Below are 53,358 nucleotides of genomic sequence, written 5' to 3' on the forward strand. Positions count from 1 at the left end.
GGGCACCAGCTGTTCGAGCGCCGCGGTCGCCAATTGGTTTTGACTGAGGTGGGCCATATCACGCTCGACTATTCGGAGCGGATTTTCGAGGCGGGCGAAGAACTTGAAGCCACGTTGCGGCAGGCTTCGGCGGGGCGTCAAGCGGTGCGCATTGGGGCGCTCTCGACGCTTTCGCGCAACTTTCAGATCGGGTTTCTCGCACCGATCATCGGGCGTCAGGATGTTGAGATCGTGCTGCGGTCAGGCAGCGCGAACGTGCTGTTCGAGGCGCTGCAGGCGATGGCGCTCGACGTTGTTCTGACGACCGAGCCGCCCGCCCGTGACGTGTTCTCGAGCTTCATCGCGCATCGCGTCGCAGAACAGAAGGTTCTCTTGCATGGCACGCCGCACCGGCTGCGGCACGCCACGCTTGAGGAGATGCTGCGCGAGGAGCCTGTGATCCTGCCGACCGACAGTTCGATCCGGACCGGGTTCGACAGTCTGATCACGCGACTCGGGCTGCGCCCGCAAGTGGCGGCGGAAGTCGACGACATGGCCATGATCCGCCTTCTGGCCCGGGAGGATGCAGGCCTTGCGATCACGCCCGCGGTCGTTCTGGCAGACGAACTCCGTGAAGGGTTGCTCATGACTGCGCCTTTCGATCTCGATATCGGCGAGGATTTCTACGCCGTGACCCTGCAGCGCCGATTTCCGAACCCAGTGGTTGCGGACATGCTGGAGAAGGCGCGCGAGGCCGAGACGGCGAAAGCTGACTGACGCCGCAGTCCATCGACCTTTCGGCCCTTACCTAACGCCGCTCAGCGCACGCCGAGCGGTTGCCCGACGCGGCGAGGGCCACGTCACGGGCGAGACCGTCCGTGACGGCGCATTTCGTCACGGATGCGGCACTCAGATCAGCATCCGGCGCGGGTCCGCCATCAGCGTCGCGTAGCGCGCCAGGAAACGTGCCGCATCCGCCCCGTTGATGACCCGGTGGTCATAACTCAGATCGAGCGGGCAGAGCGGCACCGGCACCCATTCGCCCTCCCAGACTGGCGTGACCTGGCTGCGGGTGATGCCGAGGATCGCGACTTCGGGCGGGTTCACGATCGGGGTGAAGGCGCTGCCGCCGATCCCGCCAAGATTGGAGATCGTCATCGACGCCCCGCCCATCTCCTCGGGACGTAGCTTGCGACCCTGCGCCTTGCGCGAGAGGTCGGTGATCTCCGCCGCGATCTCCCACAGTCCCTTGCGGTCGGCATCGCGGATGACGGGCACCATCAGCCCGTTCGGCGTATCGACCGCGATCCCGACATGGACGTAATCCTTCAGCACCAGCGTCTCGCCGCTTGCGTCGAGCGAGGCGTTGAAGCGGGGAAATTCCCTCAGACAGCGCGCCAGAACCCGAACGTGGAAGGCCAGCGCCGTCAGGCGCCTGCCACGCTCGCGCGCCTCGTCGCGCAGGCCTTTGCGGAACGCCTCGACCGCGCGCATGTCGGCGCTGTCGTGATGCGTGACCTGCGGGATCAACGCATTGGCTGCGGACAGGTTGTCGGCGGCTACGCGGGCGATGCGCGACAGCGGTTCCTCGGTCACCGGCCCGTAAGCCGCATGATCGACATCCCAGTAGCGCGCAGCATCAGGCGAGGCGGTTGGTGCCGACGAGGTCGCCCCGGCTGCCTTCGCATCCACATCCTCGCGCGCCAGAGTCTCGCGTCCGGTTTCCTGTGCGAGGCGGTCGAGGTTCACACCGCGCTCGGCGGCGTAGCTGCGCACCGAGGGGCTTGCGACATAGCTCATGGCTTCCTCCTCACCAACTGGCCGAAATATATTGCGTTTCCATGAATTCGAGCATGCCCTCATGCCCACCTTCGCGGCCAAGCCCCGATTGCTTGGAGCCCCCGAAAGGCGCTGCGGGGTCGCTGACGAGGCCGCGATTGAGGCCGACCATCCCGTAATCGAGTCGCTCGCAGACGCGCATCCCGCGCGCCATGTCCTGCATGAAGACATAGCCGACCAGCCCGTATTCGGTGTCATTTGCGCGCGCGATCACGTCCTCCTCGTCGGTGAAGGTCTGGATTGCGGCGACCGGGCCGAAGATTTCGTCATGGACGCATGCGGCATTCTGCGGGACCTTGGTGAGGACGGTCGGCGGGTAGAAATAGCCCGGCCCGTTCGGGACCTTGCCACCCAGTTTCAGCTCCGCGCCGCGTTCCAACGCGTCCGTCACGAAGCTCGCCACCTTGTCGCGGGTCTTGGCGTTCACCAGCGGGCCGACATCGACACCCTTCTCGACGCCGTTGCCCACTTTCAGCGCGCCCATCGCCGCGGTCATCTTCGCGGTGAACTCCTCGGCCACCGCCTCGTGGACATAGAACCGGTTCGCGGCGGTGCAGGCCTCGCCGAGGTTGCGCATCTTGGCCAGCATCGCGCCTTCCACCGCAACGTCGATATCGGCATCCTCGAAGACGATCAGCGGCGCGTTGCCGCCCAGCTCCATCGCCGGTTTCAGTACCTGATCGGCGGCGGAGCGCAAGAGCTTCCGACCGACCCCGGTGGAGCCGGTGAAGCTGACGACCCGCACGCGCGGATCGTGCAGCATGTGGTCTACGATCTCTGCGGAGTTCTCCGACGGCAGCACGTTCACGAGGCCCTTGGGCACGCCTGCCTCTTCCAGCAGCGGCATCAGCGCGAGCATCGTCAGCGGCGTCTCGGAGGCGGGTTTGATGATGACAGGGCAGCCAGCGGCGAGCGCGGGCGCGATCTTGCGGGTGCCCATCGCGGCGGGGTAGTTCCACGGCGTCACCAGCACCGCGATGCCCGCCGGTTTGTGCTGCACCACGATCCGCGCGCCGGACGCGGGCGCGCGGGTGATCATGCCGTCTGCGCGCACAGCTTCCTCGGCGAACCAGCGGAAGAATTCGGCGGCGTAGCGGGCCTCGCCCATCGCATCGGTCCCGGCCTTGCCGTTCTCCAGCGTGATGAGATGCGCGAAGTGATCGAGCCGTTCGGTCATCAGCTCGAACGCCTTGCGCAGAATTTCCGAGCGTTCGCGGGGCGTGCGTGCGGCCCAGTCGACGAAGGCTTTCTGCGCGGCATCGAGAGCGGCATCCGCGTCTTCGATCTCAGCGGAGGCGACGGAGGCGAGCACCTCCTCGGTCGCGGGGTTGATCACATCGAAGCGGGTGCCCTTCGCGCCCGGGCGCCACGCGCCGTCGATATAGAGATCGGTCTGGTCCATGTCGGTCCGGTTCCTTGTATCAGAGGAGATGGCGCAGCGGCTTGTCCAGCCGCGCGGCAAATCCGGTTATCAGGTCGAGCGCCGCATCGGGCGCGAGTTGGCCGGGATCGGCCTCGAGCGTGAGGGTCAGCGGATCGGAGCCCGTGAGCGTGAGCACCGGCTGCGCCTCCGCGCCGAGCGAGATCCGCTGCAACGCGCTTCCGCGCAGATCGCGGATCAGCAGCGCAGGTGTGGCATCTTCCTCCGCCTCGGGGGCCTGGCCCAGCGGGTGACGGCCCGGGTCGGCGAAGCAGCGGCTGCGCCCGTGGCGCGACACCGCGACCGGGCCGGACAGCGCCGCGCCTGCCGCGAGGCCGACGAGCAGCGCGCCCGGGTCGGGGGGCTCGCCCGTCTCCGCCGCGATCCAGTCGCAGAAGGCGGCGAAGCCTTCCGCCGAGACCTCGGCACTCAGATGCAAAGCCTGCGCGGTCGGAGCCGTAGTCGCCGCGGCTTGCGGGGCGGGCAGGGTGCGCAGCGTCTCGAGATCCGAGACGTGATAGGGCTGCGCGATCCCGGCCTCGGCCAGTCGTGCAAGGTCGAGCCCTTGTTCGCGAGCCAGCCGTTTCGCCTTTGGTGAGGCAAGGATGCGGCCGCCGGGCGCGGGTGCTGCCGCGGGTTTCGCAGACGGCTTGGCCGGTTCTGGCTTCGGCGCAGCCTCCTTCTCCGGCGTGGGTTTCGTAACCGGGGCTTCTGCCTTGGCAGGCTCGGGCGCGGCCGGTTTCTGCGCATGGCTGCGGCGGACCGGGTTTGCGGGCGCCTCTGTCGAGATGATCGCGATCGGAGCGCCGACCGGCACTTCCTCGCCGGGTTCGGCGAGGATCGCGGCGAGATAACCCGAGGCACCGGCGGGCACTTCTACCGCGCTCTTGTCGGTTTCTACCTCGAAAAGGATGTCGTCGGCACCAACCGCCTCGCCCGGCTCCTTCAGCCAAGTCGTGATCTGACCGGTCTCCTGCGCCATACCGAGCGCGGGCATGATGACCTCCGCGCCTTCGGGGAGCGCATCGTCGGTCGCGGCCTCGGTGGCGGTTTCGGGCGTGGCTTCGGGGGCCGGGGCGTCTTGCGCGACATCCCCGCCAGCTTCGGCCTCCGCGGCTTCCTTGCTTTCCGCGATCACGGCGACCACCGCGCCAACCGGCACGTCATCGCCCGCCATCGCACGCAGCCCACCGAGGAAACCGTCGGCCTGCGCCTCGACCTCCATCGTGGCTTTGTCGGTTTCGACCTCCATCAGAGGGTCGCCCGCCTTCACGGCATCGCCCGGCGCTTTCAACCAGGCGACCAGCTGGCCCGATTGCTGGGCCATGCCGAGCGCGGGCATGATGACCTCATGCGGCATCGCTCACCTCCTGCCGGACCAGCCGGCGGGCCGCTTGCGCCACGCCCTCGGCCGTGGGCACGGTCAGATCCTCGAGCGCGGGCGAAAACGGCACGGGCACATCCATCGCGCCCATCCGCAGCACCGGCGCGTCAAGATGGTAGAAGGCCTTCTCGGAGATGCGTGCGGCGATCTCGCCGGTGATACCGTAGCTCTGATGGCCCTCGTCGATGACGATGGCGCGGCTGGTCTTGCGTACGCTGTCGAGGATGGTTTTCTCATCCAGCGGCACGATGGTGCGCGGGTCGATCACCTCGGCGGAGATGCCCTCGGTGGCCAGCGTTTCGGCGGCGGCTTGCGCCACCTGCACCATCGACGAGGTCGCGACCAGCGTGATGTCCTTGCCTTCGCGCAGCACGTTGGCCTCGCCGAAGGGGATGTAATACTCCTCCTCGGGCACCGGGGCCTTGTCGTTATACATCAGCTTGTCTTCGAAAATGACGACCGGACTGTTGTCGCGGATCGCGGTCTTCATCAGCCCCTTGGCCTCGTAGGCCGAAGAGGGCAGGGCGACCTTCAGCCCCGGGATATGAGCGACCAGCGCATGCAGCGACTGGCTGTGCTGCGCCGCCGAGCGTCGGGTCGCGCCGAGGTTCGTGCGCAGCACGAGCGGCACGCTCAGCTTGCCGCCCGACATGTAATGGGTCTTGGCCGCCTGATTGCAGAGCTGATCCATCACGAGGAACAGGAAGTCCCCGAACATCAGGTCGACGATGGGCCGCGATCCGGTCATCGCGGCACCCACCGCCAGCCCCATGAAACCGGGCTCGGAGATGGGAGTGTCGATGATCCGCTCGGTGCCGAATTCCTCGACGAGCCCGGAGAGGACCTTGAAGGGGGTGCCGGCTTCGGCCACGTCCTCGCCGATCAGGAAGATCGTGGGATCGCGGCGCATTTCTTCCGCGATGGCCTCGTTGACGGCCTTGGACAGGGTGATCTCGCGCATGATTTCCTCCTCAGGCGGCGTCGTTGGGGGCGTAGACATGCATGTCGACCTCGCCCACGTCGGGGTAGTCGGCGGCAAGCGCATATTCGACGGCGTCGGCGGCGTCTTTCTTCACCGCCTCGCGGATCTCCTCGAGTTCCGCGTCGCTCGCGACGCCCTCACCGACCAGCCATTTGCCGAAATTGATGATCGGGTCGCGCTGCTCCTTCCAGATCGTCTCTTCGTCCTTGGAACGGTAGTAGTCGCGGTTGATGTCGCCGACATGGTGGCCGTGATAGCGGTAGGTTTTGAGTTCGATGAAGAACGGGCCCTCGCCCTTGCGGGCACGGGCGACCAGTCGCTGCGCCAGCTCGTTCACCGCCAGCACGTCCTGACCGTCGACCTCAAAACTTTCGATCCCGAAGGCCTCGGCGCGCGCGGTCAGCGAACCTGCGGCGATTTCGTCGGTCTTGGTGTATTCGGAGTAACCGTTGTTCTCGCAGGCGTAGATGACCGGCAGCTTCCAGAGTGCGGCCATGTTCATCACCTCGTACCACAGGCCCTGCGCGGTCGCGCCGTCGCCGAAGAAGCAGACGGTGACGTCGTCGCGCCCGAGCCGCCGGGCCGAGAGCGCGGCCCCCGTGGCGATCCCCATCGAGCCGCCGACGATGGCGTTGGCGCCGAGGTTACCGTGGCTTTGGTCGGCGATATGCATCGAGCCGCCCTTGCCACGGCAATAGCCCTCGACCTTGCCCAGAAGCTCGCAGAACATCTGCTTGAACTCGGCTCCCTTGGCGACGCAATGGCCGTGGCCGCGGTGTGTCGACGTGATTTTGTCGTCGTCGGTCAGTGCCTCGCAGATGCCCACAGCCACGGCCTCCTCGCCGGAATACATGTGGGTCAGCCCCGGCATCTTGGCGGACAGGTAGAGCTGGTTGGCGTTGTCCTCGAAACTGCGGATGCGCACCATCTGGCGGTACATGCGCAGGTAGTCTTCGGTATTTGTCTTGCGCTTGGTGGCTTTGGCCATGGCGCGCTCCCCCCTTTGGCGTAGGCGTTTTGCGTAAGGTCCGGGTCCGCGCGGGATGGCGCGGGCCCGGGAGCCGGTCAGTAGCGGGCCGCGATCGGCAGGTCCTCGGCCGGGAAGAGGCTGATCACGGTGCAGCCCTTGTCGGTCACCACGACCTCCTCCTCGATCCGTGCCGCCGAATAGCCGTCCGAGGCCGGGCAATAGGTCTCGAGCGCGAAGACCATGCCGGTCTGGATCTCCATCGGATTGTCGAGCGAGACCGCCCGGCTGATGATCGGCCGTTCGTGCAGCGCCAGACCCAGACCGTGGCCGAATTGCAGGCCGAAGGCCGACAGCTCGTCGGGGAAGCCGAATTCCTCGCATTTCGGGAAAGCCTTCGCGACGACATCGGTGGTTACGCCCGGCTTGATCAGGGCGATCGCATTGTCGAGCCATTCGCGGCACCGGATATAGGCGTCGTTCTGCGAGGGCGTCGCGCGGCCGATATTGAACGTCCGGTAATAGCAGGTGCGATAGCCCTGATAGCTTTGCAGGATGTCGAAGAAGGCCTGATCGCCGGGCCGGAACAGGCGGTCGGTGAAGTTATGCGGGTGCGGATTGCAGCGCTCGCCCGAGATCGCGTTGATCGCCTCCACGTCGTCCGACCCCATCTCGTAGAGGAGTTTGTTGGACATCGCGACGATATCGTTCTCGCGGATGCCCGGCCGCAGCTCTTCGTGGATCATGTGGTAAACGCCGTCGACCATCGCGGCCGCCTGGTTGAGCAGCTGGATCTCGTCGATATTCTTGATCTCGCGGGCACCGAGCATGACCTGCTGGCCGTCCACGACGTTCAACCCGGCTTCTTTTAGCGCGAAGAACATCGCCGTTTCGGCATAGTCCACGCCAACCGGCATGTCGGCCATCCCAGCCTTCTTGATCAGCGAGGCGATTTCCTCGGCGTATTTCTTCATCAGCCCGAAGGAGGGCGGGATCGTGCCGCGCATGCCGACGACGCCTGCCAGCATCCGTTCGGGGTCGAGCCAATCGCAATATTCGCGGTGGTGCACGGCAGCCGAGCCGAAGTCCCAGACATAGGGCTCATCATCGCCCGCGAGCAGGCAGAACCGGCACATCTTGTCGCGCTCCCACTCGCCGATCTTGGTGCCGGAGATGTAGCGGATGTTGTTCACGTCGAAGAGCAGAAGCGAGCCGCAGCCCGATTTCTTCAGCGCGTCCTTGGTGCGGCTCAGACGATAGCGACGCAGACGGTCGTGATCGACGCGGCGTTCGAAATCCACGGCAGTGTGGCCCCAGGCGGGGATGTGCTTGTCCCAACGCCAGTTCGGGTCGATGTCGCCGGGTTGCAGAATGCGCGGGTTGAGGGCGGTCGTGTTCATGATGGGTCTCCCGGCGCAGCCGTGACGGCGCGCCTGTTTGGTTGAAAATGCGTAAGAGGGTCGGGGGGCGGTCCCGCCTCAGCGGGGGGTCACTGGATCACCCAGCCGCCGTCGATATGGAGCATCTGCCCGGTCATGTAGTCGCTGTCGGGACTGACGAGGAACGCGGCCGTGCCCTTGATGTCATCCGGGTAGGAGACCTTCTTGAGCGCGAGAATTTCGGCCAGATCGTCGAAAGCCTGACCTTCGCGCTCCTTGAAGCCGATCTCGACGAGATCCTTGTCGAGCTGTTCCCAAAGCGGGGTCTTCACCACGCCGGGTGCATAGCCGTTCACGGTGATGCCATGCTCCGCCAGCGCGATCGCGCCGCAATGGGTCAGCGCGAGGCAGCCATATTTCGAGGTGCAGTACACGGTCACGTCGACCAGCGGCTTACGCGACGCGACGGAGCCCACGTTGATCAGCTTGTAGGGATAGTCCTGCTTGCCCTGCGCGATCATCTGCTTCGCGGTTTCCTGCATGCCGAGCCACATCCCCTTGGTGTTGACCGTCATGATGTGATCCCAGTTGTCCTCATCGATATCCATGAAGAACCGGGGCTTGTTCAGGCCCGCATTGAAAAGACCCACATTGATCATCCCGAAGGCATCCACGGTGGCGCCAACCGCCGCCGCGTTGTCTTCGCGCTTGGTGACATCCATGCGCACCGCGATCGCTTTGCCGTTGCCGCCCTTGTTGATCCGGTCGGCGGTCTCCTGCGCTGCGTCGAGGTCGATATCGCCCAGGCAGACATTCGCGCCTTGCTGCGCGAAATATTCGGCGTTGCACGCGCCCATCCCCTGGCCTGCGCCGGTAATCAGGATGTTCTTTCCCTTCAATCGCTCGGGGTCCATGTTATTCCTCCCTAACTTGATGGTGTTCTCAGCACCCGGTCAGCGCGTTGCTGGATCTTTCCGAGTGCCTTGCGCGGGGGAATGACCCCGCGCAGCATGTCGTGGATTTCCTGTCCGCAAATTTCGATCAACTCGCAGATGCGCGGCAGCGGCGGGCGCGGCCAGAATTGCAGCTCGTCGCGCCAGGACATCGCATCCACCGCTTCGAAGATCGGCGACAGATGCTGTACTTGAGGATCGGCGCCGACCGAGTAGCGCGGCACCGTCCGGCTGCCGTTGAGCACGTAAAGCTTCTGCGCCGCGGGCGATGTGAAGGCGATCAGCGCCTCGGCGGCGGCGGCGCGCCGCTCCTCGGGCAGGTTGGCGGGGATCGCGAGCACATAGCCGCCCACCGGGGCGACAGGCTTGGCACCAAGCCCCGTCGGGTGCGGAAGATAGCCGGTCGTGTTATGGGCCGGCGAATTCGTGTCGAGTTCGAAATACGGCGCGAGCAGCGTGTAGCCATAGGCCATCGCGACCTTACCCGCCGCATAGGGGCGCACGCGTTCGTACCACGACATCGACAGGATATCGGGCGGCGAGACGCTCATCAGTTCCAGCAGGTACTCGGCGGCCGCCTCGGTCGCGGGAGTGTCGAACTGCGCTACGAAATCTTCGCGGTCCAGATGATCGGCGTCGAACCCGCCCGCAACCGGGTCGAGATTGACGACCGGCTGGCCGAAATCGGCCATCGCCATGATGAAGGTGTGCCCCAGCGCGGTGCCGCGCGCGGCGTTCCAGGCGATGCCGTAGCGGCCATGCGCGGGGTCGTGGAAATGGCGCGCGGCCTCGAGCACGAGATCGGACGTGGTCGGCGGCGTCAGCCCGGCTTCGGCGAAGAGGTCCTTGCGGTAGAACAGCAGCTCCGGCGTGGTCTGGCTGGGCACGCCATAGGGACGGCCTTCCCAATGCGCGCCACGCCAGCCCGCGGTGTGAAAATCGCTCGGATCGAGGCGTGAGATGTCCATCACCTCGTCGAGCGGCATCAGAAGACCCTTTTTCGCGAATTCTCCGATCCAGGGCAGGTCGACGGCGATGATGTCGTAATGGCTGGTCTTGCGGGCCGCGTTGCGCAGAGTCTCTTCGTGTAGCCGGTCGATCGAGAAGGCCCGCTGCGAGATCGAGGTGCCCACGATATGTTCGAACTGGCGTTTTAGGTTCTCCATCACCATGAAGGTCGGGTCGCCATGGACCAGAACGCGCAGGCCGCCCGACACCGAGATCGGCTCGGGTAGCACCGAGGGCGGGGCGATCGAATGCCCGGCGAGATAGGTGCCGCCGAAGTAGTAGTCGCGCTCGCCCCCGTCGGATTCGGCGAGATGACGGCGCGCCAGGCGACCGACGCGGTCCGACAGCTGCCCCCAGTTCGTCAGCAGTTGTGTGCTGGCATGAAGCGAAACCGTCTTGCCCGAGCGGGTGCGCGGGCGCTGTTCGATCATCCCGGCATCGACCATGTCCGACAGTTTGCGCATCGCGGTCGCATAGGGCACGCCCGAGGCGGCGACGAGCGACGAGGGCGTGACGATCTTTCCCTCCAGATGGCAGCGCACCAGATGGGTAGCCATCGCGAAATAAGGGTTCGGCGCGGAAAGCGAGAGCGTGGAATCGATCTCCTCGGCCAGCGACTCGAGCAGATCAATCATCGACAGCGCGGTGTCCTTATCCTGAACGACGGACGCGCTCGACGCCGGAGCGCCGATATGTCCATGTTGGATATTTTGCGGATCGAATTTGGTCACGCGTTCTGGTCCGAGCTGTGGTTTTGGTTGCTTCGCCATAGGGCCCTCCGAAAGATGTCCAAATCGAGGATCGTTCACCTTAACGAAAATATCCATTATGGATGACTCAATATCCGAAATGGATAAGTTGGCGGGCGAAAGCGGGGGCTGCTGTCGGAATGATCAGGTTGTGCCGCCGGTGGATTCGGGCTGCATGGCAAGAGCTCAGGAGGGGGCGACTGCCACAGTCTCACCGGCCGGACTGAAACTTCATGGGAGGATAACAATGAAAAGATCGATGAAGGCGCTCGTCGCCGGAACCACCGCAGTCGCGACGCTCGCGTTCGCTGGCGGTGCATGGGCCGAACAGATGAAGATCGGCATCACGCAGAACAACGTCGGGGTGGACAGCTATCAGACCACCTACGAGAAGGCGTTCAAGGAAGCGGCCGCGGCCAATCCCGACGTCGATGCGGTCGTGCTCGATGCGGGTGGCGACGTGGCGCGCCAGATCGCGCAGATCCAGGATCTCGTGCAGCAGAACGTGCAGGCGATCATCGTCTGGCCGACCAACGGCAAGGCCGTGGTCCCCGCGGTCAAGAAGGCGCATGACGCGGGCATCCCCGTCATCATCACCAACTCCAACATCGCCGAGCAGGGCATGCCCTTCATCGCGGCCTTCTCGGGCCCGAACAATATCGAGCAGGGCAAGGAAGCAGCGGACATGATGTGCACCGGCCTCAACGGCAAGGGCGACATCGTGCAGATCTCGGGCAAGCCGGGCTACACCACCGCGATCGAACGCCAGAAGGGCTTCGAGGACGAGCTGGCCAAAGCCTGCCCGGACGTGAAGATCATGGACACCCAGCCGGGTGACTGGAACCGCGAGAAGTCGCAGCGCGTCATGGAAGATTTCCTCGTGAAATATCCGCAGATCGACGGCGTCTATGCGGCCGACGACAACATGGGCGTCGGTGCGCTCAACGCCGCCAAGGCTGCGGGCCGTGCCAAGGACATCAAGTTCGTCGGCGCCACCAACTTCGCGGTCGGCTACGAGGCGATGAAGAAGGGCGAGTATTACGGCTCGGTCTACCAGTCGCCGATCGACGATGCGAAAAACGCGCTTCAGACCGCGATCGACGTGATCCAGGGCAAGGACGTTCCGAAGATGAACTACTTCAAGACGCCCCAGATCACCGAGAAGAACATGGACCAGTTCGAGAAGCCCGCCTTCTGATCTCTCCTCCCCGCGGGCATGGGCGCAGGCGACGGGCCGGCCCATGCCCAACTTATTGCAGGCAAAATGGAGATTTTAATGGGACGCGTATCTGGACGGGTCTGTCTCGTGACGGGCGCTGCGCGCGGAATTGGACGCGCAATTGCCGAGGCGCTGTTGGAAGAGGGGGCGGATGTCTGTTTCGCCGATCTCAACGGCGAACGGGTCGCTGAACTTGCCGCGGAGAACGCGGCGCGGGCAGAGGCCGCAGGCGGCCGGGCGATGTCGGCGCAGGTCGATGTGACCAAGCGCGATCAGGTGCGCGCGATGATGGAACAGGTGGCTGAACAGTTTGGCCGAGTTGACGTGGTGTTCAACAATGCCGGGGTGAACCGGCCGATGAACTTCCTCGATGTGACCGAGGAAAACTGGCATTTCATCATGGATATCAATGCGCTCGGCACGTTGATCGGGATGCAGGAAGCGGCCCGGCAGATGATCGCGCAGGGTGGAGGCGGCAAGATCGTCAACACCGCCTCGATCGCGAGCCGTCAGGGCTTCGACAATGTCGCGCCCTATTGTGCCTCGAAATGGGCGGTTGTCTCGCTCACGCAATCGGGTGCGCGCGATCTCGCGAAGCACGATATTACGGTGACAGGTTTTGCTCCGGGCGTGGTGGCGACCGAGATGTGGGAAGAGGTCGATCGCGACCTGATGGAAATCGGTGCGGCGAAGATGCCGGGGCAGGCGATGGAGGAATTCGCCTCTGGCATCCTGCGCGGACGCGTGGCGCGCCCCGTCGACATCACCGGAACGACAACGTTCCTCGCCTCGCCCGATAGCGACTACATGACGGGACAGATCGTGATGATCGACGGTGGGATGACCTTGGTCTGACCCGCCGTCAGCGGCAGCGAGGAGGCTGCCCGACGGGAGGAGAAAATGGCGAATTTTCATGTGGAGAAGCCGGTCGCCTCGCGCGGCCAGCAAACTGCGCGCGTGGCGCGTGACATCAGGGGGGGTGGAATGAACCGAGACAGGTGGAAAACGATCGCGAGCGTTCTGGCGCGACAGGGCATTCTGGTGGCCTTCGCGCTGTTCCTGATCGGGTTTTCGATCTTTTCGGACCGGTTCCTGTCGCCTGAGAACATCCTCTCTGTGATGCGTTCATCCGCGATCATCGGGGTGATGGCGCTCGGCGTGACGGTGGTGGTGATCGGAGGCAATCTCGATCTGTCCGTGGGTTCGATGCTGTCCTTCTCGACGGTTCTGGTGGTCGATCTGCATGACAAGATCGGCCCGGCCCCGGCCATTGGCGTGATGCTTGTGGCAACATTGGCACTGGGGGCGGTGAACGGCCTTCTGGTCGGTGTCGCACGGCTCAATTCCCTGATCGTGACGCTCGGGATGCTTTCGGCGATTCAGGGGCTTACGCTGATCTATTCGGGCGGCAAGAACGTCGATATCGTCAATCAGGACCAGACCTGGTTCAAGATTTTCGGGCGTGGCACCATCGCGGATATTCCGACGCCCATCGTGATCTTCGCGGTCGGCGCGATCTTGTTGCACCTGATGATGGCCTATACGCCCTTCGGGCGACGCATCTACGCCACGGGCGGCAATGCGACGGCGGCGGTGTTCTCCGGCGTGCGGCGCTCCCGCGTGGTGTTCCTGACCTATCTGATCTCGGCCTCCGGTGTCGCAATTGCCGCGATCATCCTCGGCAGCCGGGTCATGGGCTCGCAGAACAATGTCGGCCAAGGCTACGAGCTGCAGGTGCTGGCCGGGGTGATCCTTGGCGGGACCTCGCTGCTGGGCGGTGCGGGCACGATCTGGAAGACGGTGATCGGCGTGCTGATCCTCGGCTTCATCCAGAACGGCCTGCTGCTGATGGGCTTCGAATATTACGTGCAGTGGCTGGTGACCTGGGTGGTGATCATCCTCGCCGTCTGGCTCGACATCGCGGCCAAGCGTGGCCGGCTGCTTTCCCCGATCGCCTGAGGAGGAGACAATGGCGGATACCGTTATCAAATCGCCCGTGCGTTGGCTCGCTGCCAACCCGATCTGGGGCTTCATCGTTCTGATCTTCGTGTTCTTCAGCTTCGCGAACCCCTACTTCTTCGCGCTGCAGAACTTCCAGAACATCCTCGTGCAGACCTCGACCATCGGGTTGATCGCGCTCGGCATGACGCTGGTGATGATCAACGGCAATATCGACCTGAGCGTCGGTGCGGTCGTGGCGCTCGCGGCCAGCCTCTGCGTCGATATCCAGGGCTGGGAGATGTTTGCGGACTGGGGCAACTGGGCGATTGCGCCAGGCGTGATCGCGGCGCTGATTGCAGGAACGGCGCTTGGCGCGCTCAATGGCTTCATCGTCTGGAAGACGGGGGTCGATGCCTTCATCGTCACGCTGGGCGCGATGCTCGGCGTGCGTGGCCTCGTCTTCGTCTACACCAAGGAGCAGTCCTTCTTCGCGATGAATTTCGCCTTCTCGGACTTCGGCTCGAGCAACATGGGCCCGTTGCCGACATTGGCGGTGTTGTTCCTCGTTTGCACGGCGGCGGTGTATTTCCTGCTCGCGAGGACGGTTCATGGCCGGAATACCTATGCGGTGGGCGGTAACCGCTCGGCTGCGGTGAATGCCGGGATCCGGGTCGGGCCGCATATGCTGATCAACTTCATGATCGTGGGCTTCTTCGCGGCGCTCGCGGGGGTGACGCTATCGAGCCAGATGGGCGCTGCGACCCCGAACCTCGGCACCAATTACGAGCTTTGGGTGATCACCTCGGTCGTTCTTGGCGGCACCAAGCTTAATGGCGGGGCAGGGACGATCCTTGGCACGCTGGGCGGGGTTCTCGCGATCGGCATCCTGCGCAACGGGATGAACCTGATGCAGGTGCCCGCTTTCTACGTGCTGGTGATCCTCGGGACGATCCTGATCGCCGTGCTGCTTCTCGACAAGCAGCTGAACCGCAAGGGCAAAGAGGAGCTTCGGGTATGAGCGACGTTGCTGCAACCAAAATCCCCGCGCTGCAACTCAAGGGAATCGTCAAGACCTTCCCCGGTGTGCGCGCGCTCGACGACGTGACATTCGACGTCCGCGCGGGCGAGGTCCACGCGCTTCTGGGCGAGAACGGCGCGGGCAAGTCGACCCTGATGAAGGTGCTCGCCGGGATGTATCAGCCCGACGAGGGCACGATCGAGATCGAGGGCACCCCGGTCACGATGCGCACACCCCTCGAGGCGAAACGACGCGGCGTGGTGCTGATCCACCAGGAGCTGTCGCTGGCCGAGGAGATGACGGTCGCCGAGAACATCTACCTTGGCGAACTGCCCCGCCGGAGCCTTGGCCGGGTCGACTGGAAGACGCTCTTCGCCAAGTCGGAGGAAATCCTCAAACGGCTCAATTGCGGCTTCGGCCCGAAGGACCGGGTCGGCGCACTCTCCATCGCCAACCAGCAGATGGTCGAGATCGCCCGCGCGCTGACGGTGGATGCGAAGGTCGTGATTTTCGACGAACCGACCGCCTCGCTGACCGATGCCGAGAAGGTGGTGCTGTTCGAGATCATCAACGACCTGAAAGCGCGCGGCGTGGGCATCGTCTACATTTCGCACCGGATGGACGAGATCTTCACGCTGGCCGACAGGATCTCGGTGCTGCGCGACGGTGGCTATCGCGGCACGCTGGTTGCGGGCGACACCACCGAGGACGAGGTGATTCAACTGATGATCGGGCGCTCGCTCGACCTGTCGCGCCGTCAGCATGCCGAGGTGAAGACCGGTGAGGTCGCCCTGAAGGTCGAGGGGCTAAGCTGCGGTAAGCTGTTTCAGGACGTCAGCTTCGAGCTGCGCGAGGGCGAGGTGCTGGGCTTCTACGGTCTTGTCGGCGCCGGGCGCACCGAGATTGCCGAGACGCTGTTCGGCCTGCGCCGTCCCACCGCCGGCACGATCGAGATCGACGGCAAGGAAACCGCGATCCACTCGCCCGCCGATGCGATCGCGAAGGGTATCTCGCTGGTGCCCGAAAGCCGCAAGGAACAGGGGCTGGTGCTCGGCATGAACTGCCGCGACAACATCACCCTGCCGCAGGTCGGCGATCTGACCTCGGGGCCCTTCGTCTCGGACGGGGCGGAGATCGCGATCTTCGACCAGTATCGCGACACGCTGAAGATCAAGACGCCCAGCTGGCGGCAGGCGGTCGGCAACCTCTCTGGCGGCAACCAGCAGAAGATCGTGATCGGGAAGTGGCTGGCGATGCATCCGCGCATCCTGATCGTGGACGAGCCGACGCGCGGCATCGACGTGGGCTCGAAATCCGAGATTCACGACCTGATCCGCGAACTCGCGCGCTCGGGTTACGCGGTGATCGTGATTTCGTCGGAAATGCCCGAAGTGCTGCATGTCTCGGACCGCATCCTCGCGATGTATCATGGTCGGGTGATCCGCCGCTTCACCGCCGAGGAGGTGACGGAGGACAGCCTCGTCGCCGCGATTTCGGGGATCGAGCAAGAACAGGTGGCGTGATGCGGATCGGTTTTGCAGGTTTAGGGCGCATGGGCGCCCCGATGGCGCGCAACCTGATCGCCGCGGGGCATCAGGTGAGTGTCTGGAACCGCTCGCCCGAGCGTGCCGAGGCCTTTGCGCTCGAAACCGGGGCAGGGGTAGCCGCCACGCCGCGTGCCTTGGCCGAGGGGGCGGAGGTCGTCGTCACGATGCTGGCCGATGATGCGGCATCTTCTGCCGTGCATCTTGGTGAGGACGGTCTCTTCGCCGCTTCCGGCCCGCTGACGCTTCTGGAGATGGGCACGTTGAGCCCCGATCACATCGCCGATCTTGCGGGCAAGGCGCCTGCGGGCTGGCAGGTGATCGACGCGCCGGTCTCCGGCTCCACCGCGGCGGCAGAGGGCGCGAGCCTGATGATCATGGCGGGCTGCTCCGAAGAGCAGGCAGCGCCACTGCGCCCCGCGCTCGATGCGATGGGCAAGACGCTGATCTGTCTGGGCAATGTGGGCGACGGCGCGGTGATGAAGCTCGCGGTGAACATGCTGATCCACAGCCTCAACCAGACCCTGGCCGAGGCGCTGAGCCTAACCGACGCAGCAGGCATCGACACAAGCACGGCCTTTGCCGCGATCGAAGCCTCGGCCGCCGCCGCGCCGATGCTGAGCTACCGCAAGCCGCTCTATCTCGACGAGGCGGCCCATCCCGTCAGTTTCACCGTGGCGCTTGCGCGCAAGGATATGGAGGTCACGCAGGCGCTGGCCGCGCAGCTTGGCGTCGGGCTGCCGCAGGGCGATGTCGTGCTGGAGCGTCTGCGCGCTGCCGAGACGGCGGGCCGAGGCGCGCGCGACATGGCCTCGATGGTCGATTTTACGCGAAAGGATAAATCATGAAAGCTGTTCTCTTCGTTGGTGGCTGGGAAGGCCACGCGCCGACCGATTTTGCCGACTGGTGCCGCGACCTTCTGGAGGCCGACGGATTCGAAGTGGTCGTGTATGACACGCTCGCCCCGCTCGCAGAGCCCGAAAAGATGGCCGATTGCGACCTGATCGTGCCGATCTGGTCCTCGGCCCGCTCCGCACACCAGCCTGAATTCGGAAACATGACCAAGGCCGAGGAAGACGGGCTTCTGAAACTGGTTGCCGACGGCTGCGGCTTGGCCGGTTGGCACGGCCATATGGGCGATGCGTTCCGCGACCGTCCCACCTATCACTTCCTGATCGGCGGCCAGTTCGTGGCGCACCCGCCGGGCTGGCCCGACAACCTCGTGCCCTCGGACGATTACGTCGATTACGACGTCACGATCTGTCGCCCCGCTGATCCGATCGTAAAAGGCATCCGCAGTTTCCGTCTGAAGTCCGAGCAATATTATATGCTTACCGATCCGTCGAACGAGGTTCTCGCGACCACGACCTTCTCCGGCGATCACCTGTGGTGGATCGAAGGCACGGTGATCCCGGTCGTCTGGAAGCGGCGTTGGGACAAGGGATGCATCTTCTATTGCTCGATTGGCCACACGCTCGACGATCTGCGGGTCGATCAGGTGACCGAGATCATCCGGCGCGGGATGCGGTGGGCGGCGCGGGGGCGCTCGCTCGAGGGTGCCCGATAAAGACGGCAGTCAGGTGCGAAAACATCAATTTACTGATGCAAGCCGATGCGGTTTTGCGGTCACTGTATCAGTTGCTCTCACCGACATATCTCGAAAACGACGAGGGTCGAGCGTCGTCGTTCCAGTCCGAGGTGATCGGGTTTGGCACGGTGAGCCTTGACCTGGATCTCGCACTCGCAAGCGCGGCCACCGATCGCGAGGATGCTGTCAACGCCGGGCCTGGCGAGGTCGAACATGTGTGTCGTTCAATACTCGTTTTAGATTGGGTGAGGCATTTCCCTCCAATAAGGAAGTGCATTTGCTCTGTAGCGCCTAAGCGCCCTGAATAGACCCGCGTGGCTTGTTGCCGGACCGCTCAGATGTCGATCCCTTAATCGCCAATGATGTTTGGCAGGTTCTTTCTGGGCTGGCAAAGATTACGGGCGGAGGAGAGGTCCTTCGGACGCATGGCGGTGATGCCCATGGTCGAGAAAAGGGCATTGCGCCTGTTCATGCGCGGAGTGTCAGCTCGTTAGTTCATATGGCGAGCATCCCTGCGCTCTTCTTAGGCTCGGGGCTCATTAAGTGGCCTGCGCCGCCGTTGGCGGCATGTTTCCGGCCTCCCCGACTAAGACGGGACGATGAGAAATCTCTTCTGGCTGACCGACGAACAGATCGCGCAACTTCAGCCATTTTTTTTGAGGTTCGCTACTCCCAAGTCGTTGGACAGGATTTGGTGGAAATCAAGCTGCTTGTTGTCCCTGCTGACCGGGTTGTTTGTTAGCATTGCTCTGCCAATCGGCCTACACAAGTGGTTGCTGGATCCGGTTCTTCATGTTCACCGCCCAAATCATTGACGACACCGGCGCGGCAGCTCTTCTGGTTCGCCTGTCCCCGGATCGACGCTATGACGCCGACTGGTTTCGTGAAGCTTCGCGGAGCGAAAGGGGCGGGGGCTGCATTGCGGACCTCAAGTCGCGCAAGGTCGCCGGAAAATATGACAAGCGGTGCTACAAACGCCGAAACCGGGTCGAGATCATGTTCGGTAGGTTTGAGGACCGGGTTCGACCGTTCTCTCGATCCAGTGCCGATCATGATCTCACCGTAGTGATCCGCTAAGATAGATGTCCGAAGGTGTTCCTCTCCGCTATAGCGCTCGCCGCGACTGCCCTGTTCTGGTGATGCATCCTGAGCATAGGATGTGACCTGAGCCCATAGTCGGAAGCGCTTGAATCGGATTTGTTCGCGCCAATGGCGCGTCGTTTTCGTGTTCGTTTGAATCGCCCGTGAGTTCTCGGCGTAGGGTCTCTCGTTTGCCCATCGCTGCCGTTCGTCCAAGACGCAGCGAATGGCTTCTTTCCGCCCTTCCTCCCAGGTGACCGTGCAGGCGCAGCATAGATTGAGCGCGTGCGGCGAACGGCCGGAAGGTCCGCACACCGGTCCTTCAGTCTGATGAAATGCTGCGCGATGCACGAACGTCCGGTTTGGTGAAGCCGCGCTGCGGCGCTGACGTCTGCCTAGAATGTCCGGTAGGGGCCGATTACCGAAGTGCCGAAAAACGTTCGAACTTACTCTCACAAACTTGTAGCTCTGAGAATGATCATACCCGTGTTAAGTGCGCCGGATGAAGAGCTTTCGCGACAAGATGCTTGAGGTGCGACCCGGATCGCGAAGCGTGAGTCAGAGTTTTTTACAGCGATTCAAATTGCTTACGCCTCCTTATGAATACTGAACTGGCCTGCTACGCCCGATAGGCTCATCAAGGGGGCCTCCACGTGCCGATCTTTGCAGTCTCCGTGCCGCAACCGATCACACCCGCGAACTTCTGAATGCGTTCGCAGACTAAATGAAAGAGGATGAGATCATATGAGCGCCCCGGTTCCGGTTTTCGACGGCCATAACGACTTCCTTCTGCGCCTGCTGCGCACCCCGGAAGCCCGCGAGACAACTTGGCTAAGCGATACCGGAGAGGGCCATCTCGACCTGCCGCGAATGCGTGCGGGTGGTTTCGCTGGCGGGTTCTTCGCGGTCTACATTCCGTCGCCGGTCACCCATGACGATCCCGATTTGGACGCGATCATGCGAAATCCGCCCTTTTCGCTGCCCTTGCCGGAGGAAATTCCGCTCGAGGACGCACTGCCCGTCGCGATGAAGATGGTCGGCCACCTTATGTGGATGGAGCGTGAGGGGAATCTGAAAATCTGTCACTCTGTCGCGGATATCCGCAACGCGATGGCCGCAAACAAGATTGCCGCGATCTTGCACTTCGAAGGTGCCGAGGCGATCGGGTCCGATCTTGATCTGCTGCATGTCTGGCACGCGATGGGGCTACGCTCACTCGGACCAGTCTGGTCACGCCCGACGGCTTTCGGCAACGGTGTGCCCTTTGCTTATCCGTCCTCGCCCGATACCGGGAACGGGCTGACCGCGGCAGGCAAACGGCTGGTGGCGGAATGCAATCAGCTGAAGATAATGATCGACCTCAGCCACCTGAACGAGAAAGGCTTTGACGACGTCGCGGCGCTTTCCGATGCGCCCTTGGTCGCCACCCATTCCAACGCGCATGCGCTCTGTCCTTCGCCGCGCAATCTCACGGACCGACAGCTTTCGATGATCCGAGAGAGCGACGGCCTTGTCGGGCTCAACTACGGGCTGGGATTTCTGCGCCAGGACGGCAGGGGAGAACCTTTCGCCGGGTTCGACCCGATGCTTCGTCACCTCGATCACCTGATTGAGACATTGGGCGAGAGCCGGGTCGGGCTCGGTTCGGATTTCGACGGAGTGGCTATTCCGCCCGATCTCGGTGATGTGGCAGGGCTCCCGCGCCTGATCGAGGCGATGCGTGCCCATGGCTATGATGCGCCGCTGATCGAGAGGCTTGCACATGGTAACTGGCTGGCGCTGCTCGAGAGGACTTGGGGCGGCTGATAGCATCGAAGCTCGCACATACGCAAGTGCCGCTCGCCCGCCGGACAGTCACTCAACTATCGCTTTCGGCTCTCTTCTAACCTCGCGGACAAAGGGCGGTGACCCGACTTTCGCCGCGATAGGGATGAATGGCCGCTTCGGGGCCGGTAGGCGAATGTCCGGTCTGTAGTCGGGTTGCGAGGATAGCTGACGCTCACGTCGGGTCGGCTGCCGACCAACTATCGCCATTATTAGGCAGCGCCAGGAAGGTCCGGTTAACGCGAATACCGGTCACGTGTCGCGCCTCGCCCCTGATCGCTGGTGCCTTGGTTGAAAGGCTCGCCAGTGACAGGTGGATGACGGGCCGTGGATATTGCCACGGCCTTATTTCTTTTTTTGCGCCAAGACATTAAATCTTCAACTGAATTCACGGGGGAAGCATGGCGCACACGCAATCAATCCAACTTCTGCTCAATGACGACAGCACGGACCACCGAACGGACATTGGAGCGCTGTTCAAGAATGCGCGGCGTTTCGAATGCATGGTCGCATTCGCAAAAATGTCAGGCTGGAAGGAAATGAAAGCGCCACTGAAAAAGGCGTTGTCTAAAGGTATGGCGGCGCGGCTCGCAATCGGCCTGAATTTTTATCACACTGATCCTGCGCTACTTCGTGCCCTCTTCGGGTTGAGCAAGAAGCACAACCTCGAATTATACCTCAGTAATTCCCAGAGTACGTTTCATCCGAAAATTTATGCATTCGAGTCCGGCGATGGATGCAAGATCGCTGTCGGATCGGCGAACTTCACGCAAGGCGGACTGCTCGAAAATTATGAAGCGTCGGTTCTGATCGATGATGAGAGCGGCGCGATGATGGAAAAGATCACCGGTCACTTCAATGACTTGATCGACAATTATGAGATTCTGCTGGCGACGAAGTCGCTGATTGATGGTTATGCAAAGGATCATGCGATCAACGCTGCATGGGCGCGTTTTGCAAGGCGTCGCGCCACGCGCGCTGTTGATTCCGGCGAAGCGTCACTCGATGTCCTGGCCGCCTTCCTGCGAATGATGCAGGAAGGTGAGGCATCATCGCCGTTCAATGCTCAGATGAAAGTCAGGCGGGACAATCTTGCGGTTGCGCCGACACAGCTTCGTTCCATCGCGGCGTGGAAGGGGAAAACAGCGCATGGCTTCCTGACCGAATATGAGCATCTGATCGGGTCATTCCATTCGGGCGGCCTCGACCGCGCAAAGACGCGCATTACTGACAAGCGCGAGGATTTTGTCCGCGCGGTGGCATCAATCATCGATCACGCTGATTTGTCGCCGCGTGATGCGTTCGCCACTCTCCATGCGGCGTTTGCAGACATCAAAGGTGCTGGGATCAATCTCCTTACTGAGATTTTGCACACGCTGGACAACACACGTTTTGCGGTAATGAATCAAAATGCGGTCGCGGGCCTGCGTCTCGCTGGCTACGATGAATTTCCGCTTCACCCATTGAAGGGAAGCGTGAGCCCCGACAAGTATCAACTTTATTGCGATCACGCGGACGCCGTGCGCAAGGCGCTCGGCCTTCGCGATTTCACCGAACTCGATGCACTATTTAACTACATTTATTGGCATGAGGATCGGCCCGCTGACGATCGAGGCGATGACGAGGACTGATCGACTGCCGTTCTCCCCTGGCATAATTGGACACCTCCGGTAGCGGCGGCGAACGACCGACTAAGGGGCGCGAAGTGGCCGCTGGCTTGGAGGTGCCTGATAGGCAGCTCTGGGCTGCAAGCGAGAGTGTGCTTGGCAAAGGTCGTCGGCCATGATCGCCGCGCCGCCCCATAACTCTCTGCCCGAGGGCATGCGCCGCTCGAAGTTAAGTGAAGGGGGCGCTGCGCTTGTAAAAGCGCTCGTCGGATGAGTCACCCAGTCACAATCCGTCTTACAAGGACCGCTTCCGGATCACTCACTTTCATTGACAGGACTGGAGAAAGTTACTCGTTCACAAAAATTGACGCTATTCGAGCGCCGCGTGTCGTTGAGTTGTCTTTTCGATCAGTACGGGCTGCAAATTGTAGGCAGCTTTTAAATCGTAATCTGAGTTAGCAGGGTGGCGATAAAGTCGATCCCGCCGCCGTCGCAATAGCGCTCGCGATCGAGGGAGTGCCCCATCATGTCGCGCCTGATCCGCTCATCGATCCCGGCGCGCAGCATCCGATCCTCAAATGAGTGCCTGAGCGAATACATGACGTGCTTGGGCGTCTCGAGAAGGCCATTCTCCTCGAGGAACTTATTGACCGTGGCCGAGAGGGTGGCACTGTTCTCGCGATAGCGCGGGAAGCCCTGCTTGGCCTCACAGAAGGCCTCGAGGCTGATGCCGGTCAGCGGGATCGTGCGCTCGCTATGGAAGTTCTTGAGCGCGCGCCACGGTTCGGGGCGGATGATGATATGGGGCGTCTTGGCCTCGAGCACGATCGTGTTCTCATCGAGCCCGGCCCCTTCGCTTGGCCGGTAGCCAGTGTTGATCATGCCCAGGAGGATCAGGCGGGCGTCGGTGTTGAGCCCATCGAGAGCGCCGGGGGCGAGCAGGCGCTCCGTGATCCATTTGTCGGAGAAGGGCGGGCGCGTGTTCGGCTTTGTTGTCGATCGCAGCCGCGTGCCGCTCTTGTCGTATTGCAGCTTGATGCCCTTGGCGCGGGCGACCTCGACCCACATGGCATTCAGATAGGTCATAGACTTGTTGGCGGTATCGGCGGCGATTTCCTTGGTTAAGACGCGCTCCATGAGCTTGCTGCGCAGCTCGAATAGATCGCCGGTGGTGATTTCGCCGAGCGGCAAATGTGATCCAGAATGTGAACCTAGATGTGAACCTAAAATTGGCTGGAGGGCTGATCATAGGCTCTGGAAATCCCGGTTTGTCGTGCAAAAACAATTCACTAGATCATGCCATGACTTTAGATAATGGCGGACTTCCGCTCCGCCACAATCCCCCAGTATTCGCCAATAATACCCGCTTTGCGCAGGCCGCGCGTGATCTCTTTTCGGTCATGTCCGCGCAGTCTCGTAGTCACGCGGGCAGGCGGGCCGCCCGCGTGTTCGGGTCACATCAGCCGACCACGTTGAAGCCCGGCCCGTAGGGATAGCCGGTGATGTCTTCGCCGCCGTCTTCGGTGATCACGAGGATGTCGTGCTCGCGGTAGCCGCCTGCGCCGGGCTGGCCCTCGGGGATCGTCAGCATCGGCTCCATCGAGATCACCATGCCGGGCTCCAGCACCGTGTCGATATCCTCGCGCAGCTCCAGCCCCGCTTCGCGCCCGTAGTAATGCGACAGCACCCCGAAGCTGTGGCCATAGCCGAAGGTTCGGTATTGCAGCAGGTCGCGCTCGGCGAAGAAGGCGTTGATCTTCTCGGTCACCTCGGCACAACTAGCGCCCGGCTTGAGCAAGCTTATCCCGTATTCATGAGCGGCGACATTCGCCTCCCAGATCGCGCGCGAGGAGTCGTCGAGCTCGCCCACGAAGAGCGTCCGCTCCAGCGCTGTATAATAGCCTGAAATCATGGGGAAGGTGTTCAGCGACAGGATATCACCACGCTGCAACACGCGCCCCGTCACCGGGTTATGAGCGCCGTCGGTGTTGATGCCCGACTGGAACCAGACCCAGGTGTCGCGATACTCGGCCTCGGGGAACCGCTTGGCGATCTCCAGCTCCATCGCGTCGCGGCCCGCCATCGCAACGTCGATCTCGCGCACGCCTTCGCGGATCGCCTCGCGGATCGCATAGCCGCCCACATCCGCGACGGCCGCGCCTTGCCGGATCAACGCGATCTCGGCGGGGGATTTGTGCATCCGTTGCCGCATCGTCGCCGGGGCGATGTCATGCGTCTGCGAGGGCTCGAGGAAATCCTGCAGGAGCGCCGCCTGCGCCAGCGTCAGGTGATCGGATTCGACGCCCAGCACGCGGCGTTTGCCCGTCACCGAAGCGATCGCGCGCCAGTAATTGTTCCGCGCCCAGTCGGTATAGGTGATGTTGTCGCCATGGCAGCGCCGCCACGGCTGCGCGGCATCGATCCCCGCCGAGATTGTCACGCTGTCGGTCGGTGTCACGACCAGCGCATAGGGCCGCCCGAAGGCGCAATACAGAAAGCCCGAGTAATAGGCGATGTTATGCATCGAGGTGAACAGACAGGCCTCGACGCCCGCCTCGGTCATCGCCGCGCGCAGACCCGCGAGCCGTGCGTCGTATTCGGTGGCGGCGAAGGGCAGGATGCGCTCGCCTTGGTGAAAGCGGTAAAAAGCAGGACGGTCCATCGGCACTCTTCCTTATCAGAGGCCACAGCGCGCCGAGGGACGATCTTCCCCCGTCGCGCGCTGCGACAAAGCAAGATCCCGGCGTGCAGGATGGGTGAGACAGGGCGGGCGCAAGCTGCGCCGGCGACGCCATCGCCTTCAGCCCTGAACGGCAGATTGAGCGAAAATCTTCTCGCTGCCAAGTCCCCTCATTCCGTCGCGTACGATTTGCTTTTTCACAAATCGGCGGAACCCGGCGCACGCATGAAACATTGATCGATCCGAGGGAACCCTGCCGAGAAGTGCGGGGATTGGGCGCCCAGTCTCGTCAACCGACGCGATCCGGCGCACCAACAGAAAGGGAGACCAATGCACGATAAGATGCCGCAAGAACGGCTGTTCATATTCCCCAAGGTCCACAAGACGGTGTTCCTCGTCTCTGCGGTCCTCATCATTGGGTTCATCATCTTCGGCGCCATGTTCAGCGATCAGGCCAAGGCGCTCTTCACCGGCTTGCAGGACTGGCTCGCGACCAACCTCGGTTGGGCGCTGATTGTCGAGGTGAACCTATTCCTTGCCGCAACCGTCTTTCTCGCCTTCGGACCTTATGGCGATATCCGACTGGGTCGCATGACCGACAAGCCCGCTTACGGGCTTTTTTCATGGACGGCGATGCTGTTCTCGGCCGGGATCGGGATCGGTCTGATCTACTGGGGCGTGGCCGAGCCCCTGTATCACTTCTTCGCCCCGCCCGTCGGCGAGGCGGAAACCCAAGCCTCCGCCCGGCAAGCGATGACCATCGCCTTCATGCACTGGGGCTTCCAGGCCTGGGCGATCTATGCGGTCGTGGCGCTGGCGCTGGCCTATTTCCACTTCCGCAAGGGCCTGCCGCTGACGATCCGCTCGGCGCTCTATCCGCTTCTGGGCGAAAAAATCTACGGGCCGTGGGGCTCCGCGGTCGATATTCTCGCGGTCTTCGGCACCATGTTCGGCATCGTGACCTCGCTGGGTCTGGGCGCGATGCAAATCAATTCGGGCCTCGGCACCGTCTTCGGCATCGACCAATCGCCCTTCGTGCAGATCATCATCATCGCCTGCATCACCGCGGCTGCGACCCTGTCGGTCGTGGCGGGCCTCGATGGTGGGATCAAGCGACTGTCGAACCTCAATATCGGCCTGTCGATAGTCTTCCTCGCCTTCATGGTGATCGTCGGCCCGACCATCTTCATCTTCGACCTCTTCGTCCAAAGCTATGGCGACTACATCGCGGAGCTCGTCAGCTGGGGCTCTTGGACCGAGGCGTGGCAGAAAGACGGCTCGTGGCAGAATAGCTGGACCATCTTCTACTGGGCGTGGTGGATCTCCTGGTCGCCCTTCGTGGGCGTCTTCATCGCGCGCATCTCGAAAGGGCGCACGATCCGCGAATTCGTGGTGGGCGTGATGCTGCTGCCGACGACGATCATGTTCTTCTGGTTCTGCGCTTTCGGCGGCACCGCGCTCGACATCTCGTTGGGCGGTGACAGCACCATCGTGGATGCGACGAAGAACGCCTATGGCGACGCGATGTTCGCGCTGCTCGACCATTTCCCGGCGGCGAAGGTGATGTCGGGCTTCACGGTGATCCTGATCGTGATGTGGTTCGTGACCTCCTCGGACTCGGGCTCTTTCGTGATCGACATGCTGACCGCGGGCGGCGATGCCGATCCGCCGAAGGTTCAGCGGATCTTCTGGGCGATCACGGAAGGCGCGGTGGCCTCGGTGCTGCTGCTGCTCGCAGGCGGGCTGAACGCGCTGCAGGCGGCAGCGGTCGTCGCGGGCTTCCCCTTCGCAATCGTGTGCTTCTTCATCCTCGTCGGATTGTTGAAGGCGCTGCGATGGGACCCCTTGATGCTCTATCGCCACAACCAGCGCTACCAGAGCGACGAGGAGGCCGATCACGCGATGCCCTCCGAGTTGCCGGGCGATCTCTACGGGGCCGATCCGACCCCGCCGCCGGCACCGCAAGGGGCGCAGGCCAACCCTGCGGAGTGATCGCAAGACCTATGACGAGAGAAGGCCGGGCCACAACGCCCGGCCCTTTCATGCGGCGCGCTGGCGGGGCGAGGGTGCCGTTAGGGATTTCTTAATCGTGTTGACGCAGCGTTAGGTTAATTCCTAACGGATGGGTAAGGTCGATGAAGATTTCCCTGATTACTGCGGTCTATGATGCCGAGGACACCGTCGGCGACGCCATCGCCTCGGTCGCACGGCAGAGTCACCGCGATCTCGAGCATCTTATCATCGAGGGGCGCTCGCGCGACGGCTCCTTTGCGGCGATCGAGGCTGCGCGCCATTCTCGGATGATAGCTTTCAGCGAGGCCGATGCGGGGCTCTACGATGCGCTCAACAAGGGTATCGCGCGGGCCACGGGCGAGGTGGTCGGCTTCGTTCATGCCGATGACATGCTGGCCCATCGTGATGCGCTGGCCCATGTCGCCGCCGCCTTTGCCGATCCGCAGGTCGAGGCGGTCTTCGCCAATCTCGATTATGTCCTGCGCGGCGACCCTGATACGGTGATCCGGCATTGGGCCAATGGCGGCTTCACCCCGGCCAAGCTGCGCCGGGGATGGGCACCCGCGCACCCGACGCTCTACCTGCGGTGTTCCACCTATGCGCGGCTGGGAGGCTTTAACACCTCTTACCGGATCGCGGCGGATTACGACTTCATGCTGCGTGTCTTCAGCGCGCTCCAAGGTCGCGCGGTCTATCTGCCCGAGCTTCTCTACAAGATGCGGCTGGGCGGCGTCAGCAACCGCTCGCTTGCACATCTGCGCCGCAAAATGGCCGAAGACTACCGGGCGATCCGCGCCAATCATCTGGGTGGGCCGGTCTCGGCGCTCGGCGTGCTCGCACGCAAGAACCTCTCCAAGCTGCGCCAGTTCGTCGAGCGTGACCAAGGCGCCACCACACCAGCCGATCACGCCCTTTTGCTGGACGTGAACCCGCGCAAGGCCCTATAGCTTGGGGAAATGATCCGCGCTGGGGGCAGGGCGCACCCGTCCCACGCGCCATCCGGAGCGCAGAATGTCGAAGACCATCCATATCCTCAACGGCCCGAACCTGAACCTTCTGGGCAAGCGGCAGCCCGAGATTTACGGCTCGGACACGCTTGAGGACGTGGAGCGGATCTGCCGCGAGGAGGCGCAGCCGAAGGGCTTCGAGGTCGCGCTGTTCCAGTCGAATTTCGAGGGCGAGATCGTCGAGCAGATCCACCGTGCGCGCGACGAAGCTTGCGCCATCGTGATCAATGCCGGCGCCTATACCCACACCTCCGTCGCGATCCTCGATGCGCTCAACACCTTCGAGGGGCCGGTCTTCGAAGTGCATATTTCGAATGTTCACAAACGCGAAAGCTTCCGCCATCATTCCTTCATCTCGCAACGCGCGGAGGGGGTTCTGGCGGGCTTCGGGATCGAGGGTTACGCCCTCGCCACCCGCCGCGCCTGTTCGGTTCTGAGTTAAGAGGGGGCTTTAAGATCGGTCTGCAAGGGTCTGAAAAGGTAACAAGAGTTTCGCGCCGGGTGATGTCCGGTGCAGCCAGTATCGCGCTTGCTCTCAGCCTCGCGCTCCCCGCGCAGGCGCGCGACACCGCCGCCGATCGCAACATCGCCAATTCCGGCAAGATGAGCGATCGCGACTTCTACCGGGCGATGGCCTGCGCCGCGCGACCCGGGGGCGCCTGCACCTTGCCCTATCGCCGATGGGCCGCGAGCAAGTGCCGCGACCTGACGGTGGGCCTCGCCTTCCGTTCAAAGCACTTCCCCGCGAAGCGCGCCCATGCCATCGAAGAGGCCGCCCGCGCGGCGATCGACCAGATCAACAAGACCGGCGCCGCGCTGCACCTGAGCTATGCCGGGGCGCGTCCCGCCGATATCAATCTCTATCTGACCGACACGCCCGTGGGCGGCACCGTGCGGGGAACGCCCTCGATGCGGCTCAACGGCAGGCGGTTAGGACCGGGCACGGTCGCGAAGGTGACGTTCTATTGGCAGACGAATACGGGCCGGATCACCGATGCCGATATCGCCTTCAGTCGAGACATCCAGATGCGCGATATCCGCTCGGTCGTGCTGGAGGAAATCGTGCAGTCGTTGGGCTTCTCGACCGATCTGGAAGACCCTTACTATACGCAAAGCTCGATCTTCTCGGAGAACGGGAATTCGGTCACGCGGCTTATCGGGCAGGACGCGATGACACTGCGCAGCCATTACCCGCCGCGCTGATCACATCACCTGCATCCCGCCGCGGATCAGCAGCAGAACCGACAGCACCGCCAGCATGATCTGGATGACCCGCATGTAGAGCTGCTGCGACAGCCTCGCGGTCAGCCAACGCCCCGCAACGGTGCCCGCGATGCCCGCCACTGCAAGCCCCGCGACCAGCGACCAGTTCAGTCCGTCGAGTTGCCCGATCACCCAATAGGCGGGGAGTTTTACGATATTGCCGATCGCGAAGGCGATGGCGATGGTGCCCGCGAATTCCAGCTTCGGCAGCTTTTGCGGCAAGAGGTAAGCCTGGACGGGCGGCGCGCCGGAATGGGTGATGAAGCTCGCGATCCCGGTCAGCGTCCCCCAGAACAGCCCCGGGACGACCTTCGCCTTGGCTTGGCTGTCGTCATGCCGCTTCAACCACGCCCGCGCGACATGCCAGATCCCGATCAACCCTGTGAAGACCAGCAGCGCCCATTCGGGCGTGTAGGGAGTGATAAGGGTTGCGATGGCGACGCCCGCGAGGATCGCAGGCACGAGGATATAAAGGTTCCGCTTCGAGAAATGGTGGCGGTAGAGCCAGACGCCCACCCAATCGGTCACGATATAGACCGGCAGCAGCGTCGCCGCCGCCTTCACCGGGTTCATGAACAGCGCCAGCATCGGCACCGCGATGGCCGCGGCGGTCGAAAGCCCACCCTTCGACATCCCGACGATCAGAGCCGCCACGATCAGCAATACGGTTTCATACATGTAAACGGCGTCCGGTCGGGAGGGGAGGATCGGGCGGCCCGGCGGCCACCCGAGTGTTAGGAAAGATTAAGCGCCCGCATCGGTCAAGCGGCGCATCTCTTCGTCGGTCAGGCTCATTTCGACGGCTTTCGCGAAGCTTTCCACTTGCGACAAGCTGGTGGCGCTCGCGATCGGGGCGCTGACGCCCTCGCGGTTGATCAACCATGCAGTCGCGACCTCGGCCGGTTTCGCGCCTTTTTGGCTGGCGACATCTTCGAGCACGTCGAGGATCGCCATGCCGCGATCGGTCAGGTATTTCTCGACCATCCCGCCGCGCTTGCGGCCCTCCAGATCGGCTTTCGAGCGGTATTTGCCCGACAGGAACCCGGCGGCGAGCGAGAAATAGGTGACGACGCCGATATTCTCGCGCAGGCACAGATCGCGCAGCGGCCCGTCGAAACCGTCACGGTCATAAAGGTTATATTCCGGCTGGATCACCTGATAGCGCGGCAAACCTTCTGCATCGGCGGTCTCCAGCGCCGCCGTCAGCAGATCGGCATCGTAATTCGACGCCCCGATCGCGCGCACCTTGCCTGCCTTCAGAAGCTTGTCATAGGCGGCCAACGTCTCGGCATGGCTGACGCTGTCATCGGGCCAATGCGAGAAATAGAGATCGACGTGATCGGTCTTGAGCCGCTCCAGCGAACGGTCGATGGCTTTGGAAATCCACTCCGCGCCGAGGCCCTTTTCGCCCGGCCCGCCCATATCCGAGCCGACCTTGGTGAACAGCTTCACCTTCTCGCGCATGCCCGGACGCGCCTCGAACCAGCGGCCCAGAACCGTCTCGGATTCGCCGCCCGAATTGCCCTCGGCCCATTTCGAATAGACGTCCGCCGTGTCGATTGCATCGAAGCCGTGGTCGATGAAGGCGTCGAGGATGCGGAAGCTCTCGGCCTCGTCCAGCGTCCAGCCGAACACGTTGCCGCCAAAGACGATGGGGGCGATCTCGAAGCCTGTCGTGCCGAGGGGGGTGCGTTTCATGGGAGGTCCTTTCGCTTGCTCAGATCAGCAACCCGCCGCCTTCGACAAAGACGGTGGAGCCGGTCATGTAAGGGTTGTCCATCAGGGCGAGCGCCTGAATGGCGATATGTTCGGGCAGGCCGACCTGGCCCACGGGCAGACGCTCGGCTGCATTGTCGAACATCGCGCGCCGTCCATCGCCCTCGAGCGTGTCATACATCTCGGTTTTCACCAGCCCGGGGGAGATGCAGTTAACCCGCACCGGCGCGAATTCCAGCGCGAGGCCACGGGTCAACCCCTCGAGGCCTGCATTGATCGCGCCCTGGATCGCCGCGCCGGATTTGGGCCGTTGCGACAGGAAACCCGAGGTGAAGGTGAGCGATCCGCCATCCGCGATCTTCGCCACGCGGGCGAGGCGGTAAGCGCCCCAGAATTTCGACTCGAAGGAGGCTTGGGCGTCTTCCAGCGGCAAATCCTTCACGGCGGCGACCTTGGTGCTGGCCGCCGAGCAATAGATGTGGTGCCACTCGGGGCGCTCGTCGAAGTATGCCTCCAGTGCGGCGGCATCGCCGGTGTCGAGCGTCACGCCCTCGACGGAACCGCTTAACCGCGCGCAGGCCTCGTCGACCTTCTGCGCCGAGCGCGAGGCGATTGTGACCCGTGCGCCGCGCGCGAGCGCCGCCTGCGCCACGCCGAAGCCGATCCCCGAAGAGCCGCCTATGACAAGAATGCGGTTATCTTTCAAACTCATGGCGCTGATCTCCTGCTCTCGGGCCGTCGCGCTCTGCCATGCGGCGGCCGCTCCAAATCGACATAGGGCCGCGGGTGCGGCGGTCCCGAATTTCTTTTCACTTTGTGCGGAGCGCGGCGCGGTTAGGCGGCGATTGCGTCGATGTCCCGTTGTTGAAGATCAATGCCGCGCCCTCGATGGCACGGCACGCTGGCTTCCGACTGCACCCATGGGCAGGGGAGGCCCGCATGAGCGATCTCGAAGGCTATACCGACCGGACCGAGGCGGGGATCGTCCTCGCGCGTCAGCTTGAGGCCTATCGCGGGCGCGACGCGGTGGTGCTTGCGCTGCCGCGTGGCGGGGTTCCGGTCGCTTGGGAGGTGGCCGAGCGCCTCGATCTGCCGCTGGATCTTGTCTTCGTGCGCAAGCTCGGCGCGCCCAGCAATCCCGAAGTGGCGCTTGCGGCGATCGCGGGGCTGCGTGGCGAGGTGCTGGTGCGCAATGCCGATGTAATCCGCGCGAGTGGCTGCGATGCGGCCACGCTGGAGCGCCTCGCCGCCCGCGAGCGCGAGGTGATCGCGGACCGGATCAAGCGCTACGGCGCGCCGGGTCTGCCGCTGGCCGGGCGGGTCGCGATCCTCGTGGATGACGGGGTGGCGACGGGGGCCACCATGCGCGCGGCATTGCGCGCGGTGCGGGCCGCCGGTCCCGAAGAGCTGGTCTGCGCGATCCCGGTCGCGTCAGAGGACGCTCTGGAGGCGATCCGCACCGAGGCCGACCGCGTGATCTGCCCGCTGGTGCCGTCGTATTTTGGGGCGGTCGGGGCCTATTACACCTATTTCGGGCAGGTTCCCGATGCGGAGGTCGCACAAATCCTCGCCACGGCGCAGGCGCGACCGTCGCGCAAGGATCGGGCCTAGTAGTCCTTCCCGGTCAGGCCAGCAGGCTGCGCAGCGAGTGGCGCATCGCTTGCGTCACCTGCCGGTATTCGCCCTCGGAAATCCGTTCATGCAGCAGATCGAACACCGCCGCGACCTCCGCTTCTGGATCGTCGAGCGGTCGGTCGGCAAACGCCTCCGCCACCCGGCCGACAAAGGCGTCGCGATTGCGCGGATGCGCGGGTTGGCGCGAGGGCACGAAGCCGTCGTAGTAAATCCCGCGCAGCAGCACCGGAAGTTGCGCCCCGAGATCGGCAGCTTCCGCGGTGGTCAGGAAATCGCGGATCGCGTGCAAGGTCGTGCGCAGCAGCAGATAGGCGTGGCTGCGGTCCTTGTTGTCCAAGCGATATTCCAGATCGTTGAGCCATTCCGCCACGATCTGCGGAGCGTGGTCGATGGCACTCAGGCCGGTCACTTTCATCGGTCAAACCTCCCGGTTAGAGTGCTGAGGACGCTGCCTCAGCTTCGGATGCTTGCGAGATATTCCGCGATCAGCAGGATTTGCCCGCGCGTGTAGACCTCCGCGTTGAGCGCTCCGACCGTCCCTGCAGTCTCCTCCATCATCGTCGGGCCGAAGCTGGGCATCGCGCCCCGGTGGAAGGGCATCTGTTGGCCCCCGTCGATCAGATGCACGACCCGCGCGAGCGGAAATTCCCCATTATTATTCGCCGAAAGCTGGGTCAGCGCCGGCACTTGCGTGGTGAAATATTCGCTGAGCGGCCCGTCGCCCGCAGCGCTCTTGCCGTGGCAGGTGGCGCAGTAGTTTTGGTAAAGATCGGCCCCCATCTGCGCCGCGGTCATCGGGCTGCTGGAGGCCTCTTCCGCGCTGGCGGGCAGGGCCCATGCGAGGGCTGCGAGGGTTGCAAATACGGGTCTGGTCATCGGACTGTCCTCCCGGTTCAGGGGGCGGCCCGTCGCGCTGACAGTTCGGGGCGCGAAGGGCCGCCCGGGTGATGCGCGCTCATCGCGCCTTGACGTCGATGCGGCGATCTTTCTCGCGCGCTTCGGCGGCTTTCGGCAGGGTCACGGTCAGGACCCCGTCGCTCAGAACCGCCTCGATGCGGTCCGGGTCGACCCCGCGCGGCAGAGCGATCATGCGTTCGAACCTGCCGGAACTCCGCTCCTGCAGGACGAAATCGCCCTCATGCGCCTCGCGCTCGCTGGTGCGTTCGCCGTGGATCTTGAGCCGCCCGTCTTCGAGCTTGAGCTCGATCTCCTCGGGCTTGAGGCCGGGCAGGTCGACGCGCAGTTCGTAGTTTCCGTCAGTCGCGACGAAATCCATCGCCGGGGCGGAGAGAGCGCCAAAGCCCGCTGGCAAGCTCAGAGCGCGGGACCAATCGCGTCCGGTATGTGTGAAATCGTCGAAAAGGCGATCGATCTCCGCGCGCAACATCCCGAACACATCGCGCCCGCGCGCAGGCGCAGAAGCGCTGGTGGCGGCGCCTTTCGCGGGTGTTTCGGCACTCGGGGTCTTGTTGGTCGGCGGCGTGTTCTCGTGTTTGATGCCAATCTCTTTGGCTTGAGGTGTCATGCTGGATCTCCCGTGCGAAGAATCTCAATGATGGAACGGCATCAAGCTTTGATGACCGGCGCGGCACCCGCATTGACGGCGCGCATAGCGGCGCGCGGCCTCGCGAAAGGATCCGACGTTGCGCACGATCAATGCCGTTTTGCGGGCGGCGCCGTAGGTTCGGGCCGATGTGACCACTCAGGAGCCTCAAGATGATTCCGCGAACCATTGCCGCTGCCTTTCTAGAGACCGACGAAGCCCGCTGGCTCGCCCCGATGGCGGCCGCGCTGTGCCGCAGTTTCGACGCGCATCTGATCGGGGCGCATGGCGTCGAGCCGCTGCCGTTGTTGGGCGGCGATCTTGCGAGCGATCCGATCGTCTATCCCGAATTCGTCGAATGGCAGCGCAAGGAGGCGGCTGAGATCCGCGAGACGTTTGAACATGCGCTCAAAGCCGAAGATGTGCAGGGCGAATTTCGGACCCCCAGTGGTGTGCGTGACGCGCTGATCGATTTTCTCGTCGATAGCTGCCGCGCCGCCGACCTCGTCATCTCTGCCCGGGTGCCGGCCCATGTCGGGCGCGCGGGCGATCTGCGCATGCAAGAGCAACTGATCCGCCAGGCCGGGCGTCCGGTCTTGGTGGTGGATGAAACCGCAAAGCTGGACAGGCCTGCGCAACGTATCCTTGTGGGCGTTTCGTGCAGCCGCGAGGCGATGCGGGCGGTGCATGACATGCTCTATCTTGCGGCGCACGGCGCGCGGATCGATCTGCTTTCTGTCTCGCCATCAGAGGGGGAGCGAGAGGCCGTCGACGATCTGCGCGACGACCTCGCGGCGGCGCTGGACCGGCGCGGCTTCGACGTGACGCTTCTGGACCGGATGAAGACGACTTCGGAAGCGGGCGATGCGTTGCTCCACACCGCGCGCGAACGTGGGGCCGAGATGATCGCCGTCGGCGCTTACGGCCATTCGCGGCTCTATGACTTTGTGATCGGCGCGGTAACGACGCGCCTGTTGGAAAAATCCCACCTGCCGGTGCTGTTCTCAAAATAGGTGAGCCGATGCGACAGCCGAAGAAAACCGAATGGATCGTGGTGATGAACGCCGCCAGCGCGCATGTGCTGGCGGATGCCGAGGGAAGCAAGGCGGTCTTCGAGCTGGAAGCGCCGCATGAGAGCCCGCGCGATAAGGCGGGTCGCAGCTTCTCGAGCGGGTCGCCCGGGCGGCGGGCCACGATGGCGCCGCATGGCGATCCGGACCACGCGCCGGAGATCGCTTTCGCGCATCAGCTGTGTGAACGTCTCGAAGAGAGCCTCGGGCGAGAGCAATTCGACACGCTCGTCCTCGTCGCGCCGCCGCGGATGCTGGGCGCAATGCGCGATGCCATGTCCGCGGCTCTGGCCGCGCGGGTGAGCCGGGAGATCCACTCCAACCTCGCTAGCCTCTCGCCGCGCCATTTCCGCGAAAAGCTGCAAGAGGCACTCAAGGTCACGTGAGCCGCGCGTTTGCATTTTGCAGTGACGGCGATCAATGCGGAATGCCTTGCGGCTTTGCATCCTGCCAACCTGTCGCACGGTTCAAAATCGGATCAGAGGAGAAACGCCATGGCCAAGACATCCAGCGACGCAGCACACGAACGCGCCGATATCGAGGATCGCGAGCGCCACGCCGTCGAGGCGATACGCGCCGATCTCGAAGAGCTGCGCGACGATGTAAGCGAATTGGCGCAGGCGTTGCGACGTCATGGTCGGTTGCGGGCCAGCGACCTTGGTGCGGAGGCGACGCGGCGCGGCCACGATCTCGTGGAGGATACCCGCGACGCGGTTCTCGAAATGCGCCACTCGCTGGCAGAGGCGCAGCATGACTTGCGTCGAAGCGTGCGCAGCCATCCCGTGCCCTGGGCCGGAGTGCTTCTGGGCATGGTCGGAACCGGCCTGCTGGTCGCGCTGCTGATGGAGCGTCGCAATTGAGGGGAACTGGCATGTGTGTGGGGGCAGGCCGCGCGGGCGGTAGGGGTCGATAAGGAGACACCGCTCGCAGTGTCTGTCAGGGGGGAGTGGCGCGCGTTTCCGTATCGGGAGCGCGCGCTGCGCATTTCGGAGGCGCGTCGCCGCGTGGTCCGTGTCGGTCTTCCCCAGTTCCCTCCGGCCCGAGTCGCGCGGCTCTCTCCTTAAGCACGGCCAAGACCCACCGGTATCATCCGAATAGCTCCGGGACATTCGCAATTTCCGGCTTCGCGTAGATTCAAGCGGTGGGCTTTTCCAACCGTGTATTGTCGCGCGTCAATGCGCTGACCTGCGGAGCCATCGTCGTCGCCGATCTCCCTCGGGTTGGCGGCCTGCGTCTCACGCAGATGGCCTTTCGTCATTGCGCGGGCGCAAGCGAGACCGCCATGGCTCGCGCCCCATCCGCTGCGACGCTCCGCACGCCTGCGTCCCGCGATGACCCGTTCGGGGCAGCTGCGCGGCCATATGCGCGCAGTGGGCAAGGATATCGCGTCTGGCGCACCACTTGCGCCGGTGGGTGAACTATCGCGGGCGGTCCGCGGTCGGGCGGTGCCGAAGGGGCAGCGTTCAGGCCGAAGCGCATGGCGATCGGGGCGTCTTCGATGATGTTTGCGTCCCCGATCCCGGCGCAGCTCCGGCGTAGCGTGGAGGAACGATCGGGACGCGGATCCGGATCGATCAACATTCTTTAGTCTGGAGACCATCACCATGAAACATCTGCTTCTCGCCACCGCTGTCGTTCTCTCCGGCGCCGGAGCCGCCCTCGCAGGCGGTAACGTGTCGCTCACCGACCAGATGGGCTGGTTCAATGGGTCGAGCACGACGCAGCTTGGCATGAACAACTCGGCCATCACCGTGCAGCGCGACTACGGCAACACCAGCACCACGGTGCAACGTGGGATCGCCAACTTCTCGGGCACCGGTCAGACCGGCGCGTTCAACAACTCGATCACCGATCAGCTGGGCCTCGGGAACTACTCGTCCACCATTCAGGGCAATGTCGGCAACTCGTCGGCCACGGTCCAGACCGGTGTCGGCAACGTGTCGAGCACCGTTCAGAACTGACGTCCCATGGTTGATCGGGCGGGCTGCGATCCGCCCGATCAACGTCTTGAAGGCGGCTGCTGTGCCGTCGCGACAGCAACAAGGAGAAAGGTTATGAGTTTCGCAACACAGATGAGAGCCCCCACGGCGCCCCCCGCGATCCTCGCGACCGGGCTTTTGGCCGCTCTCGCATTCGGCGTTTTCGCGAAGGAAGCTGCGGCGCAGAGCCGGCCTTTCTATGATCCGAGCAGCGCCCCCATCGCATCCATCACCCCGCAGCCATCACGCGGCAATGTGGCCGTCACGCAGCAGCAGGGCAGCTACAATGACGCCTCCACCACGCAGAGCGGCCACAACAATGTCGCAGGGACCGTCCAATCGGGCTCTGGTTTCGGCAGCTCGATCTCTCAGCTCGGCAACTACCAGACGGAGACCCATTTCCAGGGTGAGACGCGTCTGGGCGTGACCCGCAGCGGGAGCAGCGTTGGCGGAAACGGCTCGATCGGCATTCAGTTCGAGCTGAAATGAAACCGATAGCCGTCGGTTCAGCCCCGCCCGTCGTAACGCGTGCGGGGCAGGGGGACGAGAAAGGAGGCACACCATGCCTCGGAACCTGCAAATGCTCGACTACCTGCGTCGCGGAGGGCTGCTTGTCCTCATCGGAGGGATGCCATTCGGAATGGCGCTCGCGATGAGCACGCAAAGCTCACAAGGCGCAGCCCCTCTCAGCTGCGAGATCGCAGAGCGCCCCGCAGCTCCGCATCTCGAGCTGACCGCGCGGGTGCAATCGGCGCGCGCAATGCGCGGGCGCTACTCCTTCACCGTGATCTCGAGCGGTGCGGGCGGCACCTCCAGCACCACGCAGGGCGGCGCTTTCGCCACCCGCGCGGACGAGGCGCAGACGCTGTCCAAGGTCTATGTCTCCGCCGGTCCACATGCCGTCGTCTCGGCGCGACTGGACGTCGAAGGCGAGGGTGGCGTGACCTGCAGTGCAAAAAAGTGATCGTCGGGACCCGCTGATTCCGCCTCTGTCCGCGCCGCACATTGTCGGCGCGCATAGGCAGGCTTGATGACTGTCATTGTCGAAATTTCTCCGTGGCGGAGGATTTCCTTAATCAAAGGGTTAAGGGGATTTCGCCATGTCTTTGAGCATGCACGCTGAGAACGGCGCAGCGGTCGATCAAATTTTCACATCTGCCATCGAAGGGGATCTATTTCGCTCCGTGCTCGCGGTCGTCGCGATGAATTTTCCCGAAGCGACGCCGATGATTGTCGGGCTGGAACGGATGCAGGGCGCAGGGAACTTCCTGCTTCTCGATACGCCGAACCCGGAATTGCGCCGGGCCTTTGCCGAGGAGATGCGCGCCCCCGATGGCTGGGCGCACAGTCTGCACGGGCAGGAGATCGGCCGGGTCTATGACGACGGTGATCTCGGTGCGGAGACGGTGAATGGCGGGCCGATGGGTCAGGTGCTGCGCCGGACGAGCCCGCCGAAGACCTGTCTCGCCGGTGTCCTGTTCGAGCGCGGCGAGCGTCATCTTTTGGGGATCGAACTGCGCTATCCGCGCCATCTGGAGGCGGAGCTGCGGCGGCCTTTGAAGGACTTCCTGACCCGGCTCGCACGGCAGCTCGATGTGGCGACGCGGATCATGGAGGTGCGCCAACGGCTCGACGCGGCCGAGCGTCTGAGCGGCAATCTTCTGGAAATTCTGCCCTTCTCGGTGGTGCTGTGCAACGAGCGGCGCAGCGTTTCGCGGATGAACGGGCGGGCGCGGGCAATCCTGCGCAATGGCCGCGCGCTGCAGGTCTCGCCCGACGGGACGCTGCGGCTGTCCGATCCCATCGTGGATGACGAATTCGCGACGCAGATCCAATCGCTGCAAGGCAGCCTGCGCCAGCGCGTCGCGGTCATGTCCGTGCCGCGAAATCGCGGTGAGCCGCGTGAGATCCTGACAATCATCCGGCTGGCCGCGGGCGAGGCGGTTGGCCTGCCGGGCGCCGGGCCGAATTTCGCGGTGATCTACGAAGACCTCGATATGCCGCTCGAACTGGATCAGGATTTTCTCTGGCGGCTCTTTGGCATGAACGCGAAGGAGGCAGATCTCGCCTTGGCGCTGCTGGCGGGGGAGTCGATCGGCGAGCTGGCCTCGCGCCGGCGGATGTCGAAGGAAACCTTGCGCAATCAGCTCGCGGCGGTGATGCGCAAGACCGAAACGTCGCGCCAACAGGAGCTGGTGGCCCTTCTGAGCCGCCTTGCTACGATCAATGCGACGGCGTGAGCGCATATTCCACCCCCTCGGGTTCGCCCTCGGCGGGATGGTCGCGCTGGCCGCTCTGACGCCTCCGGTTCAGGCGCAGCCGCCCTCGATGTGGCAGGGCTGGTCGCTGTCGCCGCCCCAACGCGGCCCGTTCGTGCCGGGGCTGGGCTCCCAGATCACCGGAGAGGACGGGCGCGGCGTGGAGTTCGGGCTGCAAGGCCCCGTGCGCCCTCTGCAAATCCTTCCGCAGGCGGGCTGGACCCCGGATTTCTCGACCCGGCCTCAACTCGGTCTGAGCTTCGGGCGCGGCTCCGGTTTCGCGCAGGCGCATGCTGTCTCGGGGCTGCCGAGTTCCGGAACGCTCCTTCTGACGGGACCGCGCACGGGGCAGGGCAATATCGCGATCGATCTGAACCCGATGCTTGGCGCGGGGGGCACGCTGTCGGGGGCTAATGCGGCAGCCTCGCTGTCCCTTCCCGACGGGCATGGCGGCACCGTTCATATCGAGCAACAGTCCTTCTCGCCCGCAGTCACGGGCAATCGCATCGAGACCTACGCGTTTTCGCCCGGCGCAGGCGGGGGCGGCTTCGCGGCGCTCAGTCTCGATGGCGCTACCGGAGAGGCCACAGCTCTGGCGGCCGTGTTCGATCCGGGCGGGTTTTCCGTTATCGGTCTCGGTGCGCCGGACAGCGTGAAGGTCGCGCAACGGGTCAGCGCGCATAGCCGTGTGCGCGAGCTGGGCGGCGTGATCGCGAGCCCGCTGGGGCACAGCCGCGACTGGAGCTGGGGCCCGCGTCTCGGATTCGGGGATCTGTCGCGCCACACGGGCGAGACCTACACGACGACGGCCTCTCTCACGGCGAGCCGGGTGATCCCGGCCATCGAGACCGCCCGCCGCACGCGCCTGCACGAGCGCAGCCAGAGCCTCACCGTGGGGCTGGGCGGGCGGCGTCTGGTGACCAGCGACCTGTCCTTCGGCCTCTATCTCGACCTCGGCGCGAAGGCGGTGTCGGCAAGCGGGCGCAGTGAGGAAACCCTCTCGATCCCGGGGCTCGCCTCGGCCAGCAACGCGCCCGAGCGGTCCCGATATTCCCGTGTGGAACCGGTCCTGCGGGCGGGCATGGTCTTCGAGCAGAAAATCGGCCGGAACAGTGCCTTCGCCGTCTCTCTGGGGGTGCAAGAGACGGGGCAGGCGTCGCTCATTTCGCGCTCTTCAGGGACGACGACGGTGGGCTCCGGTTCGGTCTCGGCGGCGGCGCTCTCGACCACGGGCGAGACCATCCGGCATGACGAAATCCGGTGGCGGCATGGGTTTGAGGGAACGATCACGTTTAATTTCGTGTACCGTTTCTGACGCTTGATCACCATCAAAGACAGGGCGGACAGGGGGCGCCGATCATGACATAATTCGGGACTGGGGTTTGCGGTGCCATCAAAAGCGCCGCGACGCTCCCGATAGGTGCGGAGGGGATAGGAGGTCGCGCCTGTGGAACAGCAGACAATTCTCGTCGTCGAAGATGATCCTTCCGTGCGCGGCGCGCTGCGGGACTGCCTTGAAGCGGAAGGCTGGGCGGTGCGCGAGGCATCGGACGCCACTGGCATGATGCAGGAGATCGAAGCGGGCGACGTCGATCTCGTGACACTCGATCTGGGGCTGGGCGCGGATGACGGGCTCGCACTCGCGCGTGTCCTGCGCGGGCGCAGCAATATTCCCGTCATCTTCATCACCGGGCAAGGGCAACCGCTCGACCGGGTGCGCGGTCTGGAGGCGGGGGCGGATGACTACATCGTCAAACCCTTCGCCGCGCGCGAGGTCGCGATCCGCATCCGTCGGGTGCTCGACGGCTATCGGACCCGCAACCTGCCGCGCGAGCGGCTGCGCATCGATCACAGCAGTATCGACCTGCGTCACGGCGTGATCGAGCATAATGACGGTCGCCGTGAGGATCTGACCGGAACGGAGGCGAAACTGCTTGAGTTGTTCCTCAGCCGCCCGGAGCAGGTGCTCTCGCGCGACGACATCAACCGGGTGCTCCACGGGCGCGACTGGTCGCCCTATGACCGGACCATCGATACCCATATCGCCCGGCTTCGGCGCAAGATCGAACCGGCGGATGATGCCAATCGGATGATCCGATCCGTGCGCGGCGTAGGCTATGTCTTCACCGGCCAGATCACGGGGGAGGTCCCTCCGGCTTGAGCGCACGCGCGACCGCCGCACTCAACGTCGAGAGAGAATAGGGCTTCGTGAGCAATTCCACCTCGCGTTCGGCTTCGGGGCGCCCGGAGAAGTGCTCGGACGTATGGCCAGAGGTCAGAAGGACGGGCAATGCGGGATCGCGGGCGCGGGCGCGATCGACAAGGTCGAAGCCCGAAAAGGTGCCGGGCAGCACGACGTCGGAAAACAGTAGCTCGACCGGCTCGCCCGCCTCGATCTGCTCCAGCGCCTCGGACGCGTTCGCGGCCTCGATCACCGCGTAGCCCAGAGCCTCCAGCCGGTCGAGAACCGCCTCGCGTACGAGCGGATCGTCCTCGACCACCAGCACCAGCTGACCATCGCCCATTCGCAGTGCGTCGTGATGGTCGGCAGGCGCGGGTGTGGGCTCCCCCTCGGTCTCGGGCAGATAGAGCGTGATCGTGGTGCCTTTGTCGGGGGCGGTGTCGATGTGTAGAAACCCGCCCGCCCGCGCGATCGAACTCGCCACGCTGGTCAGACCGAGCCCGTTCCCGACCTGCGCATCCTTGGTGGTGAAAAACGGATCGAGAGCCTGCCTGCGCACGTCCGGGGTCATGCCTTGCCCGGTATCGGTCACGCTCACCGTGAGGAAGCAGCCCGGCCGCGCGCCGTCGATCTCGGCGGCCTGATGCGCGTCAAACCGCGCGCAGCCGGTCTGAATGGTGATCGTACCGGTGGCCGTCATCGCGTCACGCGCATTGATGACGAGATTGAGCAGCGCGCCGTCCAACTCCCCGCAATCCATGTAGATCTGGCCATGATCGGCGCCGGGCAAGAGACGCAGATGCACCTGTTCGCCCAGCACACGCTCCAGCAGCGTCCATGTCTCGGCGAGCTGCGCATCGAGGTCGAAGCACACCGGTTTCGGGGTCCGCGCACCGGCAAGCGCCAGAAGACGCTGATTGAACCCAGCGCCGATCTGCGTCGCGTCGATTGCGCGTTCCAGATGGGTGCGCGCGATATCTGCCCTCTCGGCGCGCGATGCGAGCTCCAGATTGGACAGGATGACGGTCAGCAAGTTGTTGAAATCATGCGCAATCAGGCCTGCCATCCTGCCCACGGTTTCCAGCCGCTGCGCCTGTACCAGCGCCTCCGATATCCGCGCGCGCTCCGTGCGATCGAGGATCGCGCCGACGACGCCCAGCGGACGGGGCGGGTCGCAGGTCTCGTCGAAACGGATATTGCCGCGCAACTCGATCACCTTGGGCTCGGCGCTATCGGCGAGCTTGAACTCGATCGAGAACTTTCGGCTGCCCGTCGGGTCCAGCGCCGCGCGATAGACCGCGTCGAACTGCGCACGATCCTCCGGCGCGGCGAGGGCGAGCCATTTCTCGTAGCTGTCGGGCACCTCCTGCGTCTCCAGAAGCTGCCGGGCGGATCCGGTCGCGAGGAATGCATCACGGTCGAAATCCACCTCGAACAGGGCGATCCCGGCGGCATCCATCGCCTCGGCGATCCGTTCCGCGCGCAGGGCGGTCGGCGGCTGCGAGCCCTTCCCGGCGCTGATATCCTCGATGATGAGGATAATCCCCGCGACGCCGCCGTCGCGGTGGATCGGTGCGGTAATCCAGCGGTTCCGGATCACACGCCCATCGGGGAGCGTCGTCCGGGTCTCGTCGCATTGCACAACCTCTCCGGCGAGCGCCTTATCGCGCGCGGCGGGGTAGCCCTCTGGCAGCCAGGGCAGCAGGTCGCCGTCACCCGGTTCGCTCGCGCCGGAGAGATCGACGCCGTAGGTCTCCTGAAACGCCGCCGAGGTCGCAACCAGACGCATCGCGGTGTCGAACACCGCGACCGGGATCGGCATCAGAGAGATCATGTCTCCCACACCATCGGCAAGCGCCGCGCGCGAGGCACGCGTCTTCGGCCCGGTGTCTTCGCGTTTGGAATTTACCACTGGCGCCACCTCATTTCGCGCTTGGCACCACGCCCTGATCACTCATGAAATCATACTCGGTTTCGTGTCCCGCCGTGGAGGAAAGACGAAAAAACGCACAAAACTATACCTGCCGGGCCCGCCGCTGAGAGGCAGATCCGGCCTTCCAATTGCGGTCGCTCAGACCGGGGTCGCGTGGCGGTGCTCGCCGAAACCCGCCCCTTGCAGGGAGGTCATGAACAGGTCCTGCACCTGCTTCTGGCTGTCGAATACCGCCTCCGTCATCTCCTCGGCATATTGCCCCCAGAGGCGGCGATAGAGCGCGGAATAATCGTCGATCGCGCCGGAGTAGAACTCCGACCAGGCGGAGGCGATTGCGGCGGGATCGCCGGGATTGGACAGACTGGCGAGCAGGGCGCGGTCGCAGGTGATCCGATCGGTGGTGAAGCGCAGCCATTCCTGATTGAGCTGCAACATGCGATCGGCCGCCTGAGTTTGCATCGCGACGATCGGGCCAAGCAGTGCCGGGTCCGGCCCGTCTGGCGGTAGCAGGCGTTTCACGAGGTCAGCATAGCCCGCGTTGGTGCGGGCGATCGCGTCGGATTTGCGTGGCATAGGGGCCTCCCGGGATGTGATCTGACACATCGCGAGCTTTGCCGCGCGTGAGGCCGCGCGCATTGACCACGATCAATGCAGGTTGCGCGATGTGTGATCCACCGAGACATTCCGGGCCGGCGCGTCCTCGTTCTATCGCTGCCCTCCGCGTGTGGCAAAGTCCGGTGTGCGCCCGGGCGCATGTCCCTCGGACCCGAGTTTTGAGACGGGTGCTTTTCCGCCCCTGGACCATGTCTCGCGTTGAGACAGGCGCGGTGCGGAATCGGGCTCGGCAAGGGCCGCGCCGATCCGCTCATTCTGGTATTTCGCAAGCCGACGCAGTCGTCCGAGATCCCTGACTTCGAGATGGTCGGGCGCAAGCAGGCGGATCGCGCCGCGCTCTTCGATCTGGTGCAGCGCCCGGCACAGGGTCTCCACCGTCATGTCCAACAGCGACGCCAGATCGCGCCGGGTCAGCACGATGCGAATTTGCGGTGTGCTTCCGTCGGGCGCACCGGGGAGTTGTTCGATCAGCCAAAGCGCGAGCCGCTGCACGGTGCTGCGCCCGCGCATTTTCACGACGCTCAACTGCAGCTCCTCGAACTGCCGGTTCAGCGCCGAGAGACAGCCGCGGAAGATCTGCGGATGCGTTTGCAGGAAATTGTGCCATGTCTGGCGCGCCATCCAGCAGATCGCGGTGTCGGTGGCGGCCTCGCTGGAAAACCCGTTCACCTCGCGGTCCGGATCCCCGATCAGGTGCCCCGCGCGCAGGATTTGCAGAACGTATTCGTCCCCGCCTTCGGTCAGAACGACGACCTTCACCAGCCCGGAGGCGACGATGCCGACCCGTTCCGCCACTTCGCCCTGAGCCGCGATCTCGGCCCCCTGGTGATAGGTTTCACGATAGCTTCGATGTGCAAAATCGAGGAGCGCTTCGCTCGCGAAGGCGCTACAAAGTCCTGTCTGGCGCGCGATGCAGTCCTCGCATTTCGCGTCGACTTGCGGCCGTATGGCCTGAGTGTTGAACATATTCCCCCCCTTTATGCCCCCCGATCGATGGCAGTGGTCGGGCAACACGCGTCTTTTGTGACTGCAGGAATCTTGCCGCCTCAGGGGCCATCTGTCAGGCGAGAAATTGTAGAGAAATGTAGATTCCCGAAATATGAGAGGCATTTCGCGCAATAATATTGCGTATCGTGGCGCGCTGGCTGACCTGCGGTGTGCCATCGGCGGAGTTTTGAAATGCGCATGAAAACGGCCCCGCCGGCCGAGCCTTGGGGACAGACGCGCGGTGGCCGGCGGGTTTCGCGAAAGGCTCTTCGAGCGGACTCGAACGGGTGAGGTAGCCCCAACCCTCCGCGAATGTCCAAGTATACCCCCGCGCGGCGCGCGCGGCATTATTGGGCGTCAATCGCAGCCATGACTGCGCAGGTTGCGGCCCTTGGCGCATGTTGCGCATCAGCGCTCGGGTTTCGGTCCGTGCTCCGACCCAGTTCAGTGCCTTAAGTGTGAAAAGACGTGTTGCCCCTCCGGGCGCCTTGCGTGGATTGGCAAAACCCTGCCCAGAGAGCGCACCGAACCGGGTCTGCGCGGTTCGCATTGACGGCGGTCAATGGCGCGGCGGGCCGGATGCGGTTTAGCTGAACGGGCCTCATAGCCAAGCTCGAAGGAGTGTGCGGATGTTTCGTTGGATCACCCCAGAAAACAGCCCTGACCTTCTCCCGCTGCCGCGTAAGCCACGGCAGGACAGCCGCGCGACGAAGACCATTCCCTGGCCTTTGTCGGGCGCGCGCGTTGAGAAAACGGGACCGGATCGCGCGCTGGAAGTCTCGGCGCTGAGCGATCTCGGCCTCTCGACGCAGGAAATCGCGCGCTATCTCGGTCTCGCCCTGCAAGAGGTCGTCCGGCTGCAAGAGGCGGATCTCGACCTTGGCGCAAGTCTCGACAACAACATGACCCCGGTCTATCGCACCCACGCGAAGGGGATGCGCCGCGTGGGCTGAGCGGGCGGCGCGGCGATCAACGGCGGGTCATGGTCACCGCCATCTGGCAGAGGATCTCGAACATCACCGAGACGCCGAGGAAAGCGGTCGCGCCGGAGGCGTCGAAGGGCGGGGAGACTTCGACCAGATCGGCGCCGACGATGTTGACCCCGTCGAGCAGGCGGATCACCTGCAGCGCCTGATAGGAATTGGGGCCGCCAACCTCAGGCGTGCCTGTTCCGGGGGCGAAGGCCGGGTCGACGAAGTCGATATCGTAGGAGAGATAGGTGGCTTTGGTGCCGACGATCTCGCGCGCCTCGGCCATCACATCCTCGACGCCGCGGGCGTGGAATTCCTCGATCGGGATCACGCGCACGCCGACGCTATCGGCGAAATCGCGGTCCTCGCTGTCATAGGTCGAGCCACGAATGCCGATCTGCACCACGCGTTTCGGATCAAGCAGCCCCTCTTCGATGGCGCGGCGGAACGGCGTGCCGTGGGTGTACATGTTGCCGCCGAAATAGCTGTGGAACAGGTCGGTATGGCTGTCGAAATGCACCATGCCGAGCGGCTCGGGCGTGCCCAGCGCGCGCAGGATCGGCAGCGAATTGAGGTGGTCGCCACCCGCCGTGATCGGGCGGATGCCATGCGCGCGGACGGTCTCGAAGAACCGGGTGATCCGGTCCATCGCGTCCTGAATGTCGGCCGGGTTGGGGGCCACATCGCCGAGATCGGCGCAGTTGACCATCTCGAAGGGGCGCACGCCGGTCGCGCCGTTCTGCGCCCGGATCATCGTCGAGAGATCGCGCAGCTGGCGCGGCCCGTGGCGCGGGCCGGGACGGTTGGTGGTGCCGGAATCCCAGGGGCTGCCGATGAACCCGACCTGCACATCCTTCAGGCGCGGATTGTCGAGTTCGACATGCGGCAGGCGCATGAAGGTCGGCACGCCCGCAAAGCGCGGCAGATCGAAGCCGGAAACCGGGTGGAAATAGGAATCGCTGGACATGGGGTCGCTCCTGTCAGGTCATGACACTGCCACCGTTCACGCCGAAGCATTGACCGGTGATGAAATTGCTCTGCGGGCCTGCGAGATAGCAGGCCATCGCGGCGATATCCTCAGGCTGACCGAACCGGGCGAGCGGCGTCGCCATGTCGATTGCCAGCTGTTCGGGGCTCATCGAGGCGGGGCTCGTCATATCGGTCTCGATCGAGCCCGGCGCGATGGCGTTGACGAGGATCTTCGGCGCCAGCTCGCGCGCGAGCGTCCGGGTCAGCGCGATGATCGCGCCCTTCGAGGCCGTATAGGCGGACATTTCCTCGCGGCCCAGAAAGCCCAGGTCGCTTGCGATATTGATGATCCGGCCTTCCTCGGTGCGGCGCACGAAAGCGCGCGACGCAAGGAAGGTGCCGCGCAGGTTTACCGCGATCACCCGGTCGAATTCGTCGATCTTCGTCTCGGCAATCGGGCTCTCGCGCAGGATGCCCGCGTTGTTCACGAGAATGTCGATCCGCCCGAACCGGGACATGACGGCGTCGAACATCCCCTCGACCTGTGCCTCGTCGGAGACATCGGCGGGCAGAGATTCCGCCTCGGTCAGCTTTTGAAGCTCGGCCAGCGTGTCGTGCGCCTGCGCGTCGTCGGGATGGCAGAAGGCGACTTTCGCGCCCAGTTCGGCCAGCGCGAGCGCTATGGCGCGCCCGATCCCGCGCGAGCCGCCGGTGACCAGTGCGACTTTTCCCTGAAGGCTCATGACATTACCTCGCCGCGGTCGACGTTGAGCGCCTGACCGGTGATATTCGCGCCTGCCTCGGACGCGAGGAACATGTAGGGATCGGCCATATCGGCGGGTACCATCAGCCCGTCGATCGCTTGCGCGGCCATGATCTCGGCTTCGACCTCGGCCTCGCTGCGGCCGCTGGATTCCGCCAGCTCCCGCAGCGAATTGGCCGCCGGTCCGGTTTTCACCCAGCCGGGGCAGATCGCGTTGACGCGGATGCCGCGGGGGCCCAGTTCCTGCGCCCATGTCCGGGTCAGGCCCAGAAGCGCGTGTTTGCTCGCGACATAGGCCGAGAAGCCCGGCACGGCGGTGCGCGCCCAGATCGAGGCGGTGTTCAGGATGCGCCCGCCCTCGGGGATGCGCGAGATCAGCGCGTCGGTCACGTTCTGCGTGCCGGTGATGTTGATCGCCACGATCCGCTCAAAGGTGGCGTTGCCCAACGGGTTCGCACCGTTGAGCGGGGTGGGGCGCTCGAGGCCTGCATTGTTCACCAGCACATCGACGCGTTCGATATCGGCCAGCGCTTCGGTCACCATCGCGGCGTCTGCGATATCGCAGCGGATCGCGCGGACCTTGCCGGGCAGGCTTTCGGCAGCGTCATAGATCGCCTCGGTCTCGGACAGGATGATCAGATTGGCGCCCGCGCGCGCGAAGCCTTCGGCAATGCCATAGCCGATCCCGCTCGAAGCGCCGGTGACCAGAACGGTCTTGCCGGTGAAGTCGAATGTCACGCTCATTCCTTGCCGCGTCCTTCCTCTCGCATCAGCCGCATCAGATGGGCCTCCAGATCGGAGTAGCCGTCGAGTTTCACGGCCCTTTCCTTGTCGGCGATGCGTGCGCCTTGCTTGAATTCCGGCACGATCACCTCTTTCACACGGCCCGGATGGCTCGAGAGAAAAACGATCTTGTCGGCGAGGAAGATCGCTTCCTCGAGATCGTGGGTGACGATCACCATCGTCGTGTTGGTCTTCTCGGCGACTTCGATCATCAGCTCCTGCATCAGCCAGCGGGTCTCGGCATCGAGCGCACCGAAGGGCTCGTCCATCAGCAGCACTTCCGGGTCGTTGGCCAGCGTGCGCGCGATGGCCACGCGCTGACGCATTCCGCCCGAGAGCTGCGACGGGTAGGCCTCCGCGAATTTCCCGAGGCCGACGAGATTGATGAAGCGTTCCGCGCGTTCGCGGCGCTCGGCGGCCGGGACGCCGTTGATCTGCATCCCGAACTCGACATTCTTGCGCACCGTCAGCCAGTCGAAGGAGGTATAGGCCTGAAAGACCATGCCCCGGTCGCGGCCCGGTCCCTCGACGCGGCGGCCGCCGATGACGATCTCGCCGCCGCTCGGGGTCTCGAGCCCTGCGATCATGCGTAGGATCGTCGATTTCCCGCAGCCCGACGGGCCGAGCAGGACGCAGATGGAGTTGCGTTCGACGGTGAAGCCCGCGCCCTCGACAGCGACCAGCTTGCGGCCGCCCGAGAGTTCGAATTCCTTCGAGATCTCGCGGATTTCCAATGCGGTTTCGGCACTCATGGTCACGCCTTTCTCAGATAGGGGAAGGCCCAGCGGTGCAGGGCGGAGAAAGTGAGGTCGAAGAGCAGCCCCAGCACCCCGATCACGACGATCCCCGACAGGATCTCATCGGTGTTCAGGAAGCGCCGCGCGCGCATCATCATCGCGCCGATACCGGTGGTGGAGGCGACGATCTCGGCGATCACCAGATAGGTCCAGGTCATCGCCAGCATCTGGCGCATCGCGGTCACGATATCGGGCAGCACGGCGGGGAAGATCACCCGGGCCACGACCTTGTGGCGCGGTGCGCCCAGCGTCAGGGCGGTCTCGACCAGCTCCTCGCGCACATTCTTGGTGTGATCCATGATCAGGGTGATCAGGAAGAAGATCACGCCGAGGAACAGCAGCGCCAGTTTCGGGGCCTCGCCGGTCCCGAACCACATCAGCAGGATCGGGATGAAGGACGGCGCGGGGAGGTAGCGCCAGGCCGAGACGAAGGGGGCGAAGAAGGCCTCGATCGCGGGGAAGGAGCCCATCATCACGCCCAGCGGCACCGCGACCGCACTGGCCAGCGCGAAGGCGATCAGCACGCGGCTGATGGAGATCAGGACGTCGCTGCCGAACCCGCGGCTGAAGAACAGATCGAAGGTGGTCGCGAAGACCTGTTGCGGGGCGGGGACGAGAAGCGGGTTCACCAAGCCGCTGGCCGAGGCGACGATCCAGATGCCGAAGAACAGCACCCAGATGGCGAGCGCGGAAAGCAGCTTCTGACGGCGGCTCACGGGCTTGCGCAGCTGGAGAAAGGGGGTGGGTCGGGCGCTCAAGGTAGATGCTCCGGCTTGGGGGAAGGGAAGCGCCGGGGATCGGCGCTTCCCGAGGGGTTTAGTGAGCGCTGAGGCTCTGGCGGTAACCGGCTTCGACCAGATCGCCCATCAGCGAGCAGTCGATGCCTTTCGACGCGTCGATCTTGTTTTCCATCAGACCGAGCTTGATCCACCAGTCATTGGTCATCGCGATCGAGTCGACCATCGAACCGTTGGCCATGCCGAGCGGGCCTTCGCCGTCGAGTACGCCGCACAGGCGGGCGGATTCGTCGAAGTCCATCATGTAGATGCCGCCCTCGAAGGACTTGCCGTTGGTCCCGATGACGTAGCCGATATCTTCCTCGGGCCATTGCAGGAACGATGCGAGCATCTTGTTGGTCTCTTCGGTGTGCTGGTTCCAGTAGGCCAGCCCTTCCCAACGCGCCTTCAGCACGGCCAGCGCCGCCGCGCGGTCATTGGCGATGAAGTTCTTGTTCATATACAGAGCGTCCATGAAGATCCCGGTCTTCAGCATCTCCGGATCGGCGGTATTCACGATGGACCGCGCGCCGGGCTTGGCCTCCAAGACCTTGGAGATCCACGGCTCGTACATGTAGGCAGCCGACAGATCGCCCGACATCATCGGACCGACGGCTTCATCGGCATTCAGGTTCACCCACTCGACCTGATCGGGGGTGATGCCCTCGGAATCGAGCCAGATCCCCATCAGCAGCTGACCGATATAGGCCTGCGGGGCCGAGACCTTCTTGCCGGGCAGGTCGGCGGGCTCGGTGTCGGGCGCGAGAATGACGTGATCGACCCCGTAGGAGGGGTTGAGCTGGGCCACGTTCACCACATCGGTGCCGCGATCCACGACCAGCGGCGTGTAATCGGCGGTGCAGCCATAGACGTCGAGCTGACCCGCGGCGAGGGCGGCATGACCGCCCAGCGGATCTTCGAAAATCGTGATGTTTAGGTCGTAGTCGGGGATCAGGTTCTGCTCCTTGGCGACTTCGAGCATGGCATAGCCCGGCCAGGAGACGCAGACCCCGACATTGATGGTTTCAGCGGCGGCAGCGGAGAGGCTGCCCGCAGAGAGGGCGACCGCGGAGGCGGTGGCGATTTTGAGAACGGAGCGCATAAGCGGACCTCGCTGTTGGTATGGATTCTTGATCTTGTACAAAAACTTTATTCGATAAAAACTTTTATGCAATAAAAAATTTGTCTTGACCAAAGATGACCAATTGCCGAAAACTGTTCGCAACCCTAGGAGGACTTAGTGAGCAACCTGCGCGCCCAACAAAAACAAGACCGTCGCAACCGCATCGTCACATCGGCCAAAGAGCTTTTTCGCGAGAAGGGCTATGACAAGACGACGATCGAGGCGATCGCGGTGGCGGCCGGCGTCTCGGGCGTGACGGTCCATAACTACTACGGAACCAAGGCCGGGGTGCTGCTCGCGCTGGTGATCGAAAGCGACAAACAGCTGCTGGAACGGCTCGATTCGACGCTGCCCGGACCGGAGGCAGAGCTCGTCGAGCTGACGGTGGCCTTCGCGCACGAGATCATGGTTCACGCGATGCAGACGCTGGAGAAAGACATCTGGCGTCAGGTCATCGCGGCCGTGACGATCGAGGCGGGAACGCAGCTTTCCAAGGCCTATTTCAAGCTCGACGAACAGCTTGCCTCGGTGCTGGTGCGCCGGATCGAGGCGATGCAGCGGGACGGGCGGCTCAGCGCCGATCTGAACCCGCTTCATCTGGGCCGGGCGCTGTTCCAGCTGCAAAACGCCCGTTTCATCCAGTTCATTTCCACCGACGCCGCGCGCCGGGACGAGATCGAGACCTGGCTGCGCAACGATCTCGTGGCGCTGTTCTCGGTGACGCTTCCGGTGCCTGCCGATCCTTCCTGAGCGGAGAGTGACATGTTTCTCAACCCGATCACCTGGCCCGAGGGTAAACGCAGCGCCGCCTGCGTGACCTTCGATATCGACGCGGATTCGCTGATCCGCACGGCGCGGCCCGAGGACGCCGAACTGCGTCTGCAGCCGATCTCGATGGGCCGTTACGGGCCGACGGTCGCCGTGCCGCGCATCCTCGAGACCTATCGCCGTCTGGGCGTGACCCAGACCTTCTTCATGCCCGCCTGGGTGATGCAGAATTACCCCGAGACAGTCGAGGCGATCCTGAAGGCGGGGCACGAGATCGGGCATCATTCGTGGATGCACGAAGACCCGATGGAGCATTCCGACGAACGCGAGGCGGAGCTGTTCGAACGCGCGCTGGAGGTTCATGTTACGATGACGGGCCGGAAGCCGCGCGGCTATCGCGCCCCGGTCTATTCCTTCACGCCTGCGATGCTCAACCGGTTGATAGAGCACGGGTTTCTCTATGACAGTTCGATGATGGCCGACGAGTTGCCCTATCTGGTCGAGACGCCGAAAGGCAGCCTGATCGAGGTCCCGCCGCATTGGGGCACCGATGACTGGCCGCCCTTCGCGCATTTCGGCGAGATCGACTACCTGATGCCGATCCGCGCGCCCTCGGACGGCATCCGCGCCTTCGCCGAGGAATTCGACGCGATGCACGAGGCGGGCGGGTTCTGGATGCCGGTGCTGCATCCGTTCCTGACGGGCCGTCTGGCGCGCTGGCGCGAGATGGAGCGGCTGCTGGAACGCGCCGTGGAGGCGGGCGACGTCTGGTTCGCGCCGATGGAAGAGATCGCCAGCCATGCGAAATTCGGGGCGTCGACGCTGCGCCGGGAACGGATCGGGATGGACGGGTAACGCCCGCTCGGCCGGGGAAAACCGTTATCGACCTGCGAATATAAATGCACCGCGGCGCTGAAAAGCGCCGCGGTGTCTTTGTTTGGGCCTGTGAGCGCTCAGAACTTCGCGCTCAGAACTTCGCGTTGAAGGAAAGCTGCAGCGCGTGGCTCTCATAGTCGCTCGAGAAGGTCCCCGAGATCCCGGCATGC

53 protein-coding genes and 1 pseudogene are annotated in these 53,358 nt (G+C 63.9%); 29 read left to right on the top strand and 25 right to left on the bottom strand.

What is annotated here, in order from left to right:
* Positions 1 to 756 (top strand): LysR family transcriptional regulator (locus F8R15_RS18215; RefSeq protein ID WP_152845530.1); only part of this gene is annotated, 756 nt, incomplete at its 5' end.
* Between the two features lie 132 nt (positions 757 to 888).
* Here the strand turns inward: F8R15_RS18215 and F8R15_RS18220 are convergent.
* The 8 genes from F8R15_RS18220 to F8R15_RS18255 form a co-directional block, all read right to left on the bottom strand.
* A complete protein-coding gene (locus tag F8R15_RS18220; protein WP_253732744.1) occupies positions 889 to 1,779 on the bottom strand; it encodes a 2-oxo acid dehydrogenase subunit E2 in 891 nt (296 codons plus the stop codon).
* Positions 1,780 to 1,789: 10 nt separating this feature from the next.
* Complete coding sequence (locus F8R15_RS18225; RefSeq protein WP_152845532.1) at positions 1,790 to 3,220, bottom strand: NAD-dependent succinate-semialdehyde dehydrogenase; 1,431 nt, start codon at positions 3,218 to 3,220, stop codon at positions 1,790 to 1,792.
* A gap of 19 nt (positions 3,221 to 3,239) precedes the next feature.
* The gene (locus tag F8R15_RS18230; RefSeq protein WP_152845533.1) at positions 3,240 to 4,598 is read right to left on the bottom strand and encodes a biotin/lipoyl-containing protein; all 1,359 of its coding nucleotides are present in this window, start codon (positions 4,596 to 4,598) and stop codon (positions 3,240 to 3,242) included.
* Positions 4,588 to 5,583, bottom strand: a complete 996-nt coding sequence (locus tag F8R15_RS18235; RefSeq protein WP_152845534.1) for an alpha-ketoacid dehydrogenase subunit beta — start codon at positions 5,581 to 5,583, stop codon at positions 4,588 to 4,590. The genes F8R15_RS18230 and F8R15_RS18235 overlap by 11 nt, the downstream gene beginning before the upstream one ends.
* A 10-nt stretch (positions 5,584 to 5,593) precedes the next feature.
* Complete coding sequence (locus F8R15_RS18240) at positions 5,594 to 6,592, bottom strand: thiamine pyrophosphate-dependent dehydrogenase E1 component subunit alpha (RefSeq protein WP_152845535.1); 999 nt, start codon at positions 6,590 to 6,592, stop codon at positions 5,594 to 5,596.
* Positions 6,593 to 6,669: 77 nt separating this feature from the next.
* Complete coding sequence (locus F8R15_RS18245; RefSeq protein WP_078539269.1) at positions 6,670 to 7,971, bottom strand: Xaa-Pro peptidase family protein; 1,302 nt, start codon at positions 7,969 to 7,971, stop codon at positions 6,670 to 6,672.
* A gap of 89 nt (positions 7,972 to 8,060) precedes the next feature.
* Positions 8,061 to 8,864 carry an SDR family NAD(P)-dependent oxidoreductase gene (locus tag F8R15_RS18250; RefSeq protein WP_152845536.1) on the bottom strand — a complete coding sequence of 268 codons (804 nt, stop codon included), beginning with the start codon at positions 8,862 to 8,864 and terminating at the stop codon, positions 8,061 to 8,063.
* Positions 8,865 to 8,875: 11 nt separating this feature from the next.
* Positions 8,876 to 10,681 carry an ABC transporter substrate-binding protein gene (locus F8R15_RS18255; RefSeq protein WP_152845537.1) on the bottom strand — a complete coding sequence of 602 codons (1,806 nt, stop codon included), beginning with the start codon at positions 10,679 to 10,681 and terminating at the stop codon, positions 8,876 to 8,878.
* Between the two features lie 226 nt (positions 10,682 to 10,907).
* On the opposite strand from F8R15_RS18255, the gene F8R15_RS18260 reads away from it, so the two are divergent.
* From F8R15_RS18260 to F8R15_RS18310, 11 genes and pseudogenes are all read left to right on the top strand, one after another.
* Positions 10,908 to 11,858 (top strand): sugar ABC transporter substrate-binding protein, encoded by a 951-nt coding sequence (locus F8R15_RS18260; protein WP_083077831.1) that lies wholly within the window; start codon positions 10,908 to 10,910, stop codon positions 11,856 to 11,858.
* Positions 11,859 to 11,936: 78 nt separating this feature from the next.
* Positions 11,937 to 12,734, top strand: a complete 798-nt coding sequence (locus F8R15_RS18265) for an SDR family NAD(P)-dependent oxidoreductase (protein WP_078540379.1) — start codon at positions 11,937 to 11,939, stop codon at positions 12,732 to 12,734.
* A gap of 129 nt (positions 12,735 to 12,863) precedes the next feature.
* The gene (locus F8R15_RS18270; RefSeq protein ID WP_078540378.1) at positions 12,864 to 13,838 is read left to right on the top strand and encodes an ABC transporter permease; all 975 of its coding nucleotides are present in this window, start codon (positions 12,864 to 12,866) and stop codon (positions 13,836 to 13,838) included.
* Between the two features lie 10 nt (positions 13,839 to 13,848).
* Positions 13,849 to 14,838, top strand: a complete 990-nt coding sequence (locus F8R15_RS18275; protein ID WP_152845538.1) for an ABC transporter permease — start codon at positions 13,849 to 13,851, stop codon at positions 14,836 to 14,838.
* Positions 14,835 to 16,361: a sugar ABC transporter ATP-binding protein gene (locus tag F8R15_RS18280; RefSeq protein ID WP_152845539.1), complete on the top strand. Its 1,527-nt coding sequence runs from the start codon at positions 14,835 to 14,837 to the stop codon at positions 16,359 to 16,361. The genes F8R15_RS18275 and F8R15_RS18280 overlap by 4 nt, the downstream gene beginning before the upstream one ends.
* Positions 16,361 to 17,230 (top strand): NAD(P)-dependent oxidoreductase, encoded by an 870-nt coding sequence (locus F8R15_RS18285; protein WP_152845540.1) that lies wholly within the window; start codon positions 16,361 to 16,363, stop codon positions 17,228 to 17,230. The genes F8R15_RS18280 and F8R15_RS18285 overlap by 1 nt, the downstream gene beginning before the upstream one ends.
* Positions 17,227 to 17,949 carry a ThuA domain-containing protein gene (locus F8R15_RS18290; RefSeq protein ID WP_152845541.1) on the top strand — a complete coding sequence of 241 codons (723 nt, stop codon included), beginning with the start codon at positions 17,227 to 17,229 and terminating at the stop codon, positions 17,947 to 17,949. Before F8R15_RS18285 ends, F8R15_RS18290 begins: the two co-directional genes overlap by 4 nt.
* Positions 17,950 to 18,292: 343 nt before the next feature.
* Complete coding sequence (locus F8R15_RS22125; RefSeq protein WP_368731095.1) at positions 18,293 to 18,712, top strand: abortive infection family protein; 420 nt, start codon at positions 18,293 to 18,295, stop codon at positions 18,710 to 18,712.
* Positions 18,713 to 18,750: 38 nt separating this feature from the next.
* Positions 18,751 to 19,110: pseudogene (locus tag F8R15_RS18300) on the top strand (hypothetical protein); the annotation flags it as partial.
* A 684-nt stretch (positions 19,111 to 19,794) separates the two neighbouring features.
* Entirely contained in the window at positions 19,795 to 20,856 is a 1,062-nt protein-coding gene (locus F8R15_RS18305; protein ID WP_152845544.1) for a dipeptidase, read from the top strand.
* 419 nt (positions 20,857 to 21,275) lie between these two features.
* Positions 21,276 to 22,505 carry a phospholipase D-like domain-containing protein gene (locus F8R15_RS18310; RefSeq protein WP_152845545.1) on the top strand — a complete coding sequence of 410 codons (1,230 nt, stop codon included), beginning with the start codon at positions 21,276 to 21,278 and terminating at the stop codon, positions 22,503 to 22,505.
* A gap of 414 nt (positions 22,506 to 22,919) precedes the next feature.
* On the opposite strand, the gene F8R15_RS18315 is transcribed toward F8R15_RS18310, so the two are convergent.
* Together F8R15_RS18315 and F8R15_RS18320 are read right to left on the bottom strand one after the other, a co-directional pair.
* The gene (locus tag F8R15_RS18315) at positions 22,920 to 23,672 is read right to left on the bottom strand and encodes a tyrosine-type recombinase/integrase (RefSeq protein WP_253732746.1); all 753 of its coding nucleotides are present in this window, start codon (positions 23,670 to 23,672) and stop codon (positions 22,920 to 22,922) included.
* 268 nt (positions 23,673 to 23,940) lie between these two features.
* Positions 23,941 to 25,143 carry an aminopeptidase P family protein gene (locus F8R15_RS18320; RefSeq protein ID WP_152845546.1) on the bottom strand — a complete coding sequence of 401 codons (1,203 nt, stop codon included), beginning with the start codon at positions 25,141 to 25,143 and terminating at the stop codon, positions 23,941 to 23,943.
* A gap of 348 nt (positions 25,144 to 25,491) precedes the next feature.
* Between F8R15_RS18320 and F8R15_RS18325 the strand changes: the two genes are divergently transcribed.
* From F8R15_RS18325 to F8R15_RS18340, 4 genes are all read left to right on the top strand, one after another.
* The gene (locus F8R15_RS18325; RefSeq protein ID WP_152845547.1) at positions 25,492 to 27,153 is read left to right on the top strand and encodes a BCCT family transporter; all 1,662 of its coding nucleotides are present in this window, start codon (positions 25,492 to 25,494) and stop codon (positions 27,151 to 27,153) included.
* A gap of 143 nt (positions 27,154 to 27,296) precedes the next feature.
* Positions 27,297 to 28,121, top strand: coding sequence for a glycosyltransferase family 2 protein (locus tag F8R15_RS18330; protein ID WP_152845548.1), 825 nt, complete (start codon positions 27,297 to 27,299; stop codon positions 28,119 to 28,121).
* A 64-nt stretch (positions 28,122 to 28,185) separates the two neighbouring features.
* Entirely contained in the window at positions 28,186 to 28,623 is a 438-nt protein-coding gene (gene aroQ, locus F8R15_RS18335) for a type II 3-dehydroquinate dehydratase (RefSeq protein WP_152845549.1), read from the top strand.
* A 62-nt stretch (positions 28,624 to 28,685) separates the two neighbouring features.
* A complete protein-coding gene (locus tag F8R15_RS18340) occupies positions 28,686 to 29,384 on the top strand; it encodes a DUF2927 domain-containing protein (protein ID WP_152845550.1) in 699 nt (232 codons plus the stop codon).
* Here the strand turns inward: F8R15_RS18340 and F8R15_RS18345 are convergent, their stop codons facing one another.
* The 3 genes from F8R15_RS18345 to F8R15_RS18355 all read right to left on the bottom strand — a co-directional run bounded on the left by F8R15_RS18345 (position 29,385) and on the right by F8R15_RS18355 (position 31,872).
* On the bottom strand, positions 29,385 to 30,122 hold the full coding sequence (locus F8R15_RS18345) for a sulfite exporter TauE/SafE family protein (protein ID WP_152845551.1): 738 nt from the start codon (positions 30,120 to 30,122) through the stop codon (positions 29,385 to 29,387).
* Between the two features lie 66 nt (positions 30,123 to 30,188).
* Complete coding sequence (locus F8R15_RS18350) at positions 30,189 to 31,142, bottom strand: aldo/keto reductase (RefSeq protein WP_152845552.1); 954 nt, start codon at positions 31,140 to 31,142, stop codon at positions 30,189 to 30,191.
* Positions 31,143 to 31,161: 19 nt separating this feature from the next.
* Positions 31,162 to 31,872, bottom strand: coding sequence for an SDR family oxidoreductase (locus tag F8R15_RS18355; protein WP_152845553.1), 711 nt, complete (start codon positions 31,870 to 31,872; stop codon positions 31,162 to 31,164).
* A 227-nt stretch (positions 31,873 to 32,099) separates the two neighbouring features.
* On the opposite strand from F8R15_RS18355, the gene F8R15_RS18360 reads away from it, so the two are divergent.
* Entirely contained in the window at positions 32,100 to 32,771 is a 672-nt protein-coding gene (locus tag F8R15_RS18360) for a phosphoribosyltransferase (RefSeq protein WP_152845554.1), read from the top strand.
* Positions 32,772 to 32,784: 13 nt separating this feature from the next.
* Here F8R15_RS18360 and F8R15_RS18365 read toward each other — a convergent pair whose 3' ends face one another.
* From F8R15_RS18365 to F8R15_RS18375, 3 genes are all read right to left on the bottom strand, one after another.
* On the bottom strand, positions 32,785 to 33,210 hold the full coding sequence (locus tag F8R15_RS18365) for a DUF2267 domain-containing protein (RefSeq protein WP_078523151.1): 426 nt from the start codon (positions 33,208 to 33,210) through the stop codon (positions 32,785 to 32,787).
* Between the two features lie 38 nt (positions 33,211 to 33,248).
* A complete protein-coding gene (locus tag F8R15_RS18370) occupies positions 33,249 to 33,671 on the bottom strand; it encodes a cytochrome c (protein WP_152845555.1) in 423 nt (140 codons plus the stop codon).
* A gap of 79 nt (positions 33,672 to 33,750) precedes the next feature.
* Entirely contained in the window at positions 33,751 to 34,320 is a 570-nt protein-coding gene (locus F8R15_RS18375; protein WP_152845556.1) for an Hsp20/alpha crystallin family protein, read from the bottom strand.
* A gap of 191 nt (positions 34,321 to 34,511) precedes the next feature.
* Between F8R15_RS18375 and F8R15_RS18380 the strand changes: the two genes are divergently transcribed.
* The 9 genes from F8R15_RS18380 (at position 34,512) to F8R15_RS22130 (ending at position 41,806) form a co-directional block, all read left to right on the top strand.
* Positions 34,512 to 35,351 carry a universal stress protein gene (locus tag F8R15_RS18380; protein WP_152845557.1) on the top strand — a complete coding sequence of 280 codons (840 nt, stop codon included), beginning with the start codon at positions 34,512 to 34,514 and terminating at the stop codon, positions 35,349 to 35,351.
* Between the two features lie 8 nt (positions 35,352 to 35,359).
* Complete coding sequence (locus F8R15_RS18385; RefSeq protein WP_078523154.1) at positions 35,360 to 35,794, top strand: host attachment protein; 435 nt, start codon at positions 35,360 to 35,362, stop codon at positions 35,792 to 35,794.
* Positions 35,795 to 35,902: 108 nt separating this feature from the next.
* Entirely contained in the window at positions 35,903 to 36,268 is a 366-nt protein-coding gene (locus F8R15_RS18390) for a hypothetical protein (RefSeq protein WP_152845558.1), read from the top strand.
* A 744-nt stretch (positions 36,269 to 37,012) separates the two neighbouring features.
* The gene (locus F8R15_RS18395) at positions 37,013 to 37,369 is read left to right on the top strand and encodes a hypothetical protein (protein WP_078541300.1); all 357 of its coding nucleotides are present in this window, start codon (positions 37,013 to 37,015) and stop codon (positions 37,367 to 37,369) included.
* Between the two features lie 93 nt (positions 37,370 to 37,462).
* Positions 37,463 to 37,876 carry a hypothetical protein gene (locus F8R15_RS18400; RefSeq protein ID WP_152845559.1) on the top strand — a complete coding sequence of 138 codons (414 nt, stop codon included), beginning with the start codon at positions 37,463 to 37,465 and terminating at the stop codon, positions 37,874 to 37,876.
* A gap of 73 nt (positions 37,877 to 37,949) precedes the next feature.
* Entirely contained in the window at positions 37,950 to 38,351 is a 402-nt protein-coding gene (gene csgH / locus F8R15_RS18405; protein ID WP_152845560.1) for a curli-like amyloid fiber formation chaperone CsgH, read from the top strand.
* A gap of 136 nt (positions 38,352 to 38,487) precedes the next feature.
* Positions 38,488 to 39,627, top strand: coding sequence for a helix-turn-helix transcriptional regulator (locus F8R15_RS18410; protein ID WP_152845561.1), 1,140 nt, complete (start codon positions 38,488 to 38,490; stop codon positions 39,625 to 39,627).
* Positions 39,614 to 40,960, top strand: a complete 1,347-nt coding sequence (locus F8R15_RS18415) for a hypothetical protein (RefSeq protein ID WP_152845562.1) — start codon at positions 39,614 to 39,616, stop codon at positions 40,958 to 40,960. The genes F8R15_RS18410 and F8R15_RS18415 overlap by 14 nt, the downstream gene beginning before the upstream one ends.
* 132 nt (positions 40,961 to 41,092) lie before the next feature.
* Positions 41,093 to 41,806: a response regulator transcription factor gene (locus F8R15_RS22130; protein ID WP_152845563.1), complete on the top strand. Its 714-nt coding sequence runs from the start codon at positions 41,093 to 41,095 to the stop codon at positions 41,804 to 41,806.
* On the opposite strand, the gene F8R15_RS18425 is transcribed toward F8R15_RS22130, so the two are convergent.
* From F8R15_RS18425 to F8R15_RS18435, 3 genes are all read right to left on the bottom strand, one after another.
* A complete protein-coding gene (locus F8R15_RS18425; RefSeq protein WP_152845564.1) occupies positions 41,781 to 43,739 on the bottom strand; it encodes an ATP-binding protein in 1,959 nt (652 codons plus the stop codon). The genes F8R15_RS22130 and F8R15_RS18425 overlap by 26 nt on opposite strands.
* Before the next feature lie 159 nt (positions 43,740 to 43,898).
* Positions 43,899 to 44,333: a hypothetical protein gene (locus F8R15_RS18430; RefSeq protein WP_152845565.1), complete on the bottom strand. Its 435-nt coding sequence runs from the start codon at positions 44,331 to 44,333 to the stop codon at positions 43,899 to 43,901.
* Positions 44,334 to 44,465: 132 nt separating this feature from the next.
* Positions 44,466 to 45,341 (bottom strand): Crp/Fnr family transcriptional regulator, encoded by an 876-nt coding sequence (locus F8R15_RS18435; RefSeq protein ID WP_172976258.1) that lies wholly within the window; start codon positions 45,339 to 45,341, stop codon positions 44,466 to 44,468.
* Between the two features lie 650 nt (positions 45,342 to 45,991).
* On the opposite strand from F8R15_RS18435, the gene F8R15_RS18440 reads away from it, so the two are divergent.
* Positions 45,992 to 46,315: a hypothetical protein gene (locus tag F8R15_RS18440; RefSeq protein ID WP_152845567.1), complete on the top strand. Its 324-nt coding sequence runs from the start codon at positions 45,992 to 45,994 to the stop codon at positions 46,313 to 46,315.
* A 16-nt stretch (positions 46,316 to 46,331) separates the two neighbouring features.
* Here the strand turns inward: F8R15_RS18440 and speB are convergent, their stop codons facing one another.
* Genes speB through F8R15_RS18470 form a run of 6 tightly spaced genes read right to left on the bottom strand, consistent with a single transcriptional unit; the run spans position 46,332 to position 51,523 of the window.
* Positions 46,332 to 47,300 carry an agmatinase gene (speB, locus tag F8R15_RS18445; RefSeq protein WP_152845568.1) on the bottom strand — a complete coding sequence of 323 codons (969 nt, stop codon included), beginning with the start codon at positions 47,298 to 47,300 and terminating at the stop codon, positions 46,332 to 46,334.
* A 13-nt stretch (positions 47,301 to 47,313) separates the two neighbouring features.
* Positions 47,314 to 48,045: an SDR family NAD(P)-dependent oxidoreductase gene (locus F8R15_RS18450; RefSeq protein WP_152845569.1), complete on the bottom strand. Its 732-nt coding sequence runs from the start codon at positions 48,043 to 48,045 to the stop codon at positions 47,314 to 47,316.
* Complete coding sequence (locus tag F8R15_RS18455) at positions 48,042 to 48,809, bottom strand: SDR family NAD(P)-dependent oxidoreductase (protein WP_152845570.1); 768 nt, start codon at positions 48,807 to 48,809, stop codon at positions 48,042 to 48,044. Before F8R15_RS18455 ends, F8R15_RS18450 begins: the two co-directional genes overlap by 4 nt.
* Positions 48,806 to 49,600, bottom strand: coding sequence for an ABC transporter ATP-binding protein (locus tag F8R15_RS18460; protein ID WP_152845571.1), 795 nt, complete (start codon positions 49,598 to 49,600; stop codon positions 48,806 to 48,808). The genes F8R15_RS18455 and F8R15_RS18460 overlap by 4 nt, the downstream gene beginning before the upstream one ends.
* A 2-nt stretch (positions 49,601 to 49,602) precedes the next feature.
* On the bottom strand, positions 49,603 to 50,403 hold the full coding sequence (locus F8R15_RS18465; RefSeq protein ID WP_078572202.1) for an ABC transporter permease: 801 nt from the start codon (positions 50,401 to 50,403) through the stop codon (positions 49,603 to 49,605).
* A 58-nt stretch (positions 50,404 to 50,461) separates the two neighbouring features.
* Positions 50,462 to 51,523: an ABC transporter substrate-binding protein gene (locus tag F8R15_RS18470; protein WP_152845572.1), complete on the bottom strand. Its 1,062-nt coding sequence runs from the start codon at positions 51,521 to 51,523 to the stop codon at positions 50,462 to 50,464.
* Between the two features lie 138 nt (positions 51,524 to 51,661).
* Between F8R15_RS18470 and F8R15_RS18475 the strand changes: the two genes are divergently transcribed.
* Positions 51,662 to 52,294, top strand: a complete 633-nt coding sequence (locus F8R15_RS18475) for a TetR/AcrR family transcriptional regulator (RefSeq protein ID WP_078523171.1) — start codon at positions 51,662 to 51,664, stop codon at positions 52,292 to 52,294.
* Positions 52,295 to 52,306: 12 nt separating this feature from the next.
* Positions 52,307 to 53,167, top strand: coding sequence for a polysaccharide deacetylase (locus F8R15_RS18480; protein ID WP_152845573.1), 861 nt, complete (start codon positions 52,307 to 52,309; stop codon positions 53,165 to 53,167).
* Positions 53,168 to 53,358: the final 191 nt, after the last annotated feature.

It is taken from the genome of Thioclava sp. JE_KL1 (assembly GCF_009296265.1).
Taxonomy (GTDB): domain Bacteria; phylum Pseudomonadota; class Alphaproteobacteria; order Rhodobacterales; family Rhodobacteraceae; genus Thioclava.

Coding starts and splice junctions, on each gene's coding strand:
- F8R15_RS18435 (WP_172976258.1), bottom strand. CDS start 45,341: ATGTTCAACACTCAGGCCATACGGCCGCAAGTCGACGCGAAATGCGAG.
- F8R15_RS18340 (WP_152845550.1), top strand. CDS start 28,686: ATGTCCGGTGCAGCCAGTATCGCGCTTGCTCTCAGCCTCGCGCTCCCC.
- F8R15_RS18250 (WP_152845536.1), bottom strand. CDS start 8,864: ATGGACCCCGAGCGATTGAAGGGAAAGAACATCCTGATTACCGGCGCA.
- speB (WP_152845568.1), bottom strand. CDS start 47,300: ATGTCCAGCGATTCCTATTTCCACCCGGTTTCCGGCTTCGATCTGCCG.
- F8R15_RS18355 (WP_152845553.1), bottom strand. CDS start 31,872: ATGAGTTTGAAAGATAACCGCATTCTTGTCATAGGCGGCTCTTCGGGG.
- F8R15_RS18365 (WP_078523151.1), bottom strand. CDS start 33,210: ATGAAAGTGACCGGCCTGAGTGCCATCGACCACGCTCCGCAGATCGTG.
- F8R15_RS18220 (WP_253732744.1), bottom strand. CDS start 1,779: ATGAGCTATGTCGCAAGCCCCTCGGTGCGCAGCTACGCCGCCGAGCGC.
- F8R15_RS18470 (WP_152845572.1), bottom strand. CDS start 51,523: ATGCGCTCCGTTCTCAAAATCGCCACCGCCTCCGCGGTCGCCCTCTCT.
- F8R15_RS18225 (WP_152845532.1), bottom strand. CDS start 3,220: ATGGACCAGACCGATCTCTATATCGACGGCGCGTGGCGCCCGGGCGCG.
- F8R15_RS18320 (WP_152845546.1), bottom strand. CDS start 25,143: ATGGACCGTCCTGCTTTTTACCGCTTTCACCAAGGCGAGCGCATCCTG.
- csgH (WP_152845560.1), top strand. CDS start 37,950: ATGCCTCGGAACCTGCAAATGCTCGACTACCTGCGTCGCGGAGGGCTG.
- F8R15_RS18265 (WP_078540379.1), top strand. CDS start 11,937: ATGGGACGCGTATCTGGACGGGTCTGTCTCGTGACGGGCGCTGCGCGC.
- F8R15_RS18385 (WP_078523154.1), top strand. CDS start 35,360: ATGCGACAGCCGAAGAAAACCGAATGGATCGTGGTGATGAACGCCGCC.
- F8R15_RS18310 (WP_152845545.1), top strand. CDS start 21,276: ATGGCGCACACGCAATCAATCCAACTTCTGCTCAATGACGACAGCACG.
- aroQ (WP_152845549.1), top strand. CDS start 28,186: ATGTCGAAGACCATCCATATCCTCAACGGCCCGAACCTGAACCTTCTG.
- F8R15_RS18480 (WP_152845573.1), top strand. CDS start 52,307: ATGTTTCTCAACCCGATCACCTGGCCCGAGGGTAAACGCAGCGCCGCC.
- F8R15_RS18455 (WP_152845570.1), bottom strand. CDS start 48,809: ATGAGCGTGACATTCGACTTCACCGGCAAGACCGTTCTGGTCACCGGC.
- F8R15_RS18460 (WP_152845571.1), bottom strand. CDS start 49,600: ATGAGTGCCGAAACCGCATTGGAAATCCGCGAGATCTCGAAGGAATTC.
- F8R15_RS18350 (WP_152845552.1), bottom strand. CDS start 31,142: ATGAAACGCACCCCCCTCGGCACGACAGGCTTCGAGATCGCCCCCATC.
- F8R15_RS18285 (WP_152845540.1), top strand. CDS start 16,361: ATGCGGATCGGTTTTGCAGGTTTAGGGCGCATGGGCGCCCCGATGGCG.
- F8R15_RS18360 (WP_152845554.1), top strand. CDS start 32,100: ATGAGCGATCTCGAAGGCTATACCGACCGGACCGAGGCGGGGATCGTC.
- F8R15_RS18290 (WP_152845541.1), top strand. CDS start 17,227: ATGAAAGCTGTTCTCTTCGTTGGTGGCTGGGAAGGCCACGCGCCGACC.
- F8R15_RS18255 (WP_152845537.1), bottom strand. CDS start 10,681: ATGGCGAAGCAACCAAAACCACAGCTCGGACCAGAACGCGTGACCAAA.
- F8R15_RS18400 (WP_152845559.1), top strand. CDS start 37,463: ATGAGTTTCGCAACACAGATGAGAGCCCCCACGGCGCCCCCCGCGATC.
- F8R15_RS18430 (WP_152845565.1), bottom strand. CDS start 44,333: ATGCCACGCAAATCCGACGCGATCGCCCGCACCAACGCGGGCTATGCT.
- F8R15_RS18380 (WP_152845557.1), top strand. CDS start 34,512: ATGATTCCGCGAACCATTGCCGCTGCCTTTCTAGAGACCGACGAAGCC.
- F8R15_RS18305 (WP_152845544.1), top strand. CDS start 19,795: ATGAGCGCCCCGGTTCCGGTTTTCGACGGCCATAACGACTTCCTTCTG.
- F8R15_RS18450 (WP_152845569.1), bottom strand. CDS start 48,045: ATGAGCCTTCAGGGAAAAGTCGCACTGGTCACCGGCGGCTCGCGCGGG.
- F8R15_RS18390 (WP_152845558.1), top strand. CDS start 35,903: ATGGCCAAGACATCCAGCGACGCAGCACACGAACGCGCCGATATCGAG.
- F8R15_RS18260 (WP_083077831.1), top strand. CDS start 10,908: ATGAAAAGATCGATGAAGGCGCTCGTCGCCGGAACCACCGCAGTCGCG.
- F8R15_RS18230 (WP_152845533.1), bottom strand. CDS start 4,598: ATGCCGCATGAGGTCATCATGCCCGCGCTCGGCATGGCCCAGCAATCG.
- F8R15_RS18345 (WP_152845551.1), bottom strand. CDS start 30,122: ATGTATGAAACCGTATTGCTGATCGTGGCGGCTCTGATCGTCGGGATG.
- F8R15_RS18245 (WP_078539269.1), bottom strand. CDS start 7,971: ATGAACACGACCGCCCTCAACCCGCGCATTCTGCAACCCGGCGACATC.
- F8R15_RS18275 (WP_152845538.1), top strand. CDS start 13,849: ATGGCGGATACCGTTATCAAATCGCCCGTGCGTTGGCTCGCTGCCAAC.
- F8R15_RS18325 (WP_152845547.1), top strand. CDS start 25,492: ATGCACGATAAGATGCCGCAAGAACGGCTGTTCATATTCCCCAAGGTC.
- F8R15_RS18235 (WP_152845534.1), bottom strand. CDS start 5,583: ATGCGCGAGATCACCCTGTCCAAGGCCGTCAACGAGGCCATCGCGGAA.
- F8R15_RS18410 (WP_152845561.1), top strand. CDS start 38,488: ATGTCTTTGAGCATGCACGCTGAGAACGGCGCAGCGGTCGATCAAATT.
- F8R15_RS18375 (WP_152845556.1), bottom strand. CDS start 34,320: ATGACACCTCAAGCCAAAGAGATTGGCATCAAACACGAGAACACGCCG.
- F8R15_RS18330 (WP_152845548.1), top strand. CDS start 27,297: ATGAAGATTTCCCTGATTACTGCGGTCTATGATGCCGAGGACACCGTC.
- F8R15_RS18280 (WP_152845539.1), top strand. CDS start 14,835: ATGAGCGACGTTGCTGCAACCAAAATCCCCGCGCTGCAACTCAAGGGA.
- F8R15_RS18240 (WP_152845535.1), bottom strand. CDS start 6,592: ATGGCCAAAGCCACCAAGCGCAAGACAAATACCGAAGACTACCTGCGC.
- F8R15_RS18395 (WP_078541300.1), top strand. CDS start 37,013: ATGAAACATCTGCTTCTCGCCACCGCTGTCGTTCTCTCCGGCGCCGGA.
- F8R15_RS18370 (WP_152845555.1), bottom strand. CDS start 33,671: ATGACCAGACCCGTATTTGCAACCCTCGCAGCCCTCGCATGGGCCCTG.
- F8R15_RS18440 (WP_152845567.1), top strand. CDS start 45,992: ATGTTTCGTTGGATCACCCCAGAAAACAGCCCTGACCTTCTCCCGCTG.
- F8R15_RS18415 (WP_152845562.1), top strand. CDS start 39,614: ATGCGACGGCGTGAGCGCATATTCCACCCCCTCGGGTTCGCCCTCGGC.
- F8R15_RS18270 (WP_078540378.1), top strand. CDS start 12,864: ATGAACCGAGACAGGTGGAAAACGATCGCGAGCGTTCTGGCGCGACAG.